Here is a 56327-nt window from a genome sequence, read left to right on the forward strand (position 1 = left end):
CGGGGCTTCGCTAAAGGGCTGTTTGCCTGCGACGATCGTCGCGTCGTGGGCAAAATCGCTACCTCTGCGCCAGAATCAGCTTTATCCCCAGCCCGACAAAACCGGCGGCAAAGCAGGCTCTCAGCCCTTGTAAAACCCTGGGGCGAGTCAGCACGTATCCACGCATTGCCGCCGCAAAGGCGCCATAGAACATAAAAACCAGCAGCGTCATCAGCATAAACATGGCGCTCAGGATCAGCATTTCCCGGATCGGCGAAGCCGATCCGGGCTGGATAAACTGCGGCAGAAAGGCGAGAAAGAAGAGCGGCAGTTTGGGGTTAAGCAAATTGATCAGAATGGCGTGGCTGATGACCTGCCGGGGGTTGCGTTGCCCGACGCCTTCCACGCTCAAGCTGCCGCGCTGGGTCAGCGTAGCCCAGGCGAGGTACAGCAGCCAGGCGACGCCGGCGTACTTCACCAGTTCGAATGCGCCAGGCGTGCTGTGGAGGATGGCCGCCAGCCCGGTTATCGCCGCCAGTATATGCGGAATAATACCCAGCGTGCAGCCGAAGGCTGCGGCAAAACTCATTCGTCTGCCCGCCGCCAGACCGGTGGCTATGGTGTACAGCGTCCCGGTGCCGGGAGCGATAACCACAATAAACGAAGTCAAAAGAAACTCAGGGCTGATGAGCGCCATGATGTTATTCCTGATGTGGTGAATCGAGGCTCTGAGTATTTCGTAAAGCCGCGCGCCGGTATTGAACAAAATTGCACAACGTCAGCTAGCGGCTCGCCTGAACGATCGCCTGATAGCTGCCTGGCGTGACGGCAAACTGTTTTTGAAACGCGCGGGTGAGGTGGCTCTGATCGGCAAAACCGGCCATCAATGCGGTATCGGCGGGGGAGTAGCCTTCCGCCAGCAGACGGCGAGCCAGGCGTACGCGTGCCTGTACCAGGTAGGCGTGCGGCGTGATGCCGGTTTCTCGAGCGAAGCCGCGGATCAGCTGAAAGCGGCTGAGACCGCAGAGGGTAGCCAGCGCGTCGAGAGAGATTTTTTCTTCGGGGGCGTCGTCGAGATATTGCCTGGCCAGCGCAATGGCGGGAGTGCCGATTTTGCCGGGTCGCCTGGCGCAAAGATGAAATTGGCTCACCTGCATCAGGCAGAGCAGCAGCGCCTCTTCCACGGCGGTATCGTCGGGCGCGCTGGCGACGATCTCGTGAAACAGCCGCTGCATTTGCCCGCGCAGCTGCGGGTCGTCGACGACCGGACGCAGGAGGATCTCTTCTGCCTTCATCTCTCCCTGCAGTTCGTCGACAACGCGCTCAGGATCGAGATAGACCATACGCCAGCTGCGTGGGCCCTCCAGCGGAATACCATCGTGTATTTCGCCCGGATTAACCATAATGATATTTCCGGCGGCGGCCTCAACTTTGCCCAGATGGCTCCAGGAACGCTGCGCGCCCTGAGTGAAAATCCCGATGCCGAACCGATCGTGGGAATGGCGCGGAAAGCTCTGGTCCGTAACTAACGATATGGCTTCCAGTCCCGGCATGGCTATCCGGTGCTGCTGAACGTGATGAAGGCGAGTTTTCAACGGTTTCTCCTGCCGGGGCATAGCATGAGTGTAGCCTCAGGCGCGCGGGACGAGCAACGGTCGACCGGCGCTTGAATTTCATCAACGTAGAACATAACATTTAGCTAACATTTTGCCTGCTGCGCTGGCAGCAGATTGCGCAACAGTGGATCATTAATGGATATCAAACAACTTAAGTACCTGATTGCGCTCGACAGAACACGACATTTCGGCCAGGCCGCGGCAGCCTGTCATATCACCCAGCCTACGCTATCAATGCGGATCCGCAATCTTGAAGAAGAACTTAATCTGACTCTGATTCAGCGCGGGCAGCGGTTTGAAGGTTTTACCCCTGAGGGCGAGCGTATTCTGGCCTGGGCGCGGGCGCTGCTGGCGGCGCACGACGGGCTGGAGGCGGAGGCGGCTATCTGCCGCGGGCAGATGGTCGGCCAGCTCAGAGTGGGAATGGTGCCCTTAGCCAGCCTGAATCCGATGCAGCTGATCAAACCGCTGGCGGATAAATACCCGGAGCTGCAGTTCAGTCTGCTGTCCATGACCTCGGAACAGATTATCGACGGCGTCAGCCGCAACCAGCTGGATCTGGGGATCTGCTATCTGCATCACGTTGATAGCCAGCTGTTCAACGTGGTGTGGCTGCCGAACACCCGGATGGGTTTGCTGCACGATAAGCGCCATTTCCAGTTTGCTGACGCCATCCCCGGTTGGGAGACGCTGGCCGCGCTGCCGCTGGGCTTTTTGACCAAGGGCATGTACTACCGCGAATCGATTGAGATGAGCTTTAAGGCCAAGGGGCTGGCGCCAAAATACGTTTTCGAAAGCGACTCCACGTTTCAGATTATCCAGGCGGTGCAGGCCGGGATCTGCTGCGCGATTATGCCGCTGAACAACGGCCTCGAAGCGCTAAGTGATAATCTGGAAATCAGGCCGATCGCCGAGACGGAGGTCGACTCGATGCTGGCGCTGATCATGCGCAACAAAGAGCCGGTGTCGTCGCTGGCGGAAAAATGCTTCGCCGATGCGCAGGTAATTTTTAGCGAACGCCGGCCATCTGCGACTGGATAAATTCAAGCCAGACGCGCGTTCTGGCGGGCATAAAGTGGCGCTCCCGATAAAGGGCGGAGAGCTGTAACGGCGCCGGCGGCAGCTCCAGCGTGACTTCCTGGAGTTCACCGCGTTCGATAAACGGGCGGCAGGGTTTCTCCCCCAGAATCGCAAAGCCGACGCCGGCAAGCGCGGCGTGCAGGGCCATTTCGCCGCTGTTGACGCGATAGTGGCCGTTGACGCTAACCTTTTTGAAGCTACCGTCCGCCGCGGCGAACTGCCAGGCTTGCCCCGCCAGAGCGCTAACGGTGGTAATACAGGGCAGCGTGGTTAATTGCTCGCTGTTTGTCGGCATTCCCGTTCTGGCAATCAGCTGCGGAGAAGCGACCACGCAGCAGGGAAACGAAAAGAGCGGGCGCGCAATGACGCTGGCGTCTTCCATTTTGCCGCGGGTAATGATCACCGCAATATCCACATCCTCTTTTAACACCTCCGTTCCCGCCAGATTGGTGGTACAGCTCACGGTTATTTTTGGGTAGCGCAGGGCAAATTGCGCCATTAGCGGCGCAAACAGCGAAGGGCCAATCTCGTTTGGCAGGCACAGGCGCAGCGGCCCTTCGGGTTCGGCCTGCTGCTGAGTCAGCTCGGCTTCCGTAGCGGCAAGTTGCTCCAGCACCGGCCGCATACTGGCGAGCAGCGTATGACCGGCAGGGGTCAGCTTCATGTGCCGGGTACTGCGTTGTATCAGGCGTAGCTGAAGGCTCTCCTCAAGCTGTGAAATCTGTCGGCTTACGTTCGATGAGGGCATCTGCAGCGCTTTTGCTCCGGCGCTGAATGAGCCAGTTTCCGCCACGGTGACGAACACCCGCAGGGCGTTGAGATCCACTTTTTTCACTCTCGATTATCCCGATTTTGATAATTAACAACGCCACTTTTACCGTCTTATGCGCGGATTTACCAGCAGCTAGACTCTGCGCATTACATTGTCAGGAGTCTTACATGCCCGGATATCTGGTACGAATAACGTTGATCATGGCCTTTGTTCAATTCATCAACGCCCTCGAATATATGATTTTTAATCCCTTATTTACCTGGATGGCGCCAACGTTTCAGGTGCCGGTAAGCCAGGCGGGTTACGTCACCGGCGTTTATACGCTGGCTTCCGTTGTTGCCGGAGTAAGCGTCTGGCGATGGGTCGGTAACGTTAAACCTCGGCGCTTTTTGCTCTGCAACATGGCTCTGTTGGGGGGACTAACGATGATGACGCTGACCACCACCCGTTTTGACGTATTGTTATTCTGGCATTTTCTTGCCGGCCTGGTCGGCGGGACCACGATGGGCGTGGCCAGCAGTCTGCTGGTCAACATTATGCCGCCGCAGCTGCGCCCTCGGGCATTGGCCTCAACGATTGCCGCATTCTCACTGGTCAGCATTGTCGGCATGCCGATGATGCTATTTCTCAGTGAACAAATCGGCTGGCAGATAGCCCCCGCGACGATCGGCGGACTCTGCTTAATCACGTTACCGCTGATAAAACTCGTGCTGCCGGAGCAACCCATCGAGGCGAGTCGTCAGGCGGGTTTGCGCTGGTCGTCATCGGTGCTGTTTTACGCCTCCGGCAACGCACTAGCGCAGTTCAGCCCGATGTTAATCATTCCGCTGCTGGTACCGTTACTGACGGTGAAAATGGGGGCCAGCGGCGGCGAATTGCCGTGGCTCTTTTTCGGCGGAGGAGTGGCAGGGCTGGGCGCCACTAAACTCACCGGCAAACTATGCCAGCATTACAGCGGCTACTGCATCAGCCTGCTGACCAGTCTGCTGTTTATACTGAGCCTGAGCTTCGCTTTTATCTTCAACCACGGCGGCGCACTGTTTATGGTACTGTTTCTGGCCGCCGCCTACTGTCGCCTGGTGGCCTCATCGGCTGTGGCAATGCGTTTTCCCGCGGATAGCGCCAGGGCCGGGTTTACGCTTTTACAGAATACCTTAATGTCATTAAGTACGGCGGCGGCCTTTCTGCTTTCGTCGTGGTTGCTCTCGGTTGACGGCAACGGCGAGCGGGCAATGCAGGGAATATTGCTGCTCTGCGCCCTGAGCGCATTGCCGCTGCCGTGGCTGCTGCGGAATCAGGAGAAAAGATTAGCCACGCGCGCCGCCGGCTAACCCGGCGGCGGCTAGCGTTAAATATTCTCCAGGCTGATCCCGCGAGTCTTCGGACCAAAGATGCCCACCGACAGCATCACCATCAGCATGCTGGCGACGATAAAGCTAATCACCCCCGGGGTACCGGCGTATTGCAAAATAATGCCGATCAAAATGCTGGTGATCGCCGTCGACAGTCGGCTAAAGGAGTAGCAGAAGCCGACCGCCCGCGCGCGGATGTGGGTTGGGAAAACTTCGGCCTGGTAGGCGTGATAGCTAATGGTTAGCCAGGCGTTTGACCAGGTGATCATAAACCCGCAAATCACCAGCAGTACCGGGCTGTTCTGCAGGGCAAACAGGGTCCCAAACACCACCGTCATCAGCGCGGAAAGCACAATTTGCCATTTATTTTCAAAACGATGGACGAAGCGGGTGCAGAACAGACAGCCAATAGGATAGGCGAGGGTAATAAAGAACGCGTACAGCAGGCTGTGGGTGATGCTCGCCCCCTGACCGGAAAGCAGGGCGGGCAGCCAGTTGCCGAAGCCAAAGAAGCCAATGGCCTGGAAGAAGTTCATCACCATCAGCATGATCGTGCGTTTGCGGTACTGCGGCGCCCAGATCGCTTTAAAGCTTCCCAGCCTGCGCTGGTTGTCTTGCTTCTCAATCCGGTGGCGCGGCGAGGGAGAAACGCCGCAGCGCTGTTCCATTTCGCACATCACCTTATGGGCTTCCTCGTGACGACCTTTTTCCTCCAGCCAGCGCGCCGACTCCGGCAGCTTCTTACGGATAACCCAGATGACCAGTGAGCAGAGCGCGCCGAAAATAATCACCCAGCGCCAGCCGGTCAGGCCGAAAAGGGTAATCGGCACCAGCAGCCACGACATCAGCGCCACGGCAGGAACCGATAAAAACTGAATAAAGAAGGCGAAAGCGAAAGCTTTATTGCGCAGATGCGTCGGCACCCATTCGCTTAAATAGGTGTCGATGGTCACCAGCTCAATGCCGAGACCGACGCCGACCAGAAAGCGGCAGAAGATAACCCCTTCGGCGCTGCTTTGCAGGGCCATCATCAGCGAAAATACGCCGTACCAGGCGAGGGCAAACATAAACGTCAGGCGGCGGCCCAGTTTATCCGCCAGTGGCGCAAGCAGGCTGGCGCCAATAAACAGCCCCATAAAAGTGGACGATGCGAAGGCGGCCTGGTCGGAGATACCGAAGATACCCTGCTCACCGGTATGGAAAATATTCTCTGCCAGCAGCCCGGTGCTGATATAGCCGGTCTGAAAAAGATCGTACAGCTCGAAGAAGCCGCCCAGCGCCAGGAGGGTGATAAAAGACCACAGGCCAACGGAGGCGGGCAGCGCATCGATGCGAGCGGTCAGGCTGGAGTGGGGATGTCCTGGGGAGGCGAACGCGGCGTCGCCCAGAACCTGGGTGGTAGACATATTATTATTTTCCTCAGATAAAATGTTTGCCTGCTAATGTTATTTGATTGTTAATGGTTTTAAATTTTTATTCGCACCGAGGGGGGAATATTTGCAGAATAAAATCTCGGAAATGGGATTCTGATGAGAAAGTATGCTGGTTTTCGCGCTGCATCCGCCCACGGGATGAAGGAATTCACCACTATGCCGCAAGGTTTTGACTTGGGTTAAATTTAAGATAAAGAGAGATTGTTACGTCGCGGTTATTCACCTACATTCAAAGCGAGTACTTCCACTCAGGAAAATAATCATGTCTAGCAAGAAAATTTTACAAGCAGCGCTGGCGGCGGCGCTTTCGCTGTCAATGATGGCTACGCCGGTCTTCGCTAATCCCGGTAACGGGAATGGCGGCGGTAACGGCGGTGGAAATAGCGGTAACCATGGCAACAGTGGTGGGAATAGCGGTAACCATGGCAATAGCGGTAACAAGGGCAATAGCGGTAAAAATAACGTTGATAAGGGCAACCAGGGCCATAAAGAAGGAAATCCGGGGCAGAGAAAAAATTACGGCAAACCCGATCATGTCTCCGCCGATATCAGCTTCTCCAGAGCACGTTCGCTGGCGGTAAACTACGGTTTAACCGGCTATCAGTCCCTGCCGCCGGGAATCGCCAAAAATCTGGCGCGTGGTAAACCCTTACCTCCGGGGATTGCGAAAAAAGCGGTTCCGGCATCAATGCTCAACGAACTGCCTTACTATCCAGGCTATGAATGGCGCGTGGTGGGCCAGGATTTAGTGCTGATCGCGCTGAGTACGGCGATCGTGACGTCGATAATTAATGGCGTCTTCGATTAGTGAATTAACCCCGGTTCGCGCCGGGGTTAATCCCGGTGGGCAGGCCTGGCGCATTAAGGTCATTCTAAACAAATCGTCACTAAAGCGAGATTTTAACTTTACTCAAATAATTGAATGACTATAATGAGCACAAATTCACACAGGAGAAATATGTTGGACAGTCACCCTTACTTAAACATCAAGGCAAGCTGACGCTATTTTTTCTGCGCTGCTTGCCAACCGGCGGGCAGCAATCTCCTCATCATTCAGACGATTGCATCCCATAAAGAATAACGCAGCATGGCTGCGAGGATAATCGTCATGTTCATGTTTAAAAACACATTATTCCCTCCACCGTCAACGCGACGCTAATCGCCTATCTGGCGACAATTTGTCGTGTGCTTAATAAAGCACGTAGTTAATTCTTCCAGCAAAAATGGAGGAAGCTATGTTGATGTTTCCTTATATCGCAAATTTACTCGCGGCAATGCTGTTGGGCGCGCTGATTGGCGCCGAAAGACAGTGGCGGCAGCGAATGGCTGGCCTGCGCACTAATGCGCTGGTCGCCACCGGCGCGGCGGTTTTTATTCTGAGCTCTATCTCCACATCGCCGGATAGCCCGGGGCGTATTGCCGCGCAGGTGGTTTCCGGAATTGGTTTTCTCGGCGCCGGCGTCATCATGCGGGAAGGCATGAACGTGCGCGGCCTGAATACCGCGGCAACGCTGTGGTGCTCTGCGGCAATTGGCGTACTGTGTGGCTTAGGCCAGTTCTGGCAAGCGGCGGCGGCAACGCTGATCATCCTCTGCGCTAATATTCTACTGCGCGAAGCGGCGCAGAGAATTAATCAGATCCCCGGTGCGACAGAAGAAGAGAAATGCTACGTCCTGAATATTATTTGTCATAGCGAACACGAAAACGCGATTCGTCAGCTATTGCTTAATATCAGTAAAGAGATGACGCTCAGCTTGCAGGGGCTGGTGTCGATAGCAGCAAAAGAACAAGGACATAAAGAAATTCGTATCGAACTGGTCGGTAATACCGACCACCGCAAAGTACGAGATCTTATTATGGCAAGAATTGGCGGTGACGAAAACATTACGTCAGTGCGCTGGTGCGTCGAAGGGAGTTAGCCTCCCTGATATTCTACTGTGGCAATGATTTGTCTAAGGAGGGAATGATGGATATTCCCAGGCATATAAAGTAATAAGCGTTTAATAACGTAAAAATGAATTATGCATAAGTTAATTATGCAGGGATAACGACGTCTTAAATTTGAGGATTAATCATGACTGACATGAAAATAGAAAACCGGAAAATAAACCGGTCTGCGTCAGAAAATGATAAGCAGCATAAAAAAAGCTTCGCCATTGAAACCGAGGCATTTAACAGCCCGGATCATACGCTGGCGCGGCTCAACAGCAGCCGTCAGGGTCTCACCACCGAAGATGCCCTTGAACGACTGGATGAATATGGCCGCAATGAAGTCGCGCACGAGCAGGCGCCGCCAGCGCTAATCCAGCTTTTGCAGGCATTCAATAACCCGTTTATCTATGTCCTGATGGCGCTGGCCGCCGTCAGCTTCGTGACCGATTACTGGCTACCGCTGCGTAACGGCGAAGAGACCGATCTGACCGGGATCATTATTATCGTCACGATGGTTAGCCTGAGCGGGTTATTGCGTTTCTGGCAGGAGTTTCGTACCAACAAAGCGGCACAGGCGCTGAAATCGATGGTCCGCACCACGGCGACGGTGCTGCGTCGCGGTCCTGGTAACATGGGGCCGGTGCAGGAGGAGATTGCCATTGAGGAACTGGTGCCCGGTGACATCATTTTCCTGGCGGCGGGGGATCTGGTTCCGGCAGATGTTCGTCTGCTGGAGTCCCGGGACCTGTTCGTCAGCCAGTCGATACTCAGCGGTGAATCGCTGCCGGTTGAAAAGTATGATGTTCTGGCCAGCGTGTCCGGCAAAGGGTGCGACAGGCTTCCCGAGCCGAATAAAGATAAAAGTCTGCTGGAGATGGGCAATATCTGTCTGATGGGCACCAACGTGACCAGCGGCAGGGCGCAGGCGGTGGTGGTGGCCACCGGAAACCGCACCTGGTTTGGTTCGCTGGCGAAGTCTATTGTCGGTACGCGCACCCAGACGGCGTTCGATCGCGGGGTAAACAGCGTCAGCTGGCTGCTGATCCGCTTTATGCTGGTGATGGTGCCGATTGTTCTGCTGATTAACGGCTTCAGCAAAGGCGACTGGGTTGAGGCATCGCTGTTTGCTCTCGCGGTCGCCGTGGGCCTGACGCCGGAGATGCTGCCGATGATCGTCAGCTCCAACCTGGCGAAAGGCGCTATCGCCATGTCGCGGCGTAAAGTGATCGTCAAGCGTCTGAACGCGATTCAGAACTTCGGCGCCATGGACGTGCTGTGCACCGATAAAACCGGCACGTTGACTCAGGACAATATCATTCTTGAGCATCATCTTGACGTCAGCGGCAGCGAGAGCGACCGGGTGCTGACGCTGGCGTGGCTCAACAGCAGCAGCCAGAGCGGGGCGCGCAACCTGATGGATCGGGCGGTGCTGCGCTTTGGTGAGGGGCGGATTGCGCCGGCGACCAAAGAGCGCTTCGTGAAGCTTGATGAACTGCCGTTTGATTTTGTCCGCCGTCGGGTGTCGGTGTCGGTGGAAGATGTTCGCCACGGTGATAAAAGCCTGATCTGCAAAGGCGCGGTCGAAGAGATGCTGATGGTGGCCACGCATCTGCGCGAAGGCGACCGCGTGGTTGCGCTGGATGAAACCCGCCGCGATCTGCTGTTAGCCAAAACGCAGGACTACAACGCCCAGGGCTTCCGCGTGCTGCTGGTTGCGACCCGCAAGCTGGATGATTCCGCCCTGACAGCCCCGCTGTGCGCCAACGATGAGCAGGGGCTGACGGTAGAAGGAATGCTGACCTTCCTCGACCCGCCGAAAGAGAGCGCGGGAAAAGCGATTACCGCGCTACGCGACAACGGCGTGGCGGTCAAAGTGTTGACCGGCGATAACCCGGTCGTCACGGCGCGGATTTGCCTGGAAGTAGGTATCGATGCCCACGGTATCCTGACCGGGCCGCAGATTGAGACGATGACGGATAACGAACTGGAGCGCGAAGTGGAAACGCGCGCGGTGTTCGCCAAACTGACGCCGTTGCAGAAGTCGCGGATCCTGAAAACGCTGCAGAAAAACGGCCACACCGTCGGCTTCCTCGGCGATGGCATCAACGATGCGCCAGCGCTGCGCGACGCGGACGTCGGTATTTCGGTCGACAGCGCGGCGGATATCGCCAAAGAGGCATCCGATATTATCCTGCTGGAAAAGGATTTGATGGTGCTGGAAGAAGGGGTGATCAAAGGACGTGAGACCTTCGGCAATATCATTAAGTACCTGAATATGACCGCCAGCTCTAACTTCGGTAATGTCTTCTCAGTACTGGTGGCCAGCGCGTTTATTCCGTTCTTGCCGATGCTGGCGATTCATCTGCTGATCCAGAACCTGATGTACGATCTCTCCCAGCTCTCGCTGCCCTGGGACAAGATGGATAAGGAATTCCTGCGCAAGCCGCGCAAGTGGGATGCAAAAAACATCGGCCGCTTTATGCTGTGGATTGGCCCGACGTCGTCCATTTTTGATATCACCACCTTCGCGCTGATGTGGTACGTGTTCGCGGCGAACAACGTCGAAGCCCAGGCGCTGTTTCAGTCCGGCTGGTTTATTGAAGGGCTGCTGTCGCAAACGCTGGTCGTACATATGCTGAGAACGCAGAAAATTCCGTTTATCCAGAGCAGCGCGACGCTGCCGGTACTGCTCACCACCGCAGTGATTATGGCGATGGGCATCTACATTCCGTTCTCCCCGCTGGGAGCGATGGTCGGGCTGGAGCCGCTGCCGCTGAGCTACTTCCCATGGCTGGTCGCGACGCTGCTCAGCTACTGCGTGGTCGCGCAGGGCATGAAACGTTTCTATATCAAACGTTTTGGTCAGTGGTTCTGATAATAAGGAGGCGCAGAGATGAATCGTTCTCCGGACACTATCATCGCGCTGATATTTTTCCTGATGGGTCTGCTGGTGCTGCTGTTAGCTATCTGGCAAATCCTGTTCTGAATAAGGGGGCGCGATGCGTAGAGGATCGCTGGATAAAGTCTTTATTCAGGTGGCGATTATTGCGGCCATCATTATTCTGCTGACAATCTGGATTAGATAGAAGAAACCCGGGCCATTGGCCCGGGTTTAGCATTTCTGCCGGGGAAAAGATTACAGATCGAAGCGGTCGAGGTTCATCACTTTGGTCCATGCGGCGACAAAGTCGCTGACAAACTTCTGCCGCGCATCGCTGCAGGCATACACTTCTGCCAGGGCGCGCAGGACGGAGTTGGAGCCAAACACCAGATCAACGCGTGTCGCGGTGTATTTCTCTTCGCCGCTCTTACGATCGCGGCCAATAAACAGCTCAGCGTGCTCGTCAGCAGCTTTCCAGACGGTACCCATATCGAGCAGGTTAGCGAAGAAATCATTGCTCAGCACGCCCACGCGGTCGGTAAATACGCCGTGCCGGCTGCCGTCAAAGTTAGCGCCCAGCACGCGCAGACCGCCTACCAGGACCGTCATTTCTGGCGCCGTCAGCGTTAACTGCTGCGCTTTATCAATCAGCAGCGTTTCGGTGGAGATGCCGCCGCCCACGCGACGATAGTTGCGGAAACCATCGGCCAGAGGCTGCAGCAGATCCATCGCTTCGACATCGGTCTGATCCTGACGCGCATCGACGCGGCCAGGAGCGAAGGGGACGCTGACCTGAACGCCTGCCGCCGCGGCAGCCTGCTCAATGCCCACCACGCCGGCGAGGACGATGATATCAGCCAGAGACGCTTTACCGGATGCCTGCTGAATCGCCTGCAGGGTTGGCAGCACGCGGGAGGCGATGGCGTTAACCGGCCACGATTTCTGCGGCTCGAGCGCCAGACGCGCGCCGTTGGCGCCGCCGCGTTTATCACCACCGCGGAAGGTGGATGCCGATGCCCAGGCTACGGAAACCAGCTCGCTGACCGAAAGGCCGGCGTCGGCAATGGCGGTTTTCAGCGTCGCGATATCCTCTGCGGTCGGGGCGTGGATCGCCGCCGGTAGCGGGTCTTGCCAGATCAGATCTTCTTTCGGCACTTCCGGGCCCATGTAGCGGGACTTCGGCCCCATATCGCGGTGGATCAGTTTAAACCATGCGCGGGCGAAAGCTTCGTTAAAGGCCTGCGGGTCGTTCAGGAAACGGCGGGAAATCTTGTCGAATTCCGGGTCAAAGCGCAGCGTCAGGTCGGTGACCAGCATGGTGGGCTTGCGTTTTTTCTCCGGATTAAACGGGTCAGGAATGATTTCAGGGGCATCTTTCGCTTCGAACTGAATCGCGCCTGCCGGGCTGCGGGTCTGTACCCACTCGTATTTGTACAGGTTTTCGAAGAAGTAGTTGCTCCATTGGGTTGGCGTTTGCGTCCAGACCACTTCCAGACCGGAGGTGATCGCGTCGGCGCCCGCGCCGCTGCCGTAGCTGTTCGCCCAGCCGAGGCCCTGCGCTTCGATCGGCGCCGCTTCCGGCTCTGCGCCAACGTGGCTGGTCACCGCGGAGCCGTGGGTTTTGCCCAGCGTATGGCCGCCGGCGATCAGCGCGACGATCTCTTCATCATTCATCGCCATATTGCCGAAGGTCGCGCGAATTGCGGAGGCCGCGGAGAGCGGGTCGCCGCTGGCATTAGGACCTTCAGGGTTGACGTAAATCAGCCCCATTTCGGTGGCGCCGATCGCCTGCTGATTCAGGCTTTCCGGATGACGATGGGCCAGCCATTCGGTTTCATTACCCCAGTCAACGTCCAGATCCGGTTCCCATACGTCTTCACGACCGGCCCCGAAGCCAAAGGTGCGGAAACCGGCGTTTTCCAGCGCCACGTTGCCCGCCAGCATATAGAGATCGGCCCAGGAGATTTTCTGGCCGTATTTCTGCTTAACCGGCCACAGCAGGCGACGGGCTTTGTCGAGGCTGACGTTATCCGGCCAGGAGTTGAGCGGGGCGAAACGCTGCTGCCCGCGGCCTGCGCCGCCGCGCCCGTCAACGGTACGATAGGTACCGGCGCCGTGCCATGCCATACGAATAAACAGCCCGATATAGCTGCCCCAGTCCGCCGGCCACCACTCCTGAGAATCGGTGAGCAGGGCGCGCAGATCGGCTTTCAGGGCCGAGTAGTCGAGCTTCTTAAACTCTTCGCGGTAGTTAAAGTTTTCGCCCAGCGGGTTTGAACGATTGGAGTGCTGATTCAGCAGATCCACACGTAGTTGATTAGGCCACCAGTCGCGGTTGCCGGTGCCACCGCCCGCGCTCTGCGTGGGCGTCGGTGTTTCGGCGTGAAAGGGACATTTTCCTGCCGACGGGGTATTCGAAGGATCGTTTGACGTGCTCATATCAGGCTCCGTTTGCTTTTGTGAATGCCATTACGATATACACTGCTACCAATAAGCGATATTTGAATGAGTCTACGGATTTAATAGTTATTTCCGTTCAATGCCTTTGTAAAAACCGAATATATATCATTGTTGAATGGCTGGTTTTCAACAATGACCTTACCACCATAGTCGTAACATCAGCGTAAAGGAATCGTTAAGGCATCATCTCCGCCAGCGAAGATCCCATTATTTGCGTTATGACAATTTTAGTGCGTAAACAAGCTTAGCGCTGCCAGTATAAAGGTGTACCAAAAACGTCGATAAAATAGTCAATTACCGCCCGTACGTTAAGTGACGGATGCCTGGCGTGAGGGTAAATCGCCGAAACCGGCGAGGGGGTATTGCCGATTGCCGCGGTGTAGCGGGGCATCAGCTGAATTAGCCTTCCTTCTCCTGTCGCTTCATTAACCATCCAGTCGGGAAAGAGCACCACTCCCATGCCCCCCAGCGCAGCGGTCAGCAGCGCATCAGCGTTATTTGAAGTGAGCTGCGGCGTTTGCGGATAGTGCACCCATTCCCCTTGCGCAAGGCGGAACAGCCAGCGGTTGGGCCCGTTTGAGCCGCTGTAGACCAGCGTGCTGTGCTGGCGAAGATCTTCCGGCGTCTCCGGGATGCCGCGGCGTCGCAGATACGCCGGAGCGGCGACCAGATAATGATGCTGCATACCCAGTACTCTGGCGTGAACGCTGGAATCCGGAAGGCTACCGATGCGAAAAATCACGTCGGTCGCATCGCGGTGCGGATCGATGAAATCATCGGTCAGCGCCAGCTCAATCTGCATCTGCGGATAGCGCGCCGTCAGCCCCGGCAGCCAGGGCGCGATATGGCGCTGGCCAAAGTAGACCGGGGCGTTGATGCGCACCAGCCCGCCTGGCTCAAGGTTCCGGTCCTGCAAATCGCGTCGCGCGGCGCTGAACTGTTCGCTGATACCTCTGGCATGAGCGGCAAACAGGCGTCCTGCTTCGGTAGGCACCACGGCCCGGGTATTACGATAAAACAGCTGCTGACCGAGCGCGTCCTCAAGCTGGTGAATGGTGCGCGATACCATTGAGGGAGAAACGCCTTCCCGTCGCGCCACGACGGAAAAGCTCTGGCTGTCGTAAACGGCGATAAACAGCTGCAGCGCCCGAAAGTTCACATTACCCGCATCGCTCATTAATGCAATATCCGCAAAAGTGTTTCCTTGATTGTATCGTTTTTCACATCACTCCGCTGCTTTATGCTCTGCCACCCCATTAATAATCGGATAGCAACGATGCAGTTATTACTTATTTTTCTTGTGATTGCCGGCGGCATGGGATTATCCGTGGAAGCTGGACTACTCGGGCCGCTGGCCGGTCAGGTAGGGGACCTGTGGGCCACCTTCAGTATTTTCAGCGTTGGCAGCGCGCTGACGTTTCTGCTGATGCTGCTGTTTGGCCAGAGACAAAGCCCCTCGTTCTTCTCTTTGCCGGGCTGGCAGCTTACCGGGGGCATCCTGGGCCCCATCTATGTCGTCATCTTAACTATCGCCGTGCCGGTTATCGGTATTGCCATGACGATGATCGGCATTCTTGCCGGCCAGGTCTGCAAAAGCCTGTTGATTGACCATTATGGCCTGTTCGGTTCGCCAAAACGTAAAATCGACGGACGGCGGCTTATCGCACTGCTGTTTATCGTTGTCGCCCTGATTCTGATCGCCGCAAGCTGAGGACTTAAGATGAGTAGCATAATGATTTTGCTGGCGCTGGCCGGCGGCGCGATGTTGAGTATGCAGGCGGCGATTAACGGTCGTTTAGGCAGTCAGGTAGGCGTATTTCGTAGCGCGTTTCTCACTTTCTCCGTAGGCGCCTTGATCACCGCGCTGCTGATTTTCTACTTTGCGCCCCACCAGACGACGACGCTGCTGGATGTGCCGAAATGGCAGCTGCTGGGGGCATTTTGCGGCGTCCCCTATATCGTAATTATGGTGGTGGCGGTGCAGCGTATCGGTACCGCGACGGCCACGGTGGCGGTGATTTTTGGCCAACTGGCCATGAGTCTGCTGATCGATAACTTTGGCTGGCTCGGTAATGATGCCATTACCTTTTCACCGGGGCGGCTTGGGGCGATCGTCTGTTTGGGGTTGGCGCTGTTCTTTATTTATCGCTCCGGCAAGGCGGCAAAAGCCGCAGAGAAGCGATAGACCGCCCACCTTTTCAGGTGAATTGTCGTGCATCGCTAACCGCGGCCATACTGTTCGTCACCATGTGACTGGCGTTTTAGACAGGTCACTGTCGGGGAGCATGGTTGCCGCCGCCGCGCGCCTGGGCATCACTTCACTTTATGGAGATACGCTATGCCTGAGATTTCGTCGCTGCTGACCTTCGCTCTGGTGGCCCTTGGCCTGGTGCTGACCCCGGGGCCGAATATGATCTATCTGATTTCGCGCTCGATTTGCCAGGGAAGAAAGGCCGGACTGGTCTCCCTCGGCGGGGTGGCGCTGGGGTTTGTCTTTTATATGCTGTGCGCCGCGTTCGGTATTACCGCGCTGATCTTCGCCGTGCCCTATGCTTATGACATCTTGCGCATCAGCGGCGTTGTCTATCTGCTTTATCTGGCCTGGCAGGCGGTGAAGCCCGGCGGGCGCTCGGTCTTTACGGTGCGCGACCTGGCTGCGGATAGCGGCCGTAAGCTGTTTATGATGGGCTTTATTACTAACCTGGCGAACCCTAAAATCGCCATCATGTATCTCTCACTGCTGCCGCAGTTTATCTCTCCCGGTCACGGCAGCATCCTTGCGCAATCGCTGGCGCTGGGATTTACCCAGGCGATAATTAGCGTGGCGGTTAACGCGCTGATTGTGGTGATGGCCGGGCAGGTGTCGCTGTTTCTTGCGGGGCGCCCGTTATGGCAGCAGTTTCAGCGCTGGTTGATGGCGACGGTGCTGGCGGGGATGGCGGTGAAAATTGCCTTCGAAGCGCGGAAGTAATCGCTCTGCCCGGTAGTATAGCGCTGCCGGGCGCAGCAGAAGGGGGTTAAGCCCCCGGGCCAATCAGCCGCGAGCGGATCGTCGCCTCCGGCATCATCTCCAGCAGACCGTTGCTCAGCATCTCTCCCGCGTCCTGCAGCGCGCTAAGCGGCATTTCCGGCAGGCTTTCAAGAATAAACCACATCCGCGGACTCTCCACGCTCAGACGCGTACGTACTCCCTGTCTCCAGTTCCAGCGGCGGCAGGTCACGCCGCGATCGTCGCCCCAGACCACCTCTCCCGCGTCGGGGTATTCGTAAACAGTCTGTCCTTCTTTAACGGTATCGAACGGCTCGCTGCCGTCCGCCATCTTGAGCTGCGGCACGCCAACATACGCCGCCAGGTTTTCGCCGCCGACCGGCACGGCGTAGCGCAGGCTCACCGCGTTATAGAGGTCGACGATAGGATCGATCGCGGCCATCTCGCCATCGCGCAGCACCCGTTTACGCAAGGCTTCCGCCGAGCAGGGGGTCCTTTTAGGTTTTGCGCCAAAGGCGCGGAATACTTCGCTCCAGGCCTGCAGGTGCGCCTCCGCCCACTGCGGCTCGTCGGCGAGAACCGCTTTGCAGGCGGAGCGGAGCGCATCTGACCCGACCTGGGGGGCGCGTACGGCGGCGGAAACGACATCAATGCTCAGGGCGCGAAAGCCGGGGGCCAGCGCGGAGACCTGCGGGCTGATTGACGGTAATACGCTATTCATTGGATAATCCTGTAACGACCATTTTAAAGCATAATATCGACCGATGACCAATAAAGTCAATATAACGACCGATGCGGGCGCCGATGCCGCCATGATCAATGAAGCCGTTGCCGCGCGCCTTAAACGCTACCGGGCGGAAAAGAAGATCTCCCTTGATGAGCTGTCGCGACGCGCGGGGGTCAGTAAAGGCATGCTGGTAGACATTGAAGCCTGCCGGGCCAATCCGAGCATCGCGCTGTTATGCCGTCTGGCCTCGGCGCTGGGCGTATCCGTGGCCGATTTTGTCAACGTCGCCGCCGCGCCGCCTGTCAAGGTGATGGCCGCAAGGGATATTCCCACCCTGTGGCAGGGCGAGCGGGGCGGTCATGCGCGGCTGCTTGCCGGTACCAGCGGACCGGATATGGTGGAGCTCTGGCAATGGAGTCTCTATCCCGGTGAGATTTTTACCTCGCCGGGGCACGGCGATGGCACGACAGAGCTGCTTTTTGTGACCGAGGGCGCCTTAACCCTGACGGTCAACGACGCGAGCTATGTGATTGTCGCCGGAGATTCCGCCGTGGCGCGCACCGACGCCCCGCATAGCTACGCTAACGCCGGGGATGCTGTCACGCGCTTCACTATGACGGTCAGCGAAAAAGCGCGTTAGTATTATCCCGACCGCGCTCCTCTCTCACGGCGAGCGCACCAAATTCATGCAATGCCCCATCATCACTCCCCATTATTGGGAATCGCGGCGACGCCTGTCGTCGTATGGCTGATTTTACGCGCTCTGCGCGCCTGGCATAGACCTTGCAAACTCCTCGTCAGAAGGCAGCGCAACAGACAATTGAGATAACACAATAGCTGGCTAGGGTTCCGGTTCACTCAGGTGAACGTCTGGTCCGAGAGCTGGCGACCTCTACGAGGTTACACGGCGGGACAAAAGCCCGGGAGACAGCAGCACCGTTGGGTGTCGCGCTGCCCCCGTTTCCCGTGCTAACCAGAGGTCCACCATGAAGACACCGCCGCTCCTCCGCTCTCTTATCCTGTCGCTGGCGCTGCTGGCCAGCGTCCCATCGTTTGCCGCCGTCAAAAAAGAGTTCAACGTCTGCTGGACTATCTACGCCGGATGGATGCCCTGGGGCACCATCAGCAACGAAAAAATCATCGATAAGTGGGCCAGTAAATACGGCATCAAAATCAATATCGTTCAGCTAAACGACTACATCGAGTCCATCAACCAGTATACCGCGGGCCAGTTTGACGGCTGCACCATGACCAACATGGATGCCCTGACCATTCCGGCGGCGGGGGGCGTTGACACGACGGCGCTGATTACCGGCAGCTACTCCGACGGCAATGACGGCGTGGTGCTGAAAGGGGCGAATAAAAAACTCAGCGATCTGAAAGGCATGGCGGTGTATCTCCCGGAGCTTTCGGTATCGCACTACCTACTGGTTCGCGGCCTGGAAAAAGCCGGACTGCAGGAAAAAGACGTCAAAGTGGTCAATACCTCGGATGCGGATATCGTCTCGGCCTTTGGCACCAGCGGCGTACGCGCGGCGGTGGCCTGGAACCCGCAGCTTTCGGTTATCAAAAAGACGCCGCAAACTACGGAAGTCTTTAGCTCTTCACAGGTCCCCGGCGAGCTGATCGACATGATGGTGGTAAATACTCAGACGCTGAAAGATAACCCGGCGCTGGGCAAAGCCCTGACCGGCGCCTGGTTCGAGATGATGGCCAAAATGCAGGCCGGCGATACCGAGGCGCTAAACGCTATGGCCGCCGACTCCGGCACCGACCTCGCCGGTTACCAGGCGCAGCTAAAAACGACCCATCTGTTCTGGACGCCTGCCGACACCCTGACGTTTATCTCCTCGCCGGAGCTGGCCAAAACCATGCAGCGGGTGGCGCAGTTCTCCTTTGATAAAGGGCTGCTGGGCGAGGGAGCGCAGAGCGCCGACTTTATCGGCATGACCTTTCCCGGCGGCGTCACCGTCGGCGATACCGCGAACAGCAAGCTGCGCTTTGACGACAGCTATCTGAAGCTGGCCGCGGCGGGCAAGCTGTAATGATTGACTCCGGGAGTCCACGCCATGCGCCACATTAACCGCTATCCCCGTCAGGGTATGCGTCTGACGCTGATGCTGTTGCCCTTTGTCCTGCTGGTCGCCGCCTGGTTTATCGGCTCGGCGGTGCGGCTGGAAGCCAATCCGCAGGATAAGCTGCTGCCCGGCCTGTCGCAAATGATCGCGGCCATTGACCGGATGGCGTTCACGCCGGATAAACGCAGCGGTGAGTATCTGCTGTGGGCCGATACGCTGATTAGCCTTGGCCGCCTGCTGATTGGCCTGACACTCTCTTCGCTGATTGGCCTGGGCATCGGCATCGCCGCCGGCGTGTTCCCGATGTACCGCGCGGCGCTGTCGCCGCTGATGACCGTGGTGTCTATGATCCCGCCGCTGGCGATCCTGCCGGTGCTGTTTATCGTCTTTGGCCTGGATGAGCTATCAAAAGTGATGCTTATCGTTATCGGCATTACGCCGATGCTGGCGCGCGACCTTGAGCAGCGGGCGCGGGAAATCCCGGCGGAGCTGTTTATCAAAGCGCAAACCCTCGGCGCCAATAGCTGGACGGTGGTCCTGCGGGTCGTGCTGCCGCAGTTGCTATCGCGGCTGATAACCTCCCTGCGCCTGCTGCTGGGCTCCGCGTGGCTGTTTTTGATCTCCGCTGAAGCCATTTCCGCCACCGCCGGGCTTGGCTATCGCATATTCCTCGTTCGCCGCTATATGGCGATGGACGTGATTATTCCTTACGTCATCTGGATAACGCTGCTGGCGTGGTTGATGGATCTGGCTCTGCGCCAGCTGCATAAAGCCTGTTTCCCGTGGGCGGAAGGAGGTCGGGCATGAGTTTTATCGACATCAAAAATATCTGGCAGGAGTACGGCGATCACGTGGTGCTGGAGCGCATCAATTTGCAGGTGAAAGAGGGCGAGTTCTGTTCGATGGTCGGGGCGTCCGGCTGCGGCAAATCAACCTTTTTACGTCTGCTGCTCGGCCAGGAAAAGCCGACCCGCGGTGAAATTACCCTCGACGGCCAGCCGCTGGCGGCGGAGCCGGATCGCAGCCGCGGCGTGGTGTTTCAGCGTTATTCGGTTTTCCCGCATCTCAACGTGTTGGATAACGTCGCCATAGGTCTTGAACTTCCGGCGTCACCGCTGTTTGGCCGGCTGTTTGCCGGCAGGAAACGCGACGCCCGCGAACAGGCGCGGCGGATGCTGGAGAAAGTCGGGCTGGGGCACGCGCTGGATAAATACCCGGCGCAGCTCTCCGGCGGGATGCAGCAGAGGCTGGCGATTGCCCAGGCGTTCGTGATGCAGCCGCGCGTGCTGCTGCTCGATGAGCCCTTCGGCGCGCTGGATCCCGGGATCCGCAAGGATATGCACGGGCTGCTGCTCCAGCTATGGAGCGAAACCCGGATGACGGTTTTTATGGTCACCCACGACCTCGCGGAAGGCTTCAACCTTGGCACCCGGCTGCTGGTTTTCGACAAAGTGCGCATTGACCCGCAGGCGCCTAACGCCTGGGGGGCGCGCATTACCTACGATATACCGCTCAATGAAGCGCGGATGTCGCAGCTGACGACCGGCAGCGACAATAACGTTTACGCATTAAGGAGATAGTTTGATGACCGCACTTTTTCACTCCTCCCCCAGTCTGCGCGAAGAGCGTCTCCCCGGCGGGGCGCATACCTCGTTGATTTTGCGCCAAGGGCAGATCCTGCGCCTGACCGATATCGACGGCGGGGCTAACGTCAGCATGATGATGCTTAATCCCCACGAGAAGAGCGAGCGCCTGAATTTACCGGATACCCTCAAGGGCCAGCACACCGCGCGCCTGACCGCCGGGCATTGTTTCTACTCAGATATGGGGCGCGTCCTGGCCGGGATTGTTGCCGATAGCTGCGGCTGGCACGACCCGTTCGGCGGGGTGCTCAACGCCGACGAGACGCGTGAAAAATATGGCGCAGGACGCTACCAGGAGCTGCGCAACGGCTTCTATCGCAACGGTGTCGATAACCTGCTGGTCGAGATGGGCAAGTGGGACCTGGGCCTTGAAGACCTGCTGATGGTGGTTAACCTCTTCAGCAAAGTGACTGTCGATGAGGACGGTAGTTTCCGCTTCATCCCGGGCAACAGCCGCGCCGGAGATTACGTTGAGCTGTTTGCGCCGATGGATGTCCTCATGGTGCTGACCGCGCTGCCTCATCCCCAGGATCCTGCCGCGGAGTACGCCCCGCGGCCGATTCAGCTCAGCTGGTATCAGGCCGACGATGTGCAGGCGGCCACAGAAGCGCTCTTTACCCGCGATGAAAACCAGCGCGCGTTCCTCAACACCCAACTTTTTGCCCTGTAAGGAGGCAGCGATGAGCCTTATCACCAGTAACCGTCGTCCTGAAGATGCCGTCTATCGTCATGTGATCCCGGCAGGGGAACCCTGGCTGTTTGAGGTACAAAAAGGGCAAACCCTGCGCCTGCTAGACCTCGAAGGCAACCAGGCCATTGATACTCTGTTCTACAATGCTGATAACCCCCGGGAACGCTACGATCCGCAGCGCACGCTGCGCCGCCAGGGCAATGCCTATCTGACCACCGGCAGCGTGCTCTATTCCAATCTGGGCAATCCGCTGCTGACCATCGTTGCCGACACCTGCGGTCGCCACGATACCCTCGGCGGCGCCTGCGCCCAGGAGAGCAACACCGTGCGCTACGCCCAGGATAAACGCTATATGCACAGCTGCCGGGATAATTTCCTTTGCGCCTGCCTGCACGATGGTCGCCTGCACAAGCGCGATATCGGCGCCAACATCAACTTTTTTATGAACGTCCCGGTAACCCCGGAAGGTGGGCTGACCTTTGAGGACGGCATATCGGCGGCGGGTAAATACGTTGAGCTGCGCGCCGAGTGCAACGCCGTGGTGCTGATTTCCAACTGTCCGCAGTTGAACAATCCCTGCAACGGCTGGAACCCTACGCCCGCCGAGGTGCTGGTATGGAACTGACCCGCTGGCAGCGCTGGCGTCTGCTGGCCTTTCGGCTCTTCGCCGTCCGCGCCGATCGCCTGAACAGTAAGCCGACGCGCAAACCTTAAGCGCCGGTTCACCCCGGGGACGACCTCAGGGGAACATCGAATTTTTGCGGGACGACCCGCGACCCTGTGAGTTCCGCTTATGTTTGATACCTTACTGATTGCCAACCGCGGCGCGATTGCCTGCCGCATTCTGCGCACCCTGCGCGCGATGCAGGTGAAGGGCGTCGCCGTCTATTCCGAAGCCGACCTGAGTAGTCTGCATATCCGCGACGCCGATGAAGCCCTCAGCCTCGGCGACGGTCCGGCGGCGCAAACCTATCTGGCCACGGAGAAAATCATTGCCGCCGCGCAGCAGAGCGGCGCCCAGGCGATCCACCCCGGCTACGGCTTTCTGTCGGAGAACGCGGCCTTCGCCGAAGCCTGCGAGGCGGCGGGGCTGGCCTTTGTCGGCCCAACCCCGCAGCAGCTGCGCGTCTTCGGTCTGAAGCATACCGCCCGCGCCTTAGCCAAAGCCGAGGGCGTGCCGCTGCTGGAGGGCAGCGAACTGCTGGCTGACAGCGACGAAGCCTGCCGGGCGGCGGAGGCGGTGGGCTATCCGGTGATGCTTAAAAGCACCGCCGGCGGCGGCGGGATCGGCATGCGCGTCTGCCGCGACGCCCGTGAGCTGACCGAAGCATTCGCCACGGTGCAGCGGCTGGGGCAAAACAATTTCAGCGACGCCGGCGTATTTCTCGAAAAATATATCGAACGCGCCCGTCATCTGGAGGTACAAATCTTCGGCGACGGGCGGGGGGACGTTATCGCCCTCGGGGTGCGCGACTGCTCGGTACAGCGGCGTAACCAGAAAGTGATTGAAGAGACGCCTGCGCCTAATCTGCCGGAAGGCACCGCGCAGGCGCTATGCGCGGCGGCTATCGCGCTCGGTAAAGCGGTGAACTACCGCAGCGCCGGCACGGTGGAGTTCGTCTATGACAGCACGGCGCGGCAGTTTTATTTCCTCGAAGTGAATACCCGGCTTCAGGTTGAGCACGGCGTCACCGAGCAGGTGTGGGGCGTTGACCTGGTGCGCTGGATGATTGAGCTGGCGGCGGGCGATTTACCCGCGCTGGACGTGCTGGCCGCCGGGTTACGGCCCCAGGGGCATGCTATTCAGGCGCGACTTTACGCCGAAGATCCGGGACGGCAGTTTCAGCCATCTCCCGGACTGCTAACGGAAGCCATCTTTCCACCGGCGGACGGCGCCGCCCTGCGTATCGATCGCTGGGTGGAAGCAGGCTGCGAAGTGCCGCCGTTTTTCGACCCGATGCTGGCAAAAACGATCGCCTGGCGCCCCAGCCGCGATGAGGCTATCGCCGGCCTGGCGCAGGCGCTGGCGGAGACCCGCCTGTACGGCGTCGAAACCAACCGGCTGTACCTGCTGCAAATTCTCGGCTTTGCGCCGTTTACCGAAGGCGAACCCTGGACCCGCTGCCTTGAGCAGCTGTGCTACCGGGCGGCCACCGTCGAGGTGCTGAGCGCCGGGACCCAGACCAGCGTGCAGGACTACCCTGGACGTCTCGGGTACTGGGCGGTGGGCGTACCGCCGTCGGGGCCGATGGACGATCGCGCCCTGCGTCTCGGCAACCGTCTGCTGGGCAATGCCGAGGGTGAAGCCGCGTTGGAAATCACCCTTAACGGACCGACCCTGAAATTTAATACTGACGTTCAGGCGGCGGTGTGCGGCGCGCCGCTGGCGGTGACGCTCGATGGCGTTGATCAGCCGCTGGACCACGTTTTTACCATTCCGGCGGGGGCGACGCTGAAGCTTGGCGCGATAAGCGGCGCAGGGGTCAGAAGCTATCTCTGCCTGAGCGGCGGTATTCAGGTGCCGGACTATTTGGGCAGTAAAAGCACTTTTACCCTCGGTCAGTTTGGCGGCCACGGCGGACGGGCGCTGCGCGGCGGCGACGTGCTGCATCTGGCGCCGCGCGCCGCCGCCAGGGTCGGGGATCAACTGCCCGCCGCGCTCCGCACGGCGCTTGCGCAGGTACGGACGCTGCGGGTGATTTATGGCCCCCACGGCGCGCCGGAGTTTTTTACGCCGGAGTATATCGCGACCTTTTTCGCCACCGACTGGGAGGTCCATTTTAACTCCAGCCGCACCGGCGTGCGCCTGATTGGGCCCAAGCCGCTGTGGGCCCGCGACAGCGGCGGCGAAGCAGGACTGCATCCGTCGAATATTCACGATAATCCTTACGCGGTGGGCGCGGTCGATTTTACCGGCGATATGCCGGTGATCCTCGGGCCGGACGGGCCGAGCCTCGGCGGTTTCGTCTGCCCGGTCACCGTTATTGAAGCCGACCTCTGGCAGTTAGGCCAGCTCAAGGCCGGGGACAAAGTGCGTTTCGTGGCGGTGGATTTACCCACCGCCCGGCGGCTGGCGCAAGGGCGGCGCGCCGAGCTGGCGACCCTAAGTCACCAGGCGATAGCCTGGCAGCCCGCGCCCCTGACGTCGCCTGTCGTCATGACCTGCGGCGAGGCGGATAAACGCCTGGTGGCGCGCCTTTCCGGCGATACCCACCTGCTGCTGGAAGCCGGGGAGCCGGAGCTGGATCTGGTGCTGCGTTTCCGCATTCATGCCCTGATGCAGGCCCTTGAGGCGCAATCCGCAGAAGGCGTGATTGATATCACGCCGGGGATCCGCTCGCTGCAAATCCATTTTCAGCCGGAAACGCTGCCCCTGGAGGCGCTACTGGAGCGGGTGCGCGGCGAATGGTCCACGGTATGCCTGAGCGACGATCTGCAGGTGCCGACGCGCGTGGTGTATCTACCGCTCTCCTGGGACGACCCGGCCTGCCGCAAGGCGATCGATAAATACATGACCACCGTGCGCCAGGACGCGCCATGGTGCCCGAGTAATCTGGAATTTATCCGTCGCATCAACGATCTACCTGACGAGCAGGCGGTATGGAATACGGTATTTGACGCCAGCTATCTGGTGATGGGACTGGGCGACGTCTATCTCGGCGCGCCGGTGGCGACGCCGCTTGACCCACGCCATCGCCTGGTCACCACCAAGTACAACCCGGCGCGCACCTGGACGGCGGAAAACTCGGTCGGCATCGGCGGGGCCTATCTGTGCGTCTACGGCATGGAGGGACCTGGCGGCTATCAGTTCGTTGGCCGAACCCTGCAGATGTGGAATCGCTACCACGAAGTGGCGGATTTTGCTGGCAAACCCTGGCTGCTGCGTTTCTTCGACCAATTGCGTTTCTATCCGGTTTCAGCGGAAGAACTGCTGCAAATTCGCCGCGACTTCCCGCTCGGACGCTACCCGCTGCGCATTGAGAACAGCACGCTGCGGCTGGCGGAATACCAACAGTTTCTTCGCCGCGAAGCGCACAGCATCGACGCGTTTCGCGAGCATCAGCAGCGGGCGTTCAACGCCGAACGCGAGCGCTGGATAGCCAGAGGCCAGGCCCATTTCGACAGCCAGGAAGGCGCCGTGGATGAGGGCGGCGACGCGCCGCTGCGGCAGGGCGAGCAGGGAGTGGAGAGCCCGATTTCCGGCAACTTATGGCAGGTACAAACCGCGCCAGGCAGTCGGGTTCGCGCGGGGGATGTGCTGGTCGTTCTGGAGTCGATGAAGATGGAGATCCCGCTGCTGGCCCCCTGCGATGGCGTTATTCAGCAGGTTCACGTCCAGCCGGGTAGCGCGGTGCGCGCCGGGCAGCGGGTGGCGGTGATTATTGAGGAGAAGGCATGATGCAGCAGACGTTTGATTTACGCCTGGCGACCCTGGCGGCAGATTATCGCAACGGCAAAACCACCCCGCGCCGCCTGCTGGCGGAAGTGCGCCAGCGGGCGCAGGCGCTGAACCCCGAATTCCGCTTATTTATCCATATTCTGAGCGAAGAGGAGCAGGAGCCGTTTCTGGCGGCGCTGGAAGGCCTCTCGCCGACCGAGTTACCGCTATACGGCGTGCCGTTCGCCATCAAAGACAACATCGATTTGGCGGAGATTGTCACCACCGCCGCCTGCCCGGCGTTTGCTTACCGGGCGGAGCAGAGCGCGACGATTGTCGCTCAGCTGATCGCGCTGGGGGCGGTACCGGTCGGTAAAACCAATCTCGATCAGTTTGCCACCGGCCTGAATGGTACCCGCTCGCCGTACGGCGCCTGCCGCAACGGCTATCTTGCCGATTACCCCTCCGGGGGCTCCAGCGCCGGCTCCGCGCTGGCAGTGGCGCTGGGCGTCGCCAGCTTCTCGCTGGGAACGGACACCGCCGGTAGCGGCCGCGTCCCGGCGGGGCTGAATAATCTGGTTGGCCTGAAGGCCACGAAAGGGCTGATCTCCACCGCTGGGGTCGTGCCCGCCTGCCGTACGTTAGACTGTGTGACTTTTTTCAGCGCCACCGCCGACGAGGCCAGCCAGCTGCTGGCGCTGGTCGCGCAGTACGATACATTGGATGCCTGGAGCCGCCATAATCCGCAGTGGAACAGCCGTCAGGCGTTCGGCAGGCCGGCAGCCGGTTTTCGTTTTGGCGTTCCGCGCGAGCTGAACTTCCTCGGCTGCAGCGCAAGCGAACGACTGTTTACCCAGGCCCGGCAACGGCTGACGGCGCTGGGCGGGGTGGCGGTTGAGATCGAATTCGCGCCGTTTCTGGCGGCAGCCCGGCTGCTGTATGACGGACCGTGGGTCGCTGAACGTTACGCGGTCGTCGGCCCGCTGATGGCGCGGCAGCCGGAGGCGGTGCTGCCGGTTATTCGCGATGTGCTGGCGAAAGCGCCGGACACCGACGCCACGGCGACCTTTAAGGCGATCTATCAGCTACAGCAGTACAAAGCCCGGTGCGACGCGATCCTCGAGACCCTCGATTGCGTGCTGACGCCAACCTATCCACGTCCGGTGACGCTCGACGAACTGCAAGCGGAACCGATCGCGCGTAACGCCGATCTCGGGTATTACACCAACTTTATGAATCTGCTGGACTACGCGGCGGTGAGCGTGCCCTGCGGATTTATGCCGGACGGATTGCCCTCCGGCGTTACCCTGTTTGGCCGGGCATTTACCGACCAGTATTTGCTCAGCCTGGCCGATGCGTTTCAGCGAGCGGAGCGGCTGCCGCTGGTCGGCGGGACGCTGCTGGAACCCCCGGAGCCCGAGCGCGCCGCCGGCCATGACCGAATGGCGCTGGTTGTTTGCGGCGCGCATCTTGCCGGCCTGCCGCTAAACGATCAGCTGTTGGCGCGGGGCGGCCGGCTGCTGCAGGAAACCCGCAGCGCAGCGCACTATCGGTTGTACGCCCTCGCGGACGGTAAGCGCCCGGCAATGGTTCGCGATAAGTGCGGCGGGGCGGCGATTGCGGTCGAAGTGTGGGAGCTACCCAGCGCGGAGGTCGGTTCGCTACTGGCGGCCATTCCCGCGCCGCTGGGCTTAGGTAAAGTTGAACTTGCCGACGGACGCCGGTTAACGGGCTTTATTTGCGAAGCCGATGGATTAGGCGAAGCTACGGAGATTACCGCTTACGGCGGCTGGCGCGCCTGGCTGGCACGCTAGGACATCATCACCTCCGTCGAGTTTTCGAGGGAGGTATTTTTTGTGACAGTGTCACGCCTCTAACATGCTGAAACATTTCTGCCAAATCATTAGCAACCTTTCGGTAGGGCTCCCGCTGCGATAACGCTATTCTTCCCCGCTTTTCCTTTTTCAGGCCCTTTGTAACCCAGGTATATGACCGCTAATGTCCCTAATGAGAGATGAAATTCGCGACCATTCAGCGGAAGAGATGCTATTTATCCGCCGAGCCGTCATCGCGTTTCTACTGGTGGTGGTCTGCTTTGCCATCCTGATCCTTAATCTTTACCGTTTGCAGGTCGATCAGCACGATTTTTATCAGACGCGTTCAAACCAGAACGATATTAAAATGCTGCCCATCGCGCCGAGCCGGGGACTGATTTTCGACCGTAACGGTATCCCGCTGGTACAAAATATTACCCTCTACCGTTTGCAGGTGATCCCGAGCAAAATCGCCGATATGACGGCGCTGCTGCAGCAGCTAACACCGATCGTCGATTTAACCCCGCAGGATATCGCCGATTTTCGCGACGATATGCACCACAACAGCCGCTACAAAGAGGTGACCTTAAAATCGGACCTGAGCGATGTTGAAGTGGCGCGTTTTGCAGTCAATGAATTTCATTTCCCCGGCGTCACGGTGGAGAGCTATCAGCAGCGCGCGTATCCCTACGGGGCCGAACTGGCGCACGTGGTTGGCTACGTATCGAAAATCAACGATAGCGATCTGCAAAAGCTGGCCAAAGCGGGGGAAGAGGAGAACTACGCCGCCGACCACAATATCGGCAAGCAGGGCATTGAAGGCTACTACGAGAAAGCGCTGCACGGCACCACCGGATACCAGGAGGTCGAGGTGGATAACCACGGGCGGGTCGTGCGCCTGCTGAAAGAGGTGCCGCCGGTGGCCGGGAAGAATATCTACCTGACGCTGGATCTGCACCTGCAGCAGTATATCGAATCGGTGCTGAAGGGGCAGCGCGCGGCGGTGGTGGTCGTCGATCCGCGCGATGGCGGCGTGCTGGCCATGGTGTCCAGTCCCAGCTACGATCCCAATCCCTTTGTCAGGGGCATCGGCTATCAGGCCTACCGTTCGCTGCTCGATAACCCGGACCGGCCGCTGATTAACCGGGTCACCCAGGGGCTCTATCCGCCCGCGTCGACGGTGAAGCCCTACATGGCGCTGTCGGCGCTATCGGCGGGCGTGATCACGCCAACCACTTCCTTCTTCGGCGCGCCGACCTGGACGCTGCCGGGGACCCAGCGCCGCTACCGCGACTGGCTGAAGAGCGGCCACGGCATGCTTAACGTCACCAAAGCGATAGAAGAATCGGCGGATACCTTCTTCTATCAGGTGGCGTTTGAGATGGGTATCGACCGTATTCACGAGTGGCTCAGCAAGTTTGGCTACGGTCAGTCAACCGGCATCGATCTAAACGAAGAGTATGCCGGGGTGCTGCCGAGCCGGGAGTGGAAACAGCGGGTGCATAAAAAACCGTGGTATCAGGGGGATACCATTTCCGTCGGCATCGGCCAGGGCTACTGGATTGCCACGCCGATCCAGATGGTTAAGGCGCTGACGACCCTGATTAACAACGGCAAAGTGCAAAATCCGCATCTGCTTTACTCCATGAAGCAGGGGAATAAGGTCGAGCGCTATCAGCCGCCGCAGGATCTGCCGCAGGTTGGCGATCCGCGTTCGCCCTACTGGGGCGTGGTGCGTAACGGCATGTACGGCATGGCGAACCTGCCAAACGGCACCGGCTATAAGCTGTTCCATAACGCGCCGTACCAAATCGCCGCCAAGTCCGGGACGTCCCAGGTGTTCAGCCTGAAGGAGAACCAGACCTATAACGCGAAAATGATCCCGGTGCGCCTGCGCGACCATATTTTCTACACCCTGTTTGCGCCGTATCAGCATCCGAAGGTGGCGATGGCGCTGATTCTGGAGAACGGCGGCGGCGATGGCGTGGTAGCGGGACCGACGGCGCGCGCCATCCTCGACCATATCTTCGACCCGGCCAACGCGCCGGCGGTACAGGGCGCGACGTCGACGGTACCGCAGGTGGAGAGCGCCGACGCGCAGTAGCGGTTATTCGCGGAGAGCATAAGCGTTGGCGGATTGGTTATTTGCCGCCGCCGGCGCTTTTGCGCATAGTAGCGTTCTGTGTTGCTGTGAAAAAGGCGCTCTGATGTCGTTAAGCCGAAATACGCTTCTTCTTGTCCAGACCGGGACTCCGCCGGATGAAATCGTCTCCGACCACGGCGATCTTCCCCTCTGGTTTGGCAATCTGCTGGCGCCGTGGCGCAATAAAATCAGCGTCGCGCGGGTGTATGCCGGCGAGCCGCTTCCCGCGCCGGACAATTATACCGTGGCGGTGATTACCGGATCCTGGGATATGGTCACGGAGCGCCTGCCGTGGAGCGAAATGACCGCCGCATGGATCCGCGAGGCGATGGCAATTGACATGCCGCTGTTTGGCGTCTGCTACGGGCATCAGCTGATGGCGCACGCGCTGGGCGGCGAGGTGGACTACCATCCAGCCGGACGCGAAGCGGGAAGTAAAACCATTTCACTATCCGCACACGGCCTGGCGGATCGTCTGCTGGCTGACCACCCGGCGCCGTTCAGCGCGCACCTCACGCATATGCAAACGGTCACCCGATTACCGCCAGGGGCGAAGGTGCTGGCTTCGTCGCAGCACGACCCTCACCAGATTGTTCGCTACGGCGCGCATGCCGTATCTACGCAGTTTCATCCGGAGATCACCCCGGCGATTGCCCGCTCGCTGATCGCGTTCCGTCAGGCGGCGCTGCGCAACGAGGGGGTTGACCCGGACAGGCTGAGTCGTGACGTTGCGGAGAGTCCGGTGGCCTCGGCGATTTTGACCCGCTTTGTCGCAGGCTACCTGCAGCCAGACCTCAACCCGGCTTAACGTTAGCGCTGTTTTTCCGCGAGCCAGGCCGCCGTTTCAGCCAGGATTTCGTCGGAAAACGCCGAATCCGCGGTCATCCGCGCCAGAATCAACGCGCCGACCATGGCCGACCAGCTGCCAATCGCCGCACGGCGGCGGGCTTCAGCGTCCTGATCATCCATCGCTTCACTGAGCTGCGCTATCTGCTGCTGCAGCCGCGCGCTCATTTCGTCGCGCGCGGGTTCGGACTGGCGGATGGTCTCCGCCGCCAGCGCCGCCAGCGGACAGCCGCTGGCAAAATTATCCCGATGTTCGGGGGAAAGATAACGCTCGATTTGCGCGACGAGGCCATTTTTCGCCGCGTCGTTCTCTATCTTCAGTTCCGCGAGGGTTTGGGCGATCAGGTCATCCTTCGATTTGAAGTAGCCGTAGAATCCGCCGTGGGTCAGACCGGCTGATTTCATAATATCGGTGACCGTGACCGCGTCAAAACCCCGCTCGCGAAACAAGCGTCCAGCGGCGGTCAGGATTGTCTGCTTATTCTCTTCAACCTGTTTTCTGCTCACTCTCATGGCGTCGTCCTGCTGCGAAATTATTTATGATGGCCATCATATAACATTATTTACAGCATACCCAGCCCGTGCCATTATACATGACGACCATCATGTATAAATTAAGGAGTACACCTATGAGCAGTAAATCAGCCGTGCTGGTAACCGGCGCATCGACCGGAATTGGCGCAGTCTATGCCGAACGTTTTGCCCGTCGTGGCCACGACCTGGTGCTGGTCGCGCGTAACCGCGAGCGTCTGACGGCGCTGGCCGAGCGACTGCGCGGTGAAACCGGCGTTCAGGTTGACATCCTGCAGGCCGACTTAACCCAGGATAGCGACATCACCGCCGTGGAGAAGCGGCTGCGGGAAGACGCGCGTATTGGGATTCTGGTCAACAATGCCGGCACCTCGATTCCCGGTGATTTCCTCCACCAGAGCAGTGACGATATCACTCGCCTGATTACCCTCAACGTGACCTCAGTGGCTCGCCTGGCGAACGCCATCGCGCCGCGTCTGGCCGAAGCCGGAGAGGGGGCGATTGTCAACATCGCGTCGGTCGTTGGGCTGGGTCCGGAAATGGGGTTGACCGTCTACGGCGCCACGAAAGCCTTTGTGCTGTTTCTCTCGCAGGGGCTCGATGTTGAGCTGAGCGCGAAAGGCGTATACGTCCAGGCGGTACTGCCGGCGGCGACGCGCACCGAGATTTGGCAGCACAGCGGCAAAGATGTGGATACCATCCCCGGCGTCATGGAGGTGGATAAACTGGTGGATGCCGCCCTGGTGGGGTTCGACCGCCGTGAATCGGTGACCATTCCGCCGCTGCATGATGAAACGCAGTGGCAGGCGCTCAACGCGACGCGTCAGGCCATGCTCCCCGGCTTTGCGCAATCTGAACCGGCGGCGCGTTATCTGGACTGATCGTGCGTTTGTCTCACCGTATATCGGAAAGGAGAGTCGATACACGGTGCGACAACATCCCGCCATGTCACGCCTGGCGCAGATACCAAGCACCGGGAAAAATCGTGACAATGTCACAAGTCGAGGGCGAATAACCAATAAAAAGCCGATAAGGTGAGTTATCGGCTTTCAAGGTTAATGCGAAAACAAATTTACTGCGCCAGCAGCTCCTGGGCGGTACGTTCTACCAGGCTCAGCAGCACCTTCACGTCCTCGAGCGTCACGATCGGGTTCAGCAGCGTCAGCTTCAGGCAGGTGACGCCGTTGTGCTCAGTCACGCCGACGTTAGCGCGACCGGAAGCCAGCAGCGCATCGCCAACCCGCTGGTTGAGCAGGGCGATCGCGGCATCGTCGCTGCCCGCCATCTGCTGCGGACGTGAACGGAACAGCACGCTCGCCAGCTGCGGCTGCATGACCAGTTCCAGCGTCGGCTGCGTTGCGACGTAATCCGCCACGTTCAGCGCCATCGTCACGCCGTGGTCGATGATTTCCGCGTACTGCTTCTGGCCCAGCGCTTCCAGACCCATCCATAGCTTCAGCGCGTCGAAGCGGCGGGTGGTCTGCAGCGATTTGGATACCAGGTTCGGTACGCCGTGCTCTTCATCGAACTCGGAGTTCAGATAGGCCGCCTGATAGCGCATCAGCTCATAGTGACGGGCTTCTTTTAACAGAAACGCGCCGCAGCTGATGGTCTGGAAGAACTGCTTGTGGAAATCCAGGGTGATGGAGTCCACTAACTCAATGCCGTCCAGACGGTCGCGATACTTCTCGGACATCAACAGCGCGCCGCCCCAGGCCGCGTCGACGTGCAGCCAGATCTGGTGCTCTGCCGCGACGGCCGCAATCTCGCGAAGCGGGTCGATTGCCCCGGCGTCGGTGGTGCCGGCGGTGGCGACGATCGCCATAATCTGCTCGCCGTTAGCCTGCGCCTCGGCGATTTTCGCTTTCAGATCCGCCACGTCCATCCGCGCGAATTCGTCGGTTTTCACCAGCGTCACGGAGCGGTAGCCGAGGCCCATCAGCGCCATATTCTTCTGCACCGAGAAGTGGGCGTTTTCTGAACACAGCACTTTGTACTGACGAATATCGCCCGGCAGACCATCCTGCTGGATGGAGTGACCCCGGCGGGCGAAGAAGGCATCGCGCGCCAGCATCAGACCCATCATATTGCTCTGGGTGCCGCCGCTGGTGAAAACGCCAGCATCGCCAGCGCCGTAGCCGACCTGGGCGCGCAGCCATTCAATCAGCTTGATCTCGATGATGGTCGCTGACGGGCTTTGATCCCAGGAGTCCATGCTCTGGTTGGTGGCGTTAATCAGCACTTCCGCCGCCTGGCTAATTACCAGGCTCGGGCAGTGCAGATGCGCCACGCACTGCGGGTGATGTACCGACAGGCTGTCTTTCAGGAAGTACTCGATCGCACGTTCAATCGCCGCCTGGTTGCCCAGACCCTGTTCGTTGAAATCAAGGGTGATACGCTCACGCAGTTCGTCAACGCTTTTCCCCTGATACATTTCAGGCTGTTGCAGCCACTGCGCTACCGCCTGGCTGGTCTGGGCGATCGCTTGCTGGTAGGCATCAATACTTTGCGCGGAACCAGCAAGAATCGGATTCAATTTGGACATTGCGGTCACTTACTCCACTCAGACCGGTTTTACGCCGGCGGCCAGCAGGGCCTGTTCAAATTTGTCGAAGAAAATTTCCAGCTCAGCGTTGCTGATCAGCAGGGACGGCAGCAGACGCAGCACGCAGCCGTGGCGGCCACCGCGCTCGAGGATCAGACCCGCTTCGAAGCATTTCTTCTGCAGCAGCGCGGAGAGTTCTCCGTCCGCCGGGTAGCAGCCCATGTGGTCCGGCGCTTCGTTCGGTTTAACGATCTCGATGCCGATCATCAGGCCCAGACCGCGAACGTGGCCGATAACCGGATAGCGTTTCTGCATCTCGGCCAGCTCGCCTTTCAACCATTCGCCCTGAGCGGCGGTTTTATCCGCAATCTTATTGTCTTTCAGGTGACGCAGGGTGGTCAGACCGGTGGCCATCGCCAGTTGGTTGCCGCGGAAGGTGCCAGTGTGGTGACCCGGTTCCCAGGCGTCGAACTGCTTTTTGATACCGAGAACGGCCAGCGGCAGACCGCCGCCAACGGCTTTCGACATCACGATAATGTCCGGCTCAATGCCAGCGTGTTCAAAGGCGAAGAATTTACCGGTACGGGCAAAGCCAGCCTGAACTTCATCGATGATCAGCAGAATACCGTGTTCCTGAGTCACTTTACGGATGCGCTGCAGCCACTCGACCGGAGCCGGGTTGACGCCGCCTTCACCCTGAACGGCTTCAAGAATCACCGCCGCCGGTTTACGCACGCCGCTTTCGACGTCATTGATCAGGTTTTCGAAGTAGTAGGTCAGTGCTTTCACACCGGCTTCACCGCCGATACCCAGCGGGCAGCGGTACTGATGCGGGTAAGGCATAAACTGCACTTCCGGCATCATGCCGTTAACCGCCGATTTTGGCGACAGGTTGCCGGTGACCGACAGCGCGCCGTGGGTCATGCCGTGGTAGCCGCCGGAGAAGCTGATCACGGAAGAGCGACCGGTGTATTTTTTCGCCAGCTTCAGCGCCGCTTCCACGGCGTCAGCGCCGGACGGACCGGTAAACTGCAGGCAGTATTCTTTGCCTTCGCCCGGCAGCAGGGAGAGCAGGTATTCAGAAAAGCGATCTTTTAACGGTGTCGTCAGATCGAGAGTATGTAACGGCAAGCCGCTGGTAATGACACTTTGGATGCTCTGCAGCACGTCAGGATGGTTGTGGCCGAGTGCCAGAGTACCGGCGCCGGCAAGGCAGTCCAGATACTGTTTGTTATCCGCATCGGTCAGCCAGACGCCTTCCGCTTTGGTAATCGCAAGGGGCAGCTTGCGCGGGTAGCTCCTGACATTCGATTCGAATTCAGCCTGACGGGCCAAAAAGGTATCGTTGTTTGCATCTAATAAATCTGCGCCTAAAGTATCAATACGGACTTTATCCGTCATCATATCACTCCCACAACCAGCGTTACGGTTGAGCGCTGGTTGAATAAATTGGTGTAAGAAATTGAATCGCCATGCATTAAAGCGGGCACAATATATGGCTTTTTAGATACGCATTCAACGTTTTATTGATTAAGGTATATTTACGTTATTTTTACACTGCCAAAAACCATCATAACAAATTGATTTTAAAGTAATATTTTAAAACATGAAAGACCTTTAAAATTGTAATTATTAGTGAGGAAGTTTCTCGATTTTTATTAACGTTGCGCGGATATTGCTGGCGAAAAGTTTCCGCCAGCAATGGCATGACTCAATGCAGCTCAACCGCATAATTCGTTAAAGGTGTGACTTTTTTCACCAACTTATTGTTATATAAAAACTGTTCATAAGCTTCATAGCGAGGTTTATCCAACGCCGCCGGATCGCTGGCAAACAGAGGAAGGGTTTTCAGCCATGCCTGCTTGTTCAGTTCGGTGTTGAGCTCGGGATGCGCGGCAGCAAACGCCTGCCAGGTCTCCTGCGGGTGAGCGCGCAGGTAAGCGACGCCTTTTTGCAGCGCCGTGAGGAACGCCTTAATCTTCGGCGCGTTGGCTTCATCCCGGTTGGCGACAATCACCAGCTCGTCGTAGGCTGGTACGCCGTAATCCTCAACGTTCATCACCTGCGGATCTTTCCCCTGTAGCTTCAGCTCCAGCGCTTCGATATTACGATAGCCGCCAATCACCGCGTCGACCTGACCGGCCAGCAGGGCGCTGGTCAGCTGGAAGTTCACGTTGATGAGCTTGATGCTTTTGGGGTCGATGTGCGCATGCTGCGCCATGGTGGCCAGCGTCGCCTGTTCGATACCGCTCACCGAGTAACCCACTTTTTTGCCCTGCAGATCGGCGGGAGATTTTATGCTTTTATCCAGCGCGATCACCGTGTTCAGCGGTGAATTAATCAGGGTGCCGACGCGGACCAGCGGCAGTCCTTCATCAGCAAAAAAATGCACCTGCGGCTGGTAGGTAATCGCCAGGTCCGCCTGGCGTGCAGCGACTAAGCGCGGCGGCAGCGCCGGGTCGGACGGCGGCACAATTTTGACGTCCAGCCCCGCGTCTTTAAAGGCGCCGATCTGTTCGGCCACCACGATCGGCGCGTGGTCGGGATTGATATACCAGTCCAGCACCAGGGTGAGTTTCTCGTTGGCCAGCGCCTGACCGCTGAACAGCACCCCAAGGGCCATTCCGCTATAAAGATGTTTACGCATGGTTATTCCTTCTGTTTAAAATCGTTATTCCGGCGTCCAGTCGATCAGCCGGCGTAAAAAAGCATCCACCGCCAGCCAGAGCAGGACGGTCAGCACCACCAAAATGAACAGGGCTGCGAAGCAGATATCGGTTTGCAGGCGGGCGTTGGCGTTAAGCATGACGTAGCCCAGACCTTCGGCTGAACCGACCCATTCGCCGATAATCGCCCCAATGGGGGCAACGGCGGCGGCCATCCGCAGGCCCGAACCGAGGGCCGGAAGGGCGGCCATCATGCGAACGTGGCGCAGCTGCGCGCCAAAAGAGGCCCCCATGGTGCGCGCCAGATCGAGATAGTCGCGATTAACCCGGCGTAGACCGTCAAAAAACGCCGAGGTGATGGGAAAGAAAATCACCAGCACCGCCATCATGACCTTGGCGCCCATGCCAAAACCGAACCACAGCACCAGCAGCGGGGCGAGGGCAAAGACCGGGATCGCCTGGCTGGTCAGCACCAGCGGCATCAGCCAGCGCTGAAGGCGAGGCGAGACAATCATGCACAGCGCCAGCGTCACTCCGAGGAGAGCGCCAAGCATGAGGCCGCTGAGGATCTCGCTCAATGTGATCAGCGTGTGTTGGCCGAGGTACGTGCGGTTGACCCACAAAGCCCTTGCCACCGCCGAGGGTGAAGGCAGCAGAAAAGCGGGAATGCCGCTGCGGCTCGCCAGCCACCAGAGCAGCAGCAGGCCGCAGAACACTACGGCGGCGCGAAACAGTTTTGCGCTCATCCGTTAGCCCTTATGAGCTGTTGCAGCAGCTCCGCCTGGCTGGCCAACAGCGCCGGATCGTCCGGCGCGCGCGGCGGCATACCGGAGAGGTGATGCGCATCGTCAATCCCGCCGGGAGCGGGGGAAAGGACCAGCAGACGATGGCTCAGGCGGCAGGCTTCCATCGGATCATGGGTAATCAGCACCACGGTGCGGTTCACCAGCAGTTCCGCAGCCAGGGTCTGAATGCGCGTGCGGGTAAGGGTATCGAGGGCGGAAAAGGGCTCGTCCATCAGCACAATGGGGCGGTCTTCATAGAGCGTGCGCGCCAGCGCCGCACGCTGGCGCATGCCGCCTGAGAGGGCGGCCGGGCGGTCGCCGGCGCAGTGTTCAAGGCCAACCTGCTGTAACAGCGCGGCAACCCGCCGATGGTCTACGCGCTCTCCGCGCAGACGCGCGCCAAGCGAGACGTTGTCGCGCACGCTTAACCATGGATAAAGCAGATCGTTTTGTCCCATCCACGCCAGCCGTTTATCTATTGGCTGCCCGTCGCTGGCGCGAACGTCACCGGCGGTAGCTTTTGCCAGCCCGGCGATAATACGCAACAGGCTGGTCTTTCCAGCGCCGCTGGCCCCCAGCAGCGATACCCACTGGCCGCCGGGGATATCGAACGTCAGATTGTCGAATATCCACCGCGCGCCAAAGCGCAGGCTCAGACCGCGCACCTCGATACCGGGTGCCGTCACGCCGGGCGCTCCGCGACGGCGTTGAGGCCCATCTGCCAGAAGTTTGCCTCCAGACGCGTGGCGGTAGTGAAAATAGCGCTGAGTTCAGCGAAGCGCGCCTCGCCGCCGCGCTGTCGCCAGAGGGTTTCCAGCAGGCCGATAGCGTTAGTGACGCCGTTCAGGTAACCCTCATCGCCGTAGTTGCGGATCCAGGAGGCATATGGATTGGCGGTCAGCCTGGTCGCCGGATCGTGCAGCAGGCCGAGGCCGATTTCCGCGTAGCCGGCAACGCAGGGCATCAGCGCTGCCAGCAGATCCAGGGCGTCGCCGGAGTGGCCGATGTCCAGCACGTAGCGGGTGTAGTTGACGGTTTCCGCGGCTTCCGTTTCGGCGGCCATCGTCGCTTCATCCAGCCCCCATTCCCGACAGTAGCCAACGTGCAGCGGCAGCTCGTCAATAATAGCGTTCATCGACGCGGCGGCCGCGCGCATTTCCGCCAGAGTACGCAGCTTGCTGACCAACAGCGCGTAGCTGCGGGCGAAGTGGATCAGAAACAGGTAATCCTGGGTCAGATAGCGGCGGAAGGCGGGTTCGGCCAGGGTGCCATCGGCGAGCTGGCGCAGGAAAGGGTGGGCGACGTAGTGCTGCCAGTCGGCGCCGGCCTGCTGACGCAGACGGCCATAAATACCTTGGGTAAACGCGGGAAGAATCACAGGACCTCCTGAAACAAGGGAGATCCGGGCGTGCTGAATGAAGTGTGAACAGGCAGTGGCGCAAAACTGGCGGAAATGCCAACCCGTCCCTTCGCTGGCATGACCCAGATCAGGTTCAAAGGGTTCGGCTTACGCCATCTCAGCCCTCACGGGACACCCCTCGGTTTGGCCCCTGTTATACGACATTCCTTTTTTGATTACAATGCTGTGAATTTTATGAGAAAAGGTGACGTTGTCACGTATGAATGTCGCGTGAAAGGGCTTTTGTGCATCGTGGTAGCCCGGCGGCGGCTGATGCCTTACCGGGCGCGTATTATCAAAGGATCAGTGAAACTCTACCCAGCTGGCGCCGCTGTCTGCTGAACGTACGCACTTCTCGACCCAGTGCACGCCGAGCGCCCCGGCTTTGGCATCTGGATACCAGAAGTTTTCCAGCAAAGCAGCGTCGCGGCGGTCGGTCGCATCCATGGCGATGGCAAAGCGGCGATACAGATTCGACCAGGCCTCAAACAGCCCTTCGGGATGGCCGCCGCCGATCCGGTCGTCCTGGAGGGCCAGCGGGTCAAGATAGGACATTCCGCGTTCGAGGATGCGCACCGGCTCGCCCTGAATTTCGTAGCGCAGCTGGTTCGGCTGTTCATCCCACCACTCCAGGCTGGCTTTCTCCCCGACGATGCGCACTTTCTGTCCGTGCATTGAGCCGCTGTTGACCGCCGAGCACCACATCGACCCTACGGCGCCGTTGTCGTACTCCATCAGCACATGCGCGTTATCTTCCAGCGGCGCGCGGCTTTTGACAAAGCTCTGACGGGAGCACATCAGGCGAGTGATATTAAGCTTCGGCGCCATCGTCTCCGCCAGGAACAGCGGGTGGGTGGCCAGATCGCCCAGCACGTAGCTGGGACCAACAAATTTCGGGTCCACCCGCCAGCGGGTGCTGGGGTTATCCTGCTCTACCGGCTGGTTATGGAAACCGTGGGCGAACTGCATATTGATGATGCGGATCTCGCCAAGCAGCCCCTGTTCAATCATCTGCCGCGCCTGCAGAATCAGCTGATGCCCGGCGTAGCCGTAGGTGACGCCGATGATTTTGCGCTGTTTTTCGCTCAGGGCCACCAGCGCATCGGCCTCTTCGCCGGTAAAACAGAGCGGTTTTTCGCAGACCACATGCAGTCCGGCCTCAAGCGCCGCGCGGCAAATGGCATAGTGGGTGTTATTCGGCGTGGCGATAGAAACCGCTTCAATGCCGTCTTCCCGCGCCGCTTCTTCGCGAAACAACGTTTCGTAGTCGGAGTAACAGCGACCGGCCTCGACGCCCAGCTGCTGGCCAAACTCGCGCCCGCGCTCAGCGTCAATATCAAAAGCCCCGGCCAGCAGGGTAAACGAACCGTCGCGCAGCGCCGCGGAGCGGTGAATATAGCCAATCTGGCTGCTTCCGCCGCCGCCCACCATGCCCCAGCGTAAGGAGCGGCCAACAGGTTTAATACCGTTAATCATCTGTTTTCTCCCGATTAAAACCCAACGGAGCGCAGGTAGCGCAGGCTTTCCGTGACCGCCTGCAGGCTGCCCTCGACGTTGCGCGGATCGCGCTCTTGCTCAATGGTGATCCAGCCCTGATAGCCGCGCTTATCGAGAAAGGCGCGCACCGCCGGATAGTCAATGGCGCCGCTGCCGAGCGGGCACATCACCCCCTCTGCGCAGGCGGAGAAGAAGTCGATGCCGCGGGAAATCACGCTCGCGAACACCTTCGGGTCAACATCTTTAAAGTGCAGGTAGTCAAGACGGTCAAAATGGCGATCCAGCCAGATAATGGGGTCCATGCCCGAATAGTAGAGGTGGCCAGTGTCGAGACACAACCCGGCCACCTTATGGGGAATTTGCGTCGCCAGCAGGTCGATTTCATCGGCAAACTCGATGCAGCCGCCGGCATGCGGATGGATTACCGGACGCACGCCGTACTCCTGCCACGCCAGTTTGCTGATAGTGATAATGTGGTCGATCATCCGCTGCCAGTCGGCGGGTGACAGACGGGGGGCCAGCTCGCCGCGTCCGGCATATTTCGCCCGCTGCGGATTGCCGAAATCAATAATGACCAGATAAGGCGGCTGAAAGGGGTTGCCCGGCGTCTTTTCCGCGGCCGGTACCTGCGACAGATTGCGGCAGAGGTTATGCGTCAGTTCGACAATATTCGCGAAGTTCTCTTCGCTAACCAGATCGTCAAAGATCGTTCCGGCAACCAGCGACAGCCCCTGTTTAGTCAGCGCGGCGCTGAGTTCATCGGCTCGGGTCGGCAGATAGCTCCACGGGCCCAGTTCAATGCTTTTATAACCGGCCGTCGCCGCTTCTTCCAGCACCTTGGACCATGGCGGCAGGTAAGGGTTTTTGGGATCATCGACGCCCCAGCTGCACGGCGCGTTGGCAATATGTATGGTCATGATGGCTTCCTTTTCTGATGAGGAGAAAACATGACCAGTATTGAATGAAAATTTCATATTCAACAATGATGAAACTTAAATTCTTTGATGGGATTCAAGATTTATTTTGATAGTTTAAATGATGGTTTTTTATCAAATATAGAACTGAAGCGGGGCGCGGCGACTATACCCGCGCCTGCGGCAATCAGAGGTTTTCTTTGGTGAGGAGGTCAAACGGCTGCAGAGCGTTGATAAACGTCGCCTGCGGTTGGCTGGCCGCCTGCATAAAGGCGTTAATTGTGGCCGCAGCGAAGTCGCTAAGCCGGTGCGCAAGCATAAGATCGACGGTGCCGTCGATTAACGCCAGCTCGCCGTTGTCTATCGGGCCATGGCAAATCAGGGTGACCTGGTGTTGGCGTTGGCGAGCACGCAGGGCGTCGACAATACCTTCCACGCCGCCGCAGGGCGCGTAAATGGCCTTCAGATCGGGGTACTGTTGCAGCATCTCTTCCGTCACCTGGCGCGCGACATCGGCGCGTTCGTGGTTGCGCACGGGTTCAAGCACCCGATCGCCTTTGCCCTGTTCGCGCAGGTAGGAGCGGAAACTTATCTCGCAGCTTTCCTGACAAATAAACCGATTATCGCCGACGATAATCCCAATTTTGCCGTCGCCGTGACAGAGCCTGTCCACCGCCCAGCCGGCGGTGCGGCCTGCTTTCTGGTTATCCAGCCCGATATAGCCGGTACGCTGGGGAATGCTCATATCGGAGAGCAGGGTGAAGACGTGCACCCCTTTATCAATCGCCTGAATGAGGGCATGGCGGATAAGCGGATTATCCAGCGCCACAATGCCGATCACATCCACTTCAGCGCTCAGGCGGGCGATCGCGGCGGCCATATCGTCGATGGCGTTAATATCATAATGCAGAAAAACGGGGGCCTGCGTCGGGCTATGCCACGCGAGAGCCGCCTGTTCAAGCGCCTGCGCCAGCTGTTGATAAAACGAGTGTGATGGCTGCAGCAGGATAAACCCCATTCTGAGGGCTATCGCCGGCCGGCCGGCAGCCAGCCGATAGTGGGATTGCTCAAGCGCGAAACCTAATCGCCGCGCGGACTCGAGTACTTTACGTTCGGTGCTCTCTTTGACCGCGGCCCGTTTATTGAGCACTCTGTCTACCGTCGCAATACCCACTCCGGCGTCTCTGGCTATGTCGGTCATGGTCACTTTTTTCGCTGACATCGGTCTCTTCCTTTGAGGTTATTGATAAAAATCTATCATTATTTGCGCGCGCAAAAAGCGAAGCCACTCAGGGTTTATAAAAAAATGGCCAAGCGTCTGCTTCATTGAGCTGATATTCAGACGGCGGGGACTACACTAAGTGAATCACTAACAATGGAACAGGATGCCATGACCTATTCACTCTCGAGAAAATTCCTCGCCGCCACCTCCGCGCTGCTGCTGCTTTCAATGAGCGCGGTACCGGCTAGCGCTGGCGACAGCACCGACGCTGTCTCTCCGCTCAACGCCGCGAATGGCTTAAGCGAAGCGGCAAAGCAGTACCTCCTGCATTATCCCTCCCGCAGCGGCGTTGACGGTAAAACCGCCCGCGAAGATACCGCCGCGGTATTTATTCCCTTTGGCGCGACGCCGGAAGGGGGATGGCCGGTGGTGGTCTGGGCTCACGGTACCGTGGGCGTGGCGAACCACTGCGCGCCGTCATTAAACCCGCGCAGCGATCGCGATAAGCAGTATCTGAATACCTGGCTGTCGCTGGGCTACGCGGTGGTTGCGCCGGATTACGCCGGGCTGGGCTCTGCTGGCCTGCACCATTATCTTAACGCCCGTGGCGAAGCGTGGAGCGTTCTTGATGGCGTTCGCGCCGCCCTGAAGCAGTTTCCGCTTAAGAATGAGCTTATTCTGGTAGGGCAGTCGCAGGGCGCTCACGCCGCGTTCGCCAGCGCGGGCTATCAGCCGGAATATGCGCCGGAACTGAACGTTCGCGCGACGGTACTGACCGGTACGCCTTATTTTGAGAAAGGAACCACCGCCGCCGACGTGCTTCCACCGGCAGGCGGCAAAGCGCCGACCGGTGGCGACCCGAAAATACCTTATATTTTCTATATTTATCTTTCTGCCGCCGACAGCAACCCGCAGCTTAATCCGGCTGATTATTTCCAGGATAACGCGCTGCCGCTGCTGAAAGAGGCGAGCAATTTATGCATTACGACGTTAAACGATGAGGTCATGAAGGCCGGTCTTAATGCCGCTAACTCACTTAAGCCGGGAATAGATTCCCTGTTAAACGCCAGCGTGGGCAGCATGCTTTATCCGACCCTGAAAATCGATCATCCGGTGTTTATCGGTATTGGCGGCGCGGATATCAACGTGCCGACGGCGATGCAAAAACGCTTTGCCGATGCGGTAAAAAGCGCGGGAACCCGGGCGGAGGTACATATTTACGAAGGCCTGGATCATAGCGGTACGGTTAACCCGTCTTTACGCGACTCGGTGCCGTTTCTGATTAAGACGCTGAACGATAAGCGATAGTGCCGGCAAGCCGCCCTGAGCGATAGGGCGGACTTCGATTACCAGTATTTGGGGATCAGATACCCATACATCACGACCGCGACAACAATCATGAGCGTAATAATCAGCCAGTCCGCTTTTAGTGTTTTTACTGCGTTCATAAGTTCCTCTTTTTTCAATGAATCATCGTGCAACCTTATCGCCGCCGCACGCGATAGAAGGTGATGAAGATCACACATTAAAAATTGTCATACAAATAAAGCGTGTCGATTTTTAAATATTGTTAGCAATATTTTGTCCGCTCATTCGTCTACCTCAGCACAGGCTAATATTCACGAGCATTATGAGGAAAACAGAAGATGAGAGATTTCGATATGCACGGTCAGCACCACCATCAGCGCTTTGGCCGTCACAGAATGGCAAAACCGCTTATTATCGGCGTGGCGTTAATCGCCGTACTCGGGCTGGTGGTAATGTCGCTGTGGAATGCGCTGCTGCCGGCAATTCTAGGTGTGAAGAGCATCGGTTTCTGGCAGGCGTTAGGGATTCTGGCGCTGTCGCGGATCCTGTTCGGCGGCCTCGGTTTTCGGCCGGGCATGTTTGGCATGGGGCACGCCCGGCGTCGGATGCACGAACGCTGGATGAACATGAGCCCCGAGCAGCGCGAGGAGTTTGCTCAGCGCTTCGGCCGCCGCGGGCATCACGGCCCCTGCGGCTGGCGCGACCGCCGCGGCGAGCATGGGCCGCAGCAAGAGAGTCCGGCTAAAAACGCGGATCCCGAGTGAACACAATGAAAAACGGCATCGTGGCGGAGTCACGGCTTGTTTCCGCCCTCAACGCCTGCCGTTCGCGGCTGAAGGCTTTTATCCGCGGACGGACCCCGCTGCGCGATGAGGCGGACGATATCCTGCAGGAAGTGACGTATCAGCTCATTCGCGTCGAGCAACCGGTGGAGAATATCGCCGCCTGGTTGTTCCGGGCGGCGCGCAACGAAATGACCGACAGGGCGAGGAAAAAACGCGAGCTGCCGCTGGCGGGCGGCTTCAGCGAGGAGGAAGAGGGCGATTTTCCCGAGGACGAGCTGGCCGAAACGCTGTTTGGCGTGCCGCAAACGCCGGAGGATGAGTATCTGAAAGCGCTGCTCTGGGAGGAGCTAAACCAGGCGCTTTCGGAGCTGCCGCCCGCCCAGCGTGAGGCATTTGAGAAAACCGAACTGCAGGGGTATAGCTACCGGGAGCTGGCCGAAGAGTCCGGCGTCAGCGAACAGGCGCTGCTCTCGCGTAAGCATAAAGCCGTTCTCTACCTTCGCACCCGCCTGCGTAGCCTGTACGATGAGCTCCTGGCCGGTTAGGCGTATTCCGGCCCCTTTCACAGGGCGCCGGATGATGATGGCTTATAGCCCCAGGCCGTGAGGAACACGCTAATCGCGCACTCGGCGAGAGGCTCCAGCGTTTCTGCCGCCAGCGCATTTTGCGCAATTAAGGCTCCCGGCAGCGGATAGCCCATAATCGCGCCGAGAAACGCCGTCGCCTGGAGCTGCGGGTCGCTGAGGGTCAGCTGACCCTGATCTCGTTTCTTAGCGAGGATATCGCTGAGCGCCTGCAATACGCGTCCTGAGGGGCGTTGTTCGAGCGTGACGTAAAGCTCGGGCTTCTGCACCAGCACCTGGATAAGCAGGCGTTGAAAGTGAATATTCTCCGGCGCATAAAAGTGTTGTTGCACCACTTTCGCAAACCCCCGCAGCAGCGCCGGCAGATCCTGCTGGCTGTCCTGTAGAAGCTGTTGCAGGGGCGGCTGCATAGCGTCGTTGAGAAAGGCGAACGTCTCCAGCAGCAGCGCGTCTTTTCCGCCGGGGAAATGGCTGTACAGCGTCGGTCGCGTGGTTCCCGCTTCGGCGGCTATGGTATCGAGAGACACATCAAGACCGTGCTGCAGAAACAGCGCCCGGGCGGTTTGTAAAATGCGTGGGCGGGCTTTCATCGGCCGCCCGCGTTGATTTCCCATCAGTTGAGTCCTTACCGTTTGCGCCCTTTAAGGCGCATCATTCCTTGCTGTACCAGCAGGAAAAAGAGTGGAGCGAAAAACAAGGTCAGCTGCGTCCCGGTGAGTATGCCGCCGATGACCGCGGCGCCTGTCTCTCGTTGGCTGGAAGCCCACGCGCCGGTAGAGAGTACCAGAGGGATTACGCCAACAACAAATGCGAGTGAGGTCATCACGATGGGGCGCAGGCGCGCGCTTCAGAGCCGCGTCGGGCAGTTTTTTCCTTGCTGAAACTGCGCCAGGGCGAATTCAACGATCACCCGGCTCAGCGGCTCCTGCAGGGAGCTGACGAGAAAGTGGCTCATATCGAGGCTGGTTGCGAGGGGGGATGAGCAGGAAACGCCTGCTCAGGATTTAAAACATGCCGTTGCCGCTGGCGGTTTTTTGCGGAACGTTCTGAGTCACGTCCCAGTGTTCAACGATTTTATGCTGCTCGTCGACGCGGAAGATATCGATAATCGCCCGCGTCACGCCCGGCTCGCGACCGGTGACCTCAACGTGCAGGATCACATGATCGCCATCGACAAACGCCTGCTTAATTTCACTGTGGGAGTCGGGATATTTGTTCTTGAGGAAGGCGATAAACTGCTGAAAGCCCTCCACGCCGTCTTTCGCCATCGGGTTATGCTGTATGTAGCGGTCTCCGAGATAGGGTCTGGCGGCGGCAAAATCTTTGTCATTTAACGCTTTATTATAAAAATCAATGACATTCTTTTTATTCAGCTGTTCATTTTCACTGTTTCCCGCAAAAACGACGGGCGTCAGAGCGCAGAACAAGGAAAAGGCGACGATCGATTTTTTCAACATAACATTCTCCGGTAGAGGCAGGTATGGGAATCAACCTCCCCAACGGCTTTTCAGGTAGTTAACGGCCTGCTGGGTTTGCGGCTGATTGAGGTAATTCTCTCTGAACAAAATCGTGCCCTGAATTTGCGGCATGGATTCATTCAGATCAAGCTGCTTTTTCAATTCCGGCACGCCGCCGTTAATCATCCAGTCGGGTTCGTTCTTCGACGGTTCGCCCACCTTGTACAGCGCCACGCCGATATAGAGGCGGGTATGGGTGGGTTTCACCACGTCAGCCCACCACTTTGCCAGCACGTCGTAGCGGGCCGCATCGCGGGCGAAGGGCCAGTAAATCTGCGGCGCGATGTAGTCCAGCCATCCCTGCTGCACCCAGAGACGGGTATCGGCATAGGACTCATCGTAGGCCGCCGCGCCGCGGGTGTCGGAACCGGCCGGATCGTGGGAGCGGTTGCGCCAGACGCCTGCCGGGCTGACGCCGAATTCAACCTCGGGGTTCAGCTGCTTGATGGTGCGGGAAACCTGCTCGATCAGCAGCTGGGTATTATGCCGCCGCCAGTCCGCCTTCGCGGCAAATCCCTGACCGTACTGCTGGAACGTCCGGCTGTCGTTCAGCGCCGATCCCGGCGATTCGGTGTAGAAATAGTCGTCGAACTGGACGCCGTCAACCGGGTAATGCTCCACGACTTCCGCCACGATACTGGTTATCCAGTCGCGCACTTCCGGGATGCCCGGATCGAGCACGAAGCGATCGCCGGAGGTGCGTATCCACTCGGGGTGCAGAACGTATACGCTGGCGGGAACCTTCGATAGCGTGCCGTTAAGCTCGGTGACGGTTTTCGCCCGGGTGTTGACCGAAACGCGATAGGGGTTAAACCAGGCATGAACGCGCATCCCGCGCTTATGGGCCTCGTCCAGCATGAATTTGAGCGGATCGTAGCCCGGATCCTCGCCGATTTTCCCGGTCAGCATATCGGACCACGGCAGGATCTTCGATGGCCAGAGCGCTGTGCCATCCGGTTTCACCTGGAAGAAGACGGTATTAATGCCGAGGCTCTTTAAATTGTCCAGCTTGGCAATCAGCGCCTGCTGCTGGAGGGCGATACGTCGGTCGGCCGTAATGCCGCCATTCACCGATTCCAGCGGCGGCCAGTCGAGGCGCGAAACGGTTGTCAGCCACACGCCGCGTACCGGCTCATGGCTTTTGGGTAACGTCGGTTGTCTGGTCGCGGGCGGCATGGGCGTGACGAGAGAAACGGGCGGTTTGCTGCCGCAGTGGGCCAACAGCAGCGCAGCAGCTATTGCTACGGCGGATATTTTCACCTTGTCCAGGAGAAACTTACGAGAGCGGATCGTCATGATATTAGCCAGTTTTTCTGGTCAGCGCACAAAAGAGTCATTTTCGTATTATTTGACCTTAAGTCAATAGTTTAGCCACGGATGCAGCGGCGAAAGCACGCAAGCTTCAGACGAATAAAACGCCTCTCGCGTCACGCAACGGTTTGCCATGATATATCATTGATATGCATTAAAACTTGATCCGTTCAGGGCGAGTATAAACAGGATTTATTAAAATTTGGTCAAACTATTGACCGTCAGCCCGCTGCGGCGAGTCAAACTGGATTAGCACAATGAACGACTCCTTATCACGCCATCATCTGTGGATATTCTTATTTTTAATTGCGGTGCTGAGCCTCGGTACAGGGCTTTGTTACTGGCAAATGCAAAAAAAAGTAGATAACGATATTCATGCGCGACTCCAACAGGCGATAGCCAGCCTTGATGTAACCGTTTCTCATGCGGAGCAGGCCGCTAATATGGCTGAGCCGTACTATGGGAAAAGCTGTAATGAGAATGTCCTGACGGAACTACGCACGCTGGTGGCCACTATTCCCGATGTGCGCACGGTGAATTTAGGTAAGGATAATGAAATATACTGCACCTCGGTTTATGGCGGACGAAAATTTCAGTTCGATCGCCGACAATATACGCATGGCGCTTTACGTCTGCTGAGCGGCAGTGAAATCACGCCGCTCCATCCTTTGATGGTTTACAGCGAACAGGACGGCCGGGGAAATACGATTCTGGTGGGCGTGGATGGCTATTATTTATACAACATTTTAAACGTTCTCGACGGCGACGCTCATCTGTATCTTCAGGTTGGCGACCGGGTAATGACCCACAAAGGGGAAGTGACGACAACCCCGGGTATTCTCGTTCCCGTACGCATGGAATCAGAGCAGTTTCACTATTCGGTTATTGCCGACCGCCACTACGCGTCAGGCCCCGGCGCATTTATCCGTTATGAACAACACACCCTTATCGCGATTATTCTGGCCTCCTTGCTGCTGACATTTTTGTTCAGAAACTACCTCCGCTACCGGAATACGATCGAGTATCAGCTCAGGCAGGCTATCGAACTTAAACAGCTCAAACCCTATATTCAGCCGATTATCGGCAACGACACCGGTCAGATCGTCGGCGGTGAAGTGCTGGTGCGCTGGGAGCATCCAAAACAGGGGTTTATTGCGCCGGATAAATTTATCTCCGTCGCCGAACAGACCGGCCTTATCAAAGAAGTGACGGCGATTTGTTTTGCTGAGGTGAGTCGCCAGCTCCGGCGACAGCAGTCCGTCATTCCCGCGGGGCTGTTTATCTGCTTTAACACCAGCTCGGTAAATTTTCAGGACGACGAAATTGTGACCCTGTGCCAGACGTTTACCCAGCAGATGAAAGCGGAAAAAGTACGCCTTGTCCTGGAAATAACCGAGCGGGAGTCGATTGCAAATACCCTGCAGACGTCAGCGGTGACGGACCAACTCAGGCGTATTGGCGTGCAGTTTTCGCTGGATGATTTTGGTACCGGGCACGCAAACTACAGCTACATCCAGCAGTTTAATCCGGAGATTATCAAAATCGATAAGGTGTTTACCTTCAACATTGTGACCAATAACGCTTCAGCGCTGGTGGTGATGAATATGGTCAATCTGGCGAAAAAATTTCATTGCCAGATTATTGCTGAGGGCGTTGAGGATAAGGAGCAGCTTGAGATGCTTAAAAATATGGGCATTACTCTCTACCAGGGCTACTACTTTTCAAAACCGGTGCCGGTTGATGAATTTATTAAGATGCTTCCGCGCACGTTTCTCCAGCGGAGAGAGGGCGAGTAAAGGCGGCTGTCCCGCCTTATCAAAACTCAGGAAATTAAAAGGTGATCGACTCGGCAAAACCGAGTCTTTATTGCCTCTTGCACCTGAAAGTTTGGCATGATTGAGAAACAACTCAACAACATGGAGGTTGTCTTGTTTGAATCTCATCTCAATATTTTTATCCGCGCGGTTTTTGTCGAGAATATGGCGCTTAACTTTTTCCTCGGTATGTGTACTTTTCTCGCTATCTCCAAAAAAATCGATGTCGCATTTCGTCTCGGCGTGACGGTAACCGCGCTGCTGGCCATAGCGACGCCGATTAACAACCTGATTTACAATCATCTGCTGAAAGAGAACGCCCTGATCGAAGGGGTCGATCTGAGCTTCCTCGATTTTATCACTTTTATCGGCGTTCTCGCGGCGCTGGTGCAGATCCTCGAGATGGTCATCGATAAATACTTTCATGCGTTGAACCATGCTTTAGGCCCGTTTCTGCCGTTATTAACCATTCACTGCGCCATTTTCGGCGCGACCATTTTTATGGTGCAGCGTGAATACAGCTTCTTCGAGTCAGTCACTTACGGTACCGGGTGCGGTATTGGCTGGGCGCTGGCGATCGTGGCGCTGGCCGGTATTCGCGAAAAGCTGAAATACGCCAATATGCCGAAGGGGGTGCGCGGGTTAGGCAGCGTATTTATTACCGCCGGGCTAATGTCGCTGGGGTTTATGTCGTTCGCCGGCATCTCATTGTAACCGGAAAGGGAGGTTATTCTGCCGTCCAGACCCGGGGTCAGAGCGGCAGAATAGGTATGACCGGATTACCGTTTCGGCCACAGGCGTCAGTTTTGAGCTACCGGCTACTGCTGAAAGTTAAATGCGTCGGGATGGTTTTCCAGACTGCCGCTCAGGGCGGCAAAGAGCACCGTTTTACCATCGATGGAAAGATCGTCGCTAACGTTAAGCCAGGTCAGTTTCTCCTGGGCGGTTTTTTCATCAACGCTAGAGAAAAGACCGGTCATCTGTCTGGATTTTTCAGACCATAGCACTGCGAAGCGTTCCGCCGCGCAATCATGCGGTTTACAGACGCTGAGTACCTGGTAAGTCTCCGCGCCAAGCTTCACTGTTCTGGCTGGCGAGGCGGTACCGCCCGTACTTATCCAGGCGGGCAGAGTGTGACCTTTTACCATTTGACTAAAGGCTGCCGGTTCCTTTTTGACCAGACTGTCCAGCGTAATATCGTCTTGTGCCATGGCGTTGGTTGCTGCAGCCAGCAAAATGATAGCGGTTAATTGTTTAAGCATAAAATAGCTCCTGCGAACTTTCTGATTCCGTTTAATGTCCGGGGATAGCCCGGCGAGCGCCGGAATGCCGGGAGTCAAACTATAAGACATTTCTTATTAGGTGTTTTTGGTTTGAACCCAAAAAGCGTGAATAAGCCCTGGAATATAGCCGAGGATAGTTAAAATAATATTGAGAATGAAAGCCCAGCCGAACCCTTTACCCAACAGCACGCCGAGTGGGGGTAGAATAATCGTCAAAACAATTCGCCAAAAACCCATAATATCTCCCTGCTTAGTGAGTTAGCTCATGTTTATTTTAGCGGTTACGTCTGGTTTTGCAAATTTTAACTTTTTGAATAATAAGACTGCTAATATTACCAGCACCCTGATACTACATATTTAATAAAGAGAAAAGTCGCAATTCACCAATCTGACATATATAAGATTATTCTATAATATCGCTTACATCAATCGTGCTGACGGAGCAAGAGTGCTCCAGAGTAAACATGTTTAAACGTCAATAAGGAATGCAGGTAACGAGGCGGGAAGTGCGCTACACTCGCAGGCAGTTTTATCCAATCGTGAAATGGCGGCGGCATGGACAACATCATCCTGTATAAAGTTATCGTCATCATGGTCATTGTCTGGTGGGGCTGGAGCATACTGAAAAGTAAGCAGAAACAGAGGAGCCTGGAGCCCGCCATTGCGCAGGCGAATGCCAGAGAGCGTTATCAGTGGCGTTATTTCAGATGGGGCTGGAGAGTTTTGCAAATGCGGTTTGTATTTGCTGATCATCCTTATCCAGTTCCTTGTACGCTGCTAGCGTTTGTCGCTGCGGCGTGCGAATAGAGCACGACACAGCGACGATCTCTCTTATGCTACCCCGGTGCCGCCGTCAGAGCACCAGACCTGACCAGAAGCGTAGGAGCAGGCGTCGGAAGCCAGGAGTACGTAAAGGGGCGCTATCTCAACCGGCTGTCCCGGTCTGCCGAGCGGCGTATCCCCGCCAAACTGCTGAACCTTCTCCTGCGGCTGGCCGCCGCTTGACTGCAGAGGCGTCCAGTAGGGGCCCGGCGCCACGGCATTAACGCGGATACCGCGCGGACCCAGCTGCTTGGCCAGCGATTTCGTAAACGCAACGTTGCAGGCTTTGGTCTGGGCGTAATCCAGCAGGATCTCGCTGGGTTTAAACGCCTGGACGGAAGAGGTGTTGATGATAGCCGCGCCCTCAGACAGATGGCGGAGCGCGGCTTTTGTTATCCAGAATGGCGCATAAACGTTGGTTTTAAAGGTCGCGTCAAAGGCGGCGGTACTCAACGCCTCGATAGATTCACAATACTGCTGCCTGCCGGCGTTGTTAACCAGAATATCCAGCCCGCCAAGCTCCGCGACCGCTTTTTCGACCAGGGTATCGCAAAATGATTCAACCCGGATATCGCCGGGAATAGCGACGGCTTTTCTGCCCTCGGCCTGTATCAGCGCGATAACGGCAGCCGCGTCGGACTCCTCCTCCGGCAGGTAGCCGATCGCGACATCCGCACCTTCGCGCGCGAAGGCGATAGCCACTGCCCGGCCAATACCCGAATCACCGCCGGTAACCAGCGCTTTTTTCCCCACAAGCTTCCCGGAACCGATGTAGCTGGTTTCGCCGTGGTCGGGAAGGGGCTTCATTTCAGATGCCAGCCCCGGTGGTTGCTGCGGCTGCTCGACAAACGGCGGAAGTGGATAGTGTAGCGTTGAATTATTTCCTGTTGTCATACCGGCCTCCTTAATAAATGAAATTTAAGATTAGTCAATTATTGCGTCCGGGGGATAAAAGAAGCGTAAACCAGGAATAATTAACGACTTAAAACCAGGAATTATTTACCTGACTTTTAAGTCAACATGCATTACAGACAAGGTATTTATAAATAATAGACTTAACGCCACCAGCGCACTTGGCGCATCCTGGTCTAATCTTATATTTCGTGCCGCGTTATCTGAATAAGTCGCCTGAGGACATTGAATGGAATCCATATCGTTTCACAAGCATTGGGGGGCGGAGTTTATTGCCGCTGACACTGTCCGTTTTCGCCTCTGGGCTGAAGGTCAAAAGAGAATGATGCTGAGCCTGAAGACGCGGGATATACCGATGGAAGCCGCGGGTGAGGGCTGGTTCCAGATTGACGTCCCCGGCGTAAAGCATGGCGATGAATATATGTTCCTTTTAGCCGACGGCAGGCGTATTCCCGATCCGGCCACGCGCGCGCAGCGCGATGATGTTAACGGTCCCTCGGTGGTTATCGACCCCAGGCTTTTTCAGCCGGTTAACGATGGCTGGCAAGGGCGGCCATGGGAAGAAACCGTCATCTATGAACTCCATCCGGGCACCTTTACGCCAGAAGGCACCTTTCTGGCCGCCATCGATAAGCTGCCTTATCTGGCAGAGTTGGGGATCACCCAGATAGAGATTATGCCTGTTGCCCAGTTTGGCGGTTCCCGCGGCTGGGGTTATGACGGCGTATTACTTTACGCTCCGCACGCCGCGTACGGCGCGCCGGAGGATTTTCACGCCTTTATTGACGCCGCTCACGGGTTAGGGCTTTCGGTGGTTCTCGATATCGTTCTCAACCATTTTGGTCCGGAGGGCAACTATCTCTCTTTGCTGTCGCCGGGCTTTTTTCATCAGAACCGGATGACCCCCTGGGGTAACGCTATCGCTTATGAAACCGAGGCCGTGCGGCAGTATATTACCGAGGCGCCGCTATTCTGGCTTACCGAGTACCATCTTGATGGGCTGCGCTTTGATGCCATCGATCAGATTGAAGATCGCTCCGCCAGGCATGTGCTGATAGAGATCGCCGAAAATATCCGCAAAGCCATCCCCGACCGCCATATCCACCTCACCACCGAAGACAGCCGGAACGTCATTTTCCTCCATCCGCGCGATGAGGACGGCCAAACGCCGCTATTTACCGCCGAGTGGAATGATGATTTTCATAACGCCGCCCACGTTTTCGCCACCGGCGAGACGCACGCCTATTATCAGGATTTTGCGCATCAGCCCGCCAGTAAGCTCGCAAGGGCGCTGGCCGAGGGATTTGTCTACCAGGGTGAGATTTCTGCGCAAACCGGGAAGCCCCGCGGCGTGTCCTGCGCAGCGCAACCGCCGCAGTTTTTTGTCGACTTTATTCAGAATCACGATCAGACCGGGAACCGTGCGCAGGGGGAAAGGTTGATCTCCCTTGCCGGCGCCGGGAAAACGCGCGTTTTGCTTGCCGCGTTGCTTCTGTCTCCGCATATTCCTTTGCTGTTTATGGGCGAGGAGTTCGGCGAGACCAATCCCTTTTTGTTCTTTACCGATTTTCAGGGTTCCCTCGCGAAGGCGGTACGGGAAGGGCGGGCGAAAGAGTTTGCCGGACACGCGGGACATGACGAATCCGTCCCGGACCCGAACGATCCCCGGACCTTTATCCGTTCTAAGCTCGACTGGCAGAAGGCGGCAAGCGAGGAGGGGAAATCCTGGCTGCGCTTCACGCGCAACCTCATCTTGCTGCGCCATCGCTATATCGTCCCGCTGTTGGCGGCAGGGGGCGCCGTCGAGGGCAAGATCCTGCACACGGAACCACAGGCGCTGGCCGTTAGCTGGCAATTTGCCGGCGGGACGCTCTCTGTGGCGCTGAATATCGGCGAGGAGCCGCTTGCGCTGCCGGCAATACCCGGCGAGGTCATTTTTAGCTGGCCGGAACAGCAGGAGGCATTAATGCCAAACAGTATTGTTGTCCGTTTTGCACATGGAGAAGCCTCAGTATGATCCCTTCTGCGACTTATCGTATTCAGTTCCGTAACGGCATGACTTTCGATCGCGCGGCGGCGCTGGCCCCCTATCTTCAGAGGCTCGGTATCAGCCATCTTTACGCCTCGCCGATATTTACGGCTACCACCGGCTCCACCCATGGCTATGATATTACCGATCCTAACGAGATCGACCCGGCCATAGGGGGCCGCGAAGGGTTTGACCGGATGGTAAAGGCGCTGCGAAATGCGCAAATTGGTCTAATCCTGGATATTGTGCCTAACCATATGGCGACCTCGCTGGAGAATCGCTGGTGGCGGGACGTTATCGAGCAGGGCAAGAACAGCCACTGGGCGAATTATTTCGACATTGACTGGACGCGTCCCGTTACGCTGCCGTTTCTGGGAGATACCTTTGAGGCGGAGCTGGAGAGCGGGGCGCTCGCACTGAAACGCGACCCTGAAACCGGGAAACCGGCGTTCATCTACTATGACCAGGCCTGGCCCCTGAATCCTCAAACCCTGGCGACAGGTGAGCAACTACTAACATCCCCTGAACGCGATGCCATTCTGGCGCTGCATGAGGCGCAAAGCTGGCGGCTGATGTCCTGGCGGGAAGCGCCCAGGCAGCTCTCCTGGCGGCGTTTTTTTGAAATTACCGGCCTGATTGGCGTCAGGGTTGAAGACCCTGCGGTATTTGACGACACCCATCGACTTATCCTTGAACTGGTGCATTCCGGCATCGTCGATGGTCTGCGTATTGACCATATCGATGGCCTTGCCGACCCGCTGGGGTATCTGCAGCGACTGCGCCAGGCAACCGGGCCAGAGTGCTACATTACGGTGGAAAAAATCCTCGCGAAGGGCGAACAGCTGCCCGCCGACTGGCCGGTGTCCGGCACCACAGGGTATGAGTTTATCGCTTCGCTGGCGGAAGTACTGGTGGATGACAATAACCTCGACCAGCTGCAGCAGGTGCATGACGACGCGCTCGGCGGAACGGTGGATCGCCGCAAAGCGCTGCGCGAGGCGAAAGGCCTGATGGCGGATCGCAATTTTGAGGGGGAATTTACCACCTTATTGAACCTGGCTCGCGAACTGGCGCAGCGTAACGGCATGGCGGTCGAGAGCGACGCGCTGCGCCACGCCCTGCGCGAACTGCTGCTGGCCTTCCCGGTCTATCGTACCTACGGCACCGCCGAAGGGCTGACCGCAGGCGATATTACGCTGTTAAACCGGGTGGTTGACCAGGTGAACGCCGAAGAAAACCGCCCCGATGCCAACGCGCTTAACGTTATTATCGCTATCCTGACCGGCAATCTGCAGGAGAGCTGCCTCGACATCGCTTCACTCTTCAGGACCCGTTTTCAGCAGCTCACCGGGCCGTTAATGGCGAAATCGGTCGAGGATACGCTGTTCTTTCGCCATAACCTCGACCTGGCGCTGAATGAAGTTGGGGCCGATCCTACGCCTCGCGCCTTCTCTTTGTCTCGCTTTCATCAGGAGATGCGCATCCGTCTTGCCCGCCAGCCCGATGCGCTGCTGGGGACGTCGACGCACGATACGAAACGCGGGGAAGATGCGCGCGCCCGGCTTTACACCTTAACGGAAGCCCCGCAG

The 56327-nt window shown here is 57.9% G+C and carries 55 protein-coding genes and 3 riboswitches (2 of these 58 running past the window's edge); of the genes, 30 read left to right on the forward strand and 25 right to left on the reverse strand.

The features are described 5' to 3' along the window. Positions 1–14, forward strand: the 3' portion of a protein-coding gene (locus tag IYV58_RS13255; RefSeq protein WP_195729673.1) for an FdhF/YdeP family oxidoreductase. The gene continues 2287 nt to the left of window position 1, outside the view; the window shows 14 of its 2301 coding nt (coding positions 2288–2301); its start codon lies beyond the left edge, outside the window; it ends in the stop codon at positions 12–14. Between the two features lie 44 nt (positions 15–58). On the opposite strand, the gene IYV58_RS13260 is transcribed toward IYV58_RS13255, so the two are convergent. Both IYV58_RS13260 and IYV58_RS13265 read right to left on the reverse strand, forming a co-directional pair. After that, positions 59–676 carry a LysE family translocator gene (locus tag IYV58_RS13260; protein ID WP_004120564.1) on the reverse strand — a complete coding sequence of 206 codons (618 nt, stop codon included), beginning with the start codon at positions 674–676 and terminating at the stop codon, positions 59–61. An 85-nt stretch (positions 677–761) separates the two neighbouring features. Beyond that, positions 762–1574, reverse strand: a complete 813-nt coding sequence (locus IYV58_RS13265) for a helix-turn-helix transcriptional regulator (RefSeq protein ID WP_032741853.1) — start codon at positions 1572–1574, stop codon at positions 762–764. A 156-nt stretch (positions 1575–1730) separates the two neighbouring features. Here IYV58_RS13265 and IYV58_RS13270 point away from each other — a divergent pair, with 156 nt between their 5' ends. Continuing rightward, positions 1731–2636 (forward strand): LysR family transcriptional regulator, encoded by a 906-nt coding sequence (locus IYV58_RS13270; RefSeq protein ID WP_004120559.1) that lies wholly within the window; start codon positions 1731–1733, stop codon positions 2634–2636. Here IYV58_RS13270 and IYV58_RS13275 read toward each other — a convergent pair. Then, entirely contained in the window at positions 2605–3510 is a 906-nt protein-coding gene (locus IYV58_RS13275; protein ID WP_195729674.1) for a LysR family transcriptional regulator, read from the reverse strand. The two genes, IYV58_RS13270 and IYV58_RS13275, sit on opposite strands and share 32 nt — an antisense overlap. A gap of 104 nt (positions 3511–3614) precedes the next feature. On the opposite strand from IYV58_RS13275, the gene IYV58_RS13280 reads away from it, so the two are divergent. After that, a complete protein-coding gene (locus IYV58_RS13280) occupies positions 3615–4778 on the forward strand; it encodes an MFS transporter (protein ID WP_195729675.1) in 1164 nt (387 codons plus the stop codon). A 17-nt stretch (positions 4779–4795) separates the two neighbouring features. Here the strand turns inward: IYV58_RS13280 and IYV58_RS13285 are convergent, their stop codons facing one another. Next, positions 4796–6205, reverse strand: a complete 1410-nt coding sequence (locus IYV58_RS13285; protein ID WP_049112853.1) for an MFS transporter — start codon at positions 6203–6205, stop codon at positions 4796–4798. 289 nt (positions 6206–6494) lie between these two features. On the opposite strand from IYV58_RS13285, the gene IYV58_RS13290 reads away from it, so the two are divergent. From IYV58_RS13290 to mgtU, 5 genes are all read left to right on the forward strand, one after another. Further along, positions 6495–7040 (forward strand): anti-virulence regulator CigR family protein, encoded by a 546-nt coding sequence (locus tag IYV58_RS13290; RefSeq protein ID WP_004120550.1) that lies wholly within the window; start codon positions 6495–6497, stop codon positions 7038–7040. Between the two features lie 415 nt (positions 7041–7455). Further along, entirely contained in the window at positions 7456–8151 is a 696-nt protein-coding gene (locus IYV58_RS13295) for an MgtC family protein (protein ID WP_049112851.1), read from the forward strand. Positions 8152–8306: 155 nt separating this feature from the next. Next, a complete protein-coding gene (gene mgtA, locus IYV58_RS13300; RefSeq protein WP_142445727.1) occupies positions 8307–11039 on the forward strand; it encodes a magnesium-translocating P-type ATPase in 2733 nt (910 codons plus the stop codon). Positions 11040–11057: 18 nt separating this feature from the next. Continuing rightward, positions 11058–11150: a protein MgtR gene (gene mgtR / locus IYV58_RS13305; protein WP_004101989.1), complete on the forward strand. Its 93-nt coding sequence runs from the start codon at positions 11058–11060 to the stop codon at positions 11148–11150. A gap of 13 nt (positions 11151–11163) precedes the next feature. Beyond that, positions 11164–11250: a magnesium transporter protection protein MgtU gene (gene mgtU, locus IYV58_RS28475; RefSeq protein WP_251009858.1), complete on the forward strand. Its 87-nt coding sequence runs from the start codon at positions 11164–11166 to the stop codon at positions 11248–11250. A gap of 50 nt (positions 11251–11300) precedes the next feature. Here the strand turns inward: mgtU and katG are convergent, their stop codons facing one another. After that, positions 11301–13484 carry a catalase/peroxidase HPI gene (gene katG / locus IYV58_RS13310; RefSeq protein ID WP_004120544.1) on the reverse strand — a complete coding sequence of 728 codons (2184 nt, stop codon included), beginning with the start codon at positions 13482–13484 and terminating at the stop codon, positions 11301–11303. Positions 13485–13749: 265 nt separating this feature from the next. Next, positions 13750–14682 (reverse strand): LysR family transcriptional regulator, encoded by a 933-nt coding sequence (locus tag IYV58_RS13315; RefSeq protein ID WP_087829357.1) that lies wholly within the window; start codon positions 14680–14682, stop codon positions 13750–13752. Between the two features lie 99 nt (positions 14683–14781). On the opposite strand from IYV58_RS13315, the gene IYV58_RS13320 reads away from it, so the two are divergent. The 3 genes from IYV58_RS13320 to IYV58_RS13330 all read left to right on the forward strand — a co-directional run bounded on the left by IYV58_RS13320 (position 14782) and on the right by IYV58_RS13330 (position 16476). Continuing rightward, positions 14782–15216, forward strand: a complete 435-nt coding sequence (locus IYV58_RS13320; RefSeq protein WP_004120541.1) for a DMT family transporter — start codon at positions 14782–14784, stop codon at positions 15214–15216. Between the two features lie 9 nt (positions 15217–15225). Beyond that, positions 15226–15690, forward strand: a complete 465-nt coding sequence (locus IYV58_RS13325; protein ID WP_087829356.1) for a DMT family transporter — start codon at positions 15226–15228, stop codon at positions 15688–15690. Positions 15691–15744: 54 nt separating this feature from the next. Next, a riboswitch (ZMP/ZTP riboswitch) is annotated at positions 15745–15824 on the forward strand. Between the two features lie 19 nt (positions 15825–15843). Beyond that, complete coding sequence (locus IYV58_RS13330; RefSeq protein WP_142471237.1) at positions 15844–16476, forward strand: LysE family translocator; 633 nt, start codon at positions 15844–15846, stop codon at positions 16474–16476. A gap of 46 nt (positions 16477–16522) precedes the next feature. On the opposite strand, the gene IYV58_RS13335 is transcribed toward IYV58_RS13330, so the two are convergent. Next, on the reverse strand, positions 16523–17215 hold the full coding sequence (locus IYV58_RS13335; protein ID WP_142471238.1) for a B3/B4 domain-containing protein: 693 nt from the start codon (positions 17213–17215) through the stop codon (positions 16523–16525). A gap of 43 nt (positions 17216–17258) precedes the next feature. On the opposite strand from IYV58_RS13335, the gene IYV58_RS13340 reads away from it, so the two are divergent. The 10 genes from IYV58_RS13340 to IYV58_RS13385 all read left to right on the forward strand — a co-directional run bounded on the left by IYV58_RS13340 (position 17259) and on the right by IYV58_RS13385 (position 30776). Next, positions 17259–17861, forward strand: coding sequence for a helix-turn-helix domain-containing protein (locus IYV58_RS13340; protein ID WP_004120534.1), 603 nt, complete (start codon positions 17259–17261; stop codon positions 17859–17861). 190 nt (positions 17862–18051) lie between these two features. Beyond that, positions 18052–18150, forward strand: a riboswitch (guanidine-I (ykkC/yxkD leader). A gap of 57 nt (positions 18151–18207) precedes the next feature. After that, positions 18208–19266: a putative urea ABC transporter substrate-binding protein gene (locus IYV58_RS13345; RefSeq protein WP_004120532.1), complete on the forward strand. Its 1059-nt coding sequence runs from the start codon at positions 18208–18210 to the stop codon at positions 19264–19266. A 24-nt stretch (positions 19267–19290) separates the two neighbouring features. Next, positions 19291–20106: an ABC transporter permease gene (locus tag IYV58_RS13350; protein ID WP_004120530.1), complete on the forward strand. Its 816-nt coding sequence runs from the start codon at positions 19291–19293 to the stop codon at positions 20104–20106. Beyond that, entirely contained in the window at positions 20103–20879 is a 777-nt protein-coding gene (locus IYV58_RS13355) for an ABC transporter ATP-binding protein (protein WP_154901979.1), read from the forward strand. Before IYV58_RS13350 ends, IYV58_RS13355 begins: the two co-directional genes overlap by 4 nt. A gap of 4 nt (positions 20880–20883) precedes the next feature. Beyond that, complete coding sequence (locus IYV58_RS13360; RefSeq protein ID WP_172879922.1) at positions 20884–21612, forward strand: urea amidolyase associated protein UAAP1; 729 nt, start codon at positions 20884–20886, stop codon at positions 21610–21612. Positions 21613–21622: 10 nt separating this feature from the next. Further along, positions 21623–22258 carry an urea amidolyase associated protein UAAP2 gene (locus IYV58_RS13365; RefSeq protein ID WP_004120525.1) on the forward strand — a complete coding sequence of 212 codons (636 nt, stop codon included), beginning with the start codon at positions 21623–21625 and terminating at the stop codon, positions 22256–22258. Positions 22259–22426: 168 nt separating this feature from the next. After that, complete coding sequence (gene uca, locus IYV58_RS13370; RefSeq protein ID WP_195729676.1) at positions 22427–26032, forward strand: urea carboxylase; 3606 nt, start codon at positions 22427–22429, stop codon at positions 26030–26032. Next, positions 26029–27825, forward strand: a complete 1797-nt coding sequence (gene atzF, locus IYV58_RS13375; protein ID WP_112165097.1) for an allophanate hydrolase — start codon at positions 26029–26031, stop codon at positions 27823–27825. The genes uca and atzF overlap by 4 nt, the downstream gene beginning before the upstream one ends. Positions 27826–28009: 184 nt before the next feature. Next, entirely contained in the window at positions 28010–29929 is a 1920-nt protein-coding gene (gene mrdA / locus IYV58_RS13380; RefSeq protein ID WP_195729677.1) for a penicillin-binding protein 2, read from the forward strand. A gap of 103 nt (positions 29930–30032) precedes the next feature. Next, complete coding sequence (locus IYV58_RS13385; protein WP_142474156.1) at positions 30033–30776, forward strand: glutamine amidotransferase; 744 nt, start codon at positions 30033–30035, stop codon at positions 30774–30776. A 2-nt stretch (positions 30777–30778) separates the two neighbouring features. Here the strand turns inward: IYV58_RS13385 and IYV58_RS13390 are convergent, their stop codons facing one another. Continuing rightward, complete coding sequence (locus IYV58_RS13390; RefSeq protein ID WP_087829351.1) at positions 30779–31327, reverse strand: TetR/AcrR family transcriptional regulator; 549 nt, start codon at positions 31325–31327, stop codon at positions 30779–30781. 116 nt (positions 31328–31443) lie between these two features. Here IYV58_RS13390 and IYV58_RS13395 point away from each other — a divergent pair, with 116 nt between their 5' ends. Next, positions 31444–32226, forward strand: coding sequence for an SDR family NAD(P)-dependent oxidoreductase (locus tag IYV58_RS13395; RefSeq protein ID WP_123829393.1), 783 nt, complete (start codon positions 31444–31446; stop codon positions 32224–32226). A gap of 191 nt (positions 32227–32417) precedes the next feature. Here the strand turns inward: IYV58_RS13395 and IYV58_RS13400 are convergent, their stop codons facing one another. The 9 genes from IYV58_RS13400 to IYV58_RS13440 all read right to left on the reverse strand — a co-directional run bounded on the left by IYV58_RS13400 (position 32418) and on the right by IYV58_RS13440 (position 42373). Further along, a complete protein-coding gene (locus tag IYV58_RS13400) occupies positions 32418–33899 on the reverse strand; it encodes a pyridoxal phosphate-dependent decarboxylase family protein (RefSeq protein WP_162626001.1) in 1482 nt (493 codons plus the stop codon). Between the two features lie 9 nt (positions 33900–33908). Continuing rightward, positions 33909–35294, reverse strand: coding sequence for a diaminobutyrate--2-oxoglutarate transaminase (locus IYV58_RS13405; protein ID WP_195729678.1), 1386 nt, complete (start codon positions 35292–35294; stop codon positions 33909–33911). A gap of 307 nt (positions 35295–35601) precedes the next feature. Next, positions 35602–36537 (reverse strand): ABC transporter substrate-binding protein, encoded by a 936-nt coding sequence (locus IYV58_RS13410; RefSeq protein ID WP_112165091.1) that lies wholly within the window; start codon positions 36535–36537, stop codon positions 35602–35604. A 24-nt stretch (positions 36538–36561) separates the two neighbouring features. Further along, complete coding sequence (locus tag IYV58_RS13415; RefSeq protein ID WP_195729679.1) at positions 36562–37302, reverse strand: ABC transporter permease; 741 nt, start codon at positions 37300–37302, stop codon at positions 36562–36564. Then, positions 37299–38027, reverse strand: a complete 729-nt coding sequence (locus IYV58_RS13420; protein WP_195729680.1) for an ABC transporter ATP-binding protein — start codon at positions 38025–38027, stop codon at positions 37299–37301. The genes IYV58_RS13415 and IYV58_RS13420 overlap by 4 nt, the downstream gene beginning before the upstream one ends. Further along, positions 38024–38719 (reverse strand): TenA family protein, encoded by a 696-nt coding sequence (locus IYV58_RS13425; RefSeq protein WP_049114472.1) that lies wholly within the window; start codon positions 38717–38719, stop codon positions 38024–38026. Before IYV58_RS13425 ends, IYV58_RS13420 begins: the two co-directional genes overlap by 4 nt. 69 nt (positions 38720–38788) lie before the next feature. Beyond that, a riboswitch (TPP riboswitch) is annotated at positions 38789–38890 on the reverse strand. A gap of 153 nt (positions 38891–39043) precedes the next feature. Further along, complete coding sequence (locus IYV58_RS13430; protein WP_049114471.1) at positions 39044–40216, reverse strand: Gfo/Idh/MocA family protein; 1173 nt, start codon at positions 40214–40216, stop codon at positions 39044–39046. A gap of 14 nt (positions 40217–40230) precedes the next feature. After that, positions 40231–41154: a sugar phosphate isomerase/epimerase family protein gene (locus IYV58_RS13435; RefSeq protein ID WP_004120492.1), complete on the reverse strand. Its 924-nt coding sequence runs from the start codon at positions 41152–41154 to the stop codon at positions 40231–40233. Positions 41155–41338: 184 nt separating this feature from the next. Further along, entirely contained in the window at positions 41339–42373 is a 1035-nt protein-coding gene (locus IYV58_RS13440; protein WP_004120491.1) for a LacI family DNA-binding transcriptional regulator, read from the reverse strand. 168 nt (positions 42374–42541) lie between these two features. Between IYV58_RS13440 and IYV58_RS13445 the strand changes: the two genes are divergently transcribed. Then, the gene (locus IYV58_RS13445; protein WP_195729681.1) at positions 42542–43681 is read left to right on the forward strand and encodes an alpha/beta hydrolase; all 1140 of its coding nucleotides are present in this window, start codon (positions 42542–42544) and stop codon (positions 43679–43681) included. Between the two features lie 38 nt (positions 43682–43719). On the opposite strand, the gene ykgR is transcribed toward IYV58_RS13445, so the two are convergent. Beyond that, positions 43720–43821, reverse strand: a complete 102-nt coding sequence (gene ykgR / locus IYV58_RS28520) for a small membrane protein YkgR (RefSeq protein WP_004120489.1) — start codon at positions 43819–43821, stop codon at positions 43720–43722. 198 nt (positions 43822–44019) lie between these two features. Here ykgR and IYV58_RS13450 point away from each other — a divergent pair, with 198 nt between their 5' ends. Together IYV58_RS13450 and IYV58_RS13455 are read left to right on the forward strand one after the other, a co-directional pair. After that, positions 44020–44445, forward strand: coding sequence for an HMG-box domain-containing protein (locus IYV58_RS13450; protein ID WP_004120488.1), 426 nt, complete (start codon positions 44020–44022; stop codon positions 44443–44445). A 5-nt stretch (positions 44446–44450) separates the two neighbouring features. Then, entirely contained in the window at positions 44451–45011 is a 561-nt protein-coding gene (locus IYV58_RS13455; protein ID WP_049114469.1) for an RNA polymerase sigma factor, read from the forward strand. A gap of 17 nt (positions 45012–45028) precedes the next feature. Here the strand turns inward: IYV58_RS13455 and IYV58_RS13460 are convergent, their stop codons facing one another. The 4 genes from IYV58_RS13460 to IYV58_RS13475 all read right to left on the reverse strand — a co-directional run bounded on the left by IYV58_RS13460 (position 45029) and on the right by IYV58_RS13475 (position 47863). Further along, positions 45029–45664 (reverse strand): TetR/AcrR family transcriptional regulator, encoded by a 636-nt coding sequence (locus IYV58_RS13460; protein ID WP_004120479.1) that lies wholly within the window; start codon positions 45662–45664, stop codon positions 45029–45031. Between the two features lie 11 nt (positions 45665–45675). Beyond that, complete coding sequence (locus IYV58_RS13465; RefSeq protein ID WP_032741851.1) at positions 45676–45873, reverse strand: efflux RND transporter permease subunit; 198 nt, start codon at positions 45871–45873, stop codon at positions 45676–45678. Positions 45874–46054: 181 nt separating this feature from the next. Next, positions 46055–46507: a nuclear transport factor 2 family protein gene (locus IYV58_RS13470; protein ID WP_049112116.1), complete on the reverse strand. Its 453-nt coding sequence runs from the start codon at positions 46505–46507 to the stop codon at positions 46055–46057. Between the two features lie 30 nt (positions 46508–46537). Further along, positions 46538–47863 (reverse strand): glycoside hydrolase family 10-like protein, encoded by a 1326-nt coding sequence (locus IYV58_RS13475; protein ID WP_004120475.1) that lies wholly within the window; start codon positions 47861–47863, stop codon positions 46538–46540. 272 nt (positions 47864–48135) lie between these two features. Here IYV58_RS13475 and IYV58_RS13480 point away from each other — a divergent pair, with 272 nt between their 5' ends. Both IYV58_RS13480 and nqrE read left to right on the forward strand, forming a co-directional pair. Continuing rightward, positions 48136–49674 carry an EAL domain-containing protein gene (locus IYV58_RS13480; protein ID WP_004120474.1) on the forward strand — a complete coding sequence of 513 codons (1539 nt, stop codon included), beginning with the start codon at positions 48136–48138 and terminating at the stop codon, positions 49672–49674. A 120-nt stretch (positions 49675–49794) separates the two neighbouring features. Then, the gene (nqrE, locus tag IYV58_RS13485; protein ID WP_227676931.1) at positions 49795–50406 is read left to right on the forward strand and encodes an NADH:ubiquinone reductase (Na(+)-transporting) subunit E; all 612 of its coding nucleotides are present in this window, start codon (positions 49795–49797) and stop codon (positions 50404–50406) included. A gap of 104 nt (positions 50407–50510) precedes the next feature. On the opposite strand, the gene ivy is transcribed toward nqrE, so the two are convergent. Then, on the reverse strand, positions 50511–50954 hold the full coding sequence (ivy, locus tag IYV58_RS13490) for an Ivy family C-type lysozyme inhibitor (RefSeq protein ID WP_004120472.1): 444 nt from the start codon (positions 50952–50954) through the stop codon (positions 50511–50513). Positions 50955–51050: 96 nt separating this feature from the next. After that, positions 51051–51212, reverse strand: coding sequence for a YqaE/Pmp3 family membrane protein (locus IYV58_RS13495; RefSeq protein WP_004120471.1), 162 nt, complete (start codon positions 51210–51212; stop codon positions 51051–51053). Positions 51213–51530: 318 nt separating this feature from the next. Between IYV58_RS13495 and IYV58_RS13500 the strand changes: the two genes are divergently transcribed. Next, complete coding sequence (locus IYV58_RS13500) at positions 51531–51782, forward strand: hypothetical protein (RefSeq protein WP_227676919.1); 252 nt, start codon at positions 51531–51533, stop codon at positions 51780–51782. Between the two features lie 24 nt (positions 51783–51806). On the opposite strand, the gene IYV58_RS13505 is transcribed toward IYV58_RS13500, so the two are convergent. Continuing rightward, positions 51807–52691, reverse strand: a complete 885-nt coding sequence (locus IYV58_RS13505; protein WP_004120468.1) for an SDR family oxidoreductase — start codon at positions 52689–52691, stop codon at positions 51807–51809. A gap of 247 nt (positions 52692–52938) precedes the next feature. Here IYV58_RS13505 and treZ point away from each other — a divergent pair, with 247 nt between their 5' ends. Beyond that, positions 52939–54726, forward strand: coding sequence for a malto-oligosyltrehalose trehalohydrolase (gene treZ / locus IYV58_RS13510; protein WP_142446538.1), 1788 nt, complete (start codon positions 52939–52941; stop codon positions 54724–54726). Beyond that, positions 54723–56327, forward strand: partial view of a malto-oligosyltrehalose synthase gene (gene treY, locus IYV58_RS13515; protein ID WP_195729682.1) — the 5' portion only. Its footprint extends 936 nt past the window's final position; only the first 1605 of its 2541 coding nucleotides appear in the window; its start codon is at positions 54723–54725; its stop codon lies beyond the right edge, outside the window. The genes treZ and treY overlap by 4 nt, the downstream gene beginning before the upstream one ends.

It is taken from the genome of Klebsiella sp. BDA134-6, from assembly GCF_015601345.1.
Lineage (GTDB): Bacteria > Pseudomonadota > Gammaproteobacteria > Enterobacterales > Enterobacteriaceae > Klebsiella > Klebsiella grimontii.

Bases quoted from the DNA above. Each gene is read 5' to 3' on its own strand.
- uca (WP_195729676.1), top strand. From the start codon at position 22,427: ATGTTTGATACCTTACTGATTGCCAACCGCGGCGCGATTGCCTGCCGC.
- IYV58_RS13430 (WP_049114471.1), bottom strand. From the start codon at position 40,216: ATGATTAACGGTATTAAACCTGTTGGCCGCTCCTTACGCTGGGGCATG.
- IYV58_RS13320 (WP_004120541.1), top strand. From the start codon at position 14,782: ATGCAGTTATTACTTATTTTTCTTGTGATTGCCGGCGGCATGGGATTA.
- IYV58_RS13470 (WP_049112116.1), bottom strand. From the start codon at position 46,507: ATGTTGAAAAAATCGATCGTCGCCTTTTCCTTGTTCTGCGCTCTGACG.
- katG (WP_004120544.1), bottom strand. From the start codon at position 13,484: ATGAGCACGTCAAACGATCCTTCGAATACCCCGTCGGCAGGAAAATGT.
- IYV58_RS13480 (WP_004120474.1), top strand. From the start codon at position 48,136: ATGAACGACTCCTTATCACGCCATCATCTGTGGATATTCTTATTTTTA.
- IYV58_RS13285 (WP_049112853.1), bottom strand. From the start codon at position 6,205: ATGTCTACCACCCAGGTTCTGGGCGACGCCGCGTTCGCCTCCCCAGGA.
- IYV58_RS13330 (WP_142471237.1), top strand. From the start codon at position 15,844: ATGCCTGAGATTTCGTCGCTGCTGACCTTCGCTCTGGTGGCCCTTGGC.
- IYV58_RS13450 (WP_004120488.1), top strand. From the start codon at position 44,020: ATGAGAGATTTCGATATGCACGGTCAGCACCACCATCAGCGCTTTGGC.
- IYV58_RS13360 (WP_172879922.1), top strand. From the start codon at position 20,884: ATGACCGCACTTTTTCACTCCTCCCCCAGTCTGCGCGAAGAGCGTCTC.
- IYV58_RS13435 (WP_004120492.1), bottom strand. From the start codon at position 41,154: ATGACCATACATATTGCCAACGCGCCGTGCAGCTGGGGCGTCGATGAT.
- IYV58_RS13415 (WP_195729679.1), bottom strand. From the start codon at position 37,302: ATGAGCGCAAAACTGTTTCGCGCCGCCGTAGTGTTCTGCGGCCTGCTG.
- IYV58_RS13445 (WP_195729681.1), top strand. From the start codon at position 42,542: ATGACCTATTCACTCTCGAGAAAATTCCTCGCCGCCACCTCCGCGCTG.
- IYV58_RS13345 (WP_004120532.1), top strand. From the start codon at position 18,208: ATGAAGACACCGCCGCTCCTCCGCTCTCTTATCCTGTCGCTGGCGCTG.
- IYV58_RS13340 (WP_004120534.1), top strand. From the start codon at position 17,259: ATGACCAATAAAGTCAATATAACGACCGATGCGGGCGCCGATGCCGCC.
- IYV58_RS13385 (WP_142474156.1), top strand. From the start codon at position 30,033: ATGTCGTTAAGCCGAAATACGCTTCTTCTTGTCCAGACCGGGACTCCG.
- mgtA (WP_142445727.1), top strand. From the start codon at position 8,307: ATGACTGACATGAAAATAGAAAACCGGAAAATAAACCGGTCTGCGTCA.
- atzF (WP_112165097.1), top strand. From the start codon at position 26,029: ATGATGCAGCAGACGTTTGATTTACGCCTGGCGACCCTGGCGGCAGAT.
- IYV58_RS13290 (WP_004120550.1), top strand. From the start codon at position 6,495: ATGTCTAGCAAGAAAATTTTACAAGCAGCGCTGGCGGCGGCGCTTTCG.
- IYV58_RS13350 (WP_004120530.1), top strand. From the start codon at position 19,291: ATGCGCCACATTAACCGCTATCCCCGTCAGGGTATGCGTCTGACGCTG.
- IYV58_RS13475 (WP_004120475.1), bottom strand. From the start codon at position 47,863: ATGACGATCCGCTCTCGTAAGTTTCTCCTGGACAAGGTGAAAATATCC.
- treZ (WP_142446538.1), top strand. From the start codon at position 52,939: ATGGAATCCATATCGTTTCACAAGCATTGGGGGGCGGAGTTTATTGCC.
- IYV58_RS13455 (WP_049114469.1), top strand. From the start codon at position 44,451: ATGAAAAACGGCATCGTGGCGGAGTCACGGCTTGTTTCCGCCCTCAAC.
- mgtU (WP_251009858.1), top strand. From the start codon at position 11,164: ATGCGTAGAGGATCGCTGGATAAAGTCTTTATTCAGGTGGCGATTATT.
- IYV58_RS13270 (WP_004120559.1), top strand. From the start codon at position 1,731: ATGGATATCAAACAACTTAAGTACCTGATTGCGCTCGACAGAACACGA.
- IYV58_RS13335 (WP_142471238.1), bottom strand. From the start codon at position 17,215: ATGAATAGCGTATTACCGTCAATCAGCCCGCAGGTCTCCGCGCTGGCC.
- ivy (WP_004120472.1), bottom strand. From the start codon at position 50,954: ATGCTTAAACAATTAACCGCTATCATTTTGCTGGCTGCAGCAACCAAC.
- IYV58_RS13465 (WP_032741851.1), bottom strand. From the start codon at position 45,873: ATGACCTCACTCGCATTTGTTGTTGGCGTAATCCCTCTGGTACTCTCT.
- IYV58_RS13295 (WP_049112851.1), top strand. From the start codon at position 7,456: ATGGAGGAAGCTATGTTGATGTTTCCTTATATCGCAAATTTACTCGCG.
- IYV58_RS13405 (WP_195729678.1), bottom strand. From the start codon at position 35,294: ATGATGACGGATAAAGTCCGTATTGATACTTTAGGCGCAGATTTATTA.
- IYV58_RS13390 (WP_087829351.1), bottom strand. From the start codon at position 31,327: ATGAGAGTGAGCAGAAAACAGGTTGAAGAGAATAAGCAGACAATCCTG.
- IYV58_RS13440 (WP_004120491.1), bottom strand. From the start codon at position 42,373: ATGTCAGCGAAAAAAGTGACCATGACCGACATAGCCAGAGACGCCGGA.
- ykgR (WP_004120489.1), bottom strand. From the start codon at position 43,821: ATGAACGCAGTAAAAACACTAAAAGCGGACTGGCTGATTATTACGCTC.
- IYV58_RS13410 (WP_112165091.1), bottom strand. From the start codon at position 36,537: ATGCGTAAACATCTTTATAGCGGAATGGCCCTTGGGGTGCTGTTCAGC.
- IYV58_RS13325 (WP_087829356.1), top strand. From the start codon at position 15,226: ATGAGTAGCATAATGATTTTGCTGGCGCTGGCCGGCGGCGCGATGTTG.
- IYV58_RS13315 (WP_087829357.1), bottom strand. From the start codon at position 14,682: ATGAGCGATGCGGGTAATGTGAACTTTCGGGCGCTGCAGCTGTTTATC.
- IYV58_RS13280 (WP_195729675.1), top strand. From the start codon at position 3,615: ATGCCCGGATATCTGGTACGAATAACGTTGATCATGGCCTTTGTTCAA.
- IYV58_RS13355 (WP_154901979.1), top strand. From the start codon at position 20,103: ATGAGTTTTATCGACATCAAAAATATCTGGCAGGAGTACGGCGATCAC.
- nqrE (WP_227676931.1), top strand. From the start codon at position 49,795: ATGGAGGTTGTCTTGTTTGAATCTCATCTCAATATTTTTATCCGCGCG.
- IYV58_RS13500 (WP_227676919.1), top strand. From the start codon at position 51,531: ATGGACAACATCATCCTGTATAAAGTTATCGTCATCATGGTCATTGTC.
- IYV58_RS13505 (WP_004120468.1), bottom strand. From the start codon at position 52,691: ATGACAACAGGAAATAATTCAACGCTACACTATCCACTTCCGCCGTTT.
- mgtR (WP_004101989.1), top strand. From the start codon at position 11,058: ATGAATCGTTCTCCGGACACTATCATCGCGCTGATATTTTTCCTGATG.
- mrdA (WP_195729677.1), top strand. From the start codon at position 28,010: ATGTCCCTAATGAGAGATGAAATTCGCGACCATTCAGCGGAAGAGATG.
- IYV58_RS13260 (WP_004120564.1), bottom strand. From the start codon at position 676: ATGGCGCTCATCAGCCCTGAGTTTCTTTTGACTTCGTTTATTGTGGTT.
- IYV58_RS13460 (WP_004120479.1), bottom strand. From the start codon at position 45,664: ATGGGAAATCAACGCGGGCGGCCGATGAAAGCCCGCCCACGCATTTTA.
- IYV58_RS13395 (WP_123829393.1), top strand. From the start codon at position 31,444: ATGAGCAGTAAATCAGCCGTGCTGGTAACCGGCGCATCGACCGGAATT.
- IYV58_RS13365 (WP_004120525.1), top strand. From the start codon at position 21,623: ATGAGCCTTATCACCAGTAACCGTCGTCCTGAAGATGCCGTCTATCGT.
- IYV58_RS13495 (WP_004120471.1), bottom strand. From the start codon at position 51,212: ATGGGTTTTTGGCGAATTGTTTTGACGATTATTCTACCCCCACTCGGC.